Origin of the sequence: Clostridium gelidum, from assembly GCF_019977655.1 — a bacterium.
Taxonomy (GTDB): domain Bacteria; phylum Bacillota; class Clostridia; order Clostridiales; family Clostridiaceae; genus Clostridium; species Clostridium gelidum.
This window is the reverse complement of sequence record NZ_AP024849.1, coordinates 4,218,576-4,276,246: the sequence shown is the minus strand read 5'-3', so window position 1 is coordinate 4,276,246 and position 57,671 is coordinate 4,218,576. Positions and strand designations below refer to the sequence as shown.

49 protein-coding genes and 1 riboswitch (2 of these 50 cut by a window edge) are annotated in these 57,671 nt (G+C 27.9%); of the genes, 39 read left to right on the top strand and 10 right to left on the bottom strand.

Annotated features, from left to right (window positions below; all coding sequences use genetic code 11):
• Together psyc5s11_RS19600 and psyc5s11_RS19595 are read right to left on the bottom strand one after the other, a co-directional pair.
• A protein-coding gene (locus tag psyc5s11_RS19600) for a LytR/AlgR family response regulator transcription factor (protein ID WP_224034168.1) crosses the window boundary here: on the bottom strand, nt 1–472 show its 5' portion. It extends 260 nt beyond the left edge of the window; the window shows 472 of its 732 coding nt (coding positions 1–472); its start codon is at nt 470–472; the stop codon falls past the left edge of the window.
• Nucleotides 473–545: 73 nt separating this feature from the next.
• On the bottom strand, nt 546–1,142 hold the full coding sequence (locus psyc5s11_RS19595) for an accessory gene regulator ArgB-like protein (RefSeq protein ID WP_224034167.1): 597 nt from the start codon (nt 1,140–1,142) through the stop codon (nt 546–548).
• A gap of 117 nt (nt 1,143–1,259) precedes the next feature.
• On the opposite strand from psyc5s11_RS19595, the gene psyc5s11_RS19590 reads away from it, so the two are divergent.
• The 13 genes from psyc5s11_RS19590 to psyc5s11_RS19535 all read left to right on the top strand — a co-directional run bounded on the left by psyc5s11_RS19590 (nt 1,260) and on the right by psyc5s11_RS19535 (nt 17,264).
• The gene (locus psyc5s11_RS19590; protein ID WP_224034166.1) at nt 1,260–1,796 is read left to right on the top strand and encodes a CPBP family intramembrane glutamic endopeptidase; all 537 of its coding nucleotides are present in this window, start codon (nt 1,260–1,262) and stop codon (nt 1,794–1,796) included.
• A gap of 318 nt (nt 1,797–2,114) precedes the next feature.
• Entirely contained in the window at nt 2,115–3,596 is a 1,482-nt protein-coding gene (locus psyc5s11_RS19585) for a cellulase family glycosylhydrolase (RefSeq protein ID WP_224034165.1), read from the top strand.
• Nucleotides 3,597–3,769: 173 nt separating this feature from the next.
• Entirely contained in the window at nt 3,770–4,630 is an 861-nt protein-coding gene (locus tag psyc5s11_RS19580) for a S66 family peptidase (RefSeq protein ID WP_224034164.1), read from the top strand.
• Between the two features lie 76 nt (nt 4,631–4,706).
• Entirely contained in the window at nt 4,707–5,033 is a 327-nt protein-coding gene (locus psyc5s11_RS19575; RefSeq protein WP_224034163.1) for a hypothetical protein, read from the top strand.
• 378 nt (nt 5,034–5,411) lie between these two features.
• Nucleotides 5,412–7,151 carry a FapA family protein gene (locus tag psyc5s11_RS19570; protein WP_224034162.1) on the top strand — a complete coding sequence of 580 codons (1,740 nt, stop codon included), beginning with the start codon at nt 5,412–5,414 and terminating at the stop codon, nt 7,149–7,151.
• A 377-nt stretch (nt 7,152–7,528) separates the two neighbouring features.
• Nucleotides 7,529–8,800 (top strand): DUF4179 domain-containing protein, encoded by a 1,272-nt coding sequence (locus tag psyc5s11_RS19565; RefSeq protein ID WP_224034161.1) that lies wholly within the window; start codon nt 7,529–7,531, stop codon nt 8,798–8,800.
• 93 nt (nt 8,801–8,893) lie between these two features.
• Nucleotides 8,894–10,177, top strand: a complete 1,284-nt coding sequence (locus psyc5s11_RS19560; RefSeq protein ID WP_224034160.1) for a DUF4179 domain-containing protein — start codon at nt 8,894–8,896, stop codon at nt 10,175–10,177.
• A gap of 51 nt (nt 10,178–10,228) precedes the next feature.
• Nucleotides 10,229–10,330: riboswitch (purine riboswitch) on the top strand.
• Between the two features lie 327 nt (nt 10,331–10,657).
• Nucleotides 10,658–11,230, top strand: coding sequence for a xanthine phosphoribosyltransferase (locus psyc5s11_RS19555; RefSeq protein WP_224034159.1), 573 nt, complete (start codon nt 10,658–10,660; stop codon nt 11,228–11,230).
• 153 nt (nt 11,231–11,383) lie between these two features.
• Nucleotides 11,384–11,509, top strand: a complete 126-nt coding sequence (locus psyc5s11_RS27920; RefSeq protein WP_258712362.1) for a hypothetical protein — start codon at nt 11,384–11,386, stop codon at nt 11,507–11,509.
• Nucleotides 11,510–11,594: 85 nt separating this feature from the next.
• Complete coding sequence (gene pepT / locus psyc5s11_RS19550; RefSeq protein WP_224034158.1) at nt 11,595–12,812, top strand: peptidase T; 1,218 nt, start codon at nt 11,595–11,597, stop codon at nt 12,810–12,812.
• A 63-nt stretch (nt 12,813–12,875) separates the two neighbouring features.
• The gene (locus psyc5s11_RS19545; RefSeq protein ID WP_224034157.1) at nt 12,876–14,633 is read left to right on the top strand and encodes a helicase-related protein; all 1,758 of its coding nucleotides are present in this window, start codon (nt 12,876–12,878) and stop codon (nt 14,631–14,633) included.
• A gap of 367 nt (nt 14,634–15,000) precedes the next feature.
• A complete protein-coding gene (locus psyc5s11_RS19540; RefSeq protein ID WP_311196379.1) occupies nt 15,001–15,720 on the top strand; it encodes an ABC transporter ATP-binding protein in 720 nt (239 codons plus the stop codon).
• A gap of 452 nt (nt 15,721–16,172) precedes the next feature.
• The gene (locus psyc5s11_RS19535) at nt 16,173–17,264 is read left to right on the top strand and encodes a ribose-phosphate pyrophosphokinase (protein ID WP_224034156.1); all 1,092 of its coding nucleotides are present in this window, start codon (nt 16,173–16,175) and stop codon (nt 17,262–17,264) included.
• Nucleotides 17,265–17,368: 104 nt separating this feature from the next.
• On the opposite strand, the gene psyc5s11_RS19530 is transcribed toward psyc5s11_RS19535, so the two are convergent.
• Entirely contained in the window at nt 17,369–17,638 is a 270-nt protein-coding gene (locus psyc5s11_RS19530) for a hypothetical protein (protein ID WP_224034155.1), read from the bottom strand.
• A 468-nt stretch (nt 17,639–18,106) separates the two neighbouring features.
• Here psyc5s11_RS19530 and psyc5s11_RS19525 point away from each other — a divergent pair, with 468 nt between their 5' ends.
• The 7 genes from psyc5s11_RS19525 (at nt 18,107) to psyc5s11_RS19495 (ending at nt 25,246) form a co-directional block, all read left to right on the top strand.
• Nucleotides 18,107–19,009 carry a 3'-5' exoribonuclease YhaM family protein gene (locus tag psyc5s11_RS19525; RefSeq protein ID WP_224034154.1) on the top strand — a complete coding sequence of 301 codons (903 nt, stop codon included), beginning with the start codon at nt 18,107–18,109 and terminating at the stop codon, nt 19,007–19,009.
• Nucleotides 19,010–19,032: 23 nt separating this feature from the next.
• Nucleotides 19,033–19,320 carry a DUF503 domain-containing protein gene (locus psyc5s11_RS19520; protein WP_224038229.1) on the top strand — a complete coding sequence of 96 codons (288 nt, stop codon included), beginning with the start codon at nt 19,033–19,035 and terminating at the stop codon, nt 19,318–19,320.
• 87 nt (nt 19,321–19,407) lie between these two features.
• Nucleotides 19,408–20,028 (top strand): TetR/AcrR family transcriptional regulator, encoded by a 621-nt coding sequence (locus psyc5s11_RS19515; protein WP_224034153.1) that lies wholly within the window; start codon nt 19,408–19,410, stop codon nt 20,026–20,028.
• Nucleotides 20,029–20,090: 62 nt separating this feature from the next.
• The gene (locus psyc5s11_RS19510; RefSeq protein WP_224034152.1) at nt 20,091–20,477 is read left to right on the top strand and encodes an FMN-binding protein; all 387 of its coding nucleotides are present in this window, start codon (nt 20,091–20,093) and stop codon (nt 20,475–20,477) included.
• Between the two features lie 91 nt (nt 20,478–20,568).
• A complete protein-coding gene (locus tag psyc5s11_RS19505) occupies nt 20,569–21,141 on the top strand; it encodes a TetR/AcrR family transcriptional regulator (protein ID WP_224034151.1) in 573 nt (190 codons plus the stop codon).
• A 99-nt stretch (nt 21,142–21,240) separates the two neighbouring features.
• A complete protein-coding gene (locus psyc5s11_RS19500) occupies nt 21,241–22,701 on the top strand; it encodes an MDR family MFS transporter (protein WP_224034150.1) in 1,461 nt (486 codons plus the stop codon).
• A gap of 253 nt (nt 22,702–22,954) precedes the next feature.
• Nucleotides 22,955–25,246: an endo-1,4-beta-xylanase gene (locus psyc5s11_RS19495; RefSeq protein ID WP_224034149.1), complete on the top strand. Its 2,292-nt coding sequence runs from the start codon at nt 22,955–22,957 to the stop codon at nt 25,244–25,246.
• A 135-nt stretch (nt 25,247–25,381) separates the two neighbouring features.
• Here the strand turns inward: psyc5s11_RS19495 and psyc5s11_RS19490 are convergent, their stop codons facing one another.
• Both psyc5s11_RS19490 and psyc5s11_RS19485 read right to left on the bottom strand, forming a co-directional pair.
• Nucleotides 25,382–26,170: a histidinol-phosphatase HisJ family protein gene (locus tag psyc5s11_RS19490; protein ID WP_224034148.1), complete on the bottom strand. Its 789-nt coding sequence runs from the start codon at nt 26,168–26,170 to the stop codon at nt 25,382–25,384.
• 174 nt (nt 26,171–26,344) lie between these two features.
• Nucleotides 26,345–27,373 (bottom strand): 3-deoxy-7-phosphoheptulonate synthase, encoded by a 1,029-nt coding sequence (locus psyc5s11_RS19485; protein ID WP_224034147.1) that lies wholly within the window; start codon nt 27,371–27,373, stop codon nt 26,345–26,347.
• A gap of 562 nt (nt 27,374–27,935) precedes the next feature.
• Here psyc5s11_RS19485 and psyc5s11_RS19480 point away from each other — a divergent pair.
• From psyc5s11_RS19480 to psyc5s11_RS19450, 7 genes are all read left to right on the top strand, one after another.
• Nucleotides 27,936–28,493: a sigma-70 family RNA polymerase sigma factor gene (locus psyc5s11_RS19480; protein WP_224034146.1), complete on the top strand. Its 558-nt coding sequence runs from the start codon at nt 27,936–27,938 to the stop codon at nt 28,491–28,493.
• Between the two features lies 1 nt (nt 28,494).
• Nucleotides 28,495–29,538 carry a DUF4179 domain-containing protein gene (locus psyc5s11_RS19475; protein WP_224034145.1) on the top strand — a complete coding sequence of 348 codons (1,044 nt, stop codon included), beginning with the start codon at nt 28,495–28,497 and terminating at the stop codon, nt 29,536–29,538.
• A 403-nt stretch (nt 29,539–29,941) separates the two neighbouring features.
• Nucleotides 29,942–30,811 (top strand): cytochrome b5 domain-containing protein, encoded by an 870-nt coding sequence (locus psyc5s11_RS19470; RefSeq protein ID WP_224034144.1) that lies wholly within the window; start codon nt 29,942–29,944, stop codon nt 30,809–30,811.
• 281 nt (nt 30,812–31,092) lie between these two features.
• Nucleotides 31,093–31,623 carry a 2'-5' RNA ligase family protein gene (locus psyc5s11_RS19465; protein WP_224034143.1) on the top strand — a complete coding sequence of 177 codons (531 nt, stop codon included), beginning with the start codon at nt 31,093–31,095 and terminating at the stop codon, nt 31,621–31,623.
• A gap of 308 nt (nt 31,624–31,931) precedes the next feature.
• Entirely contained in the window at nt 31,932–33,344 is a 1,413-nt protein-coding gene (locus psyc5s11_RS19460) for an alpha/beta hydrolase family protein (RefSeq protein WP_224034142.1), read from the top strand.
• A gap of 273 nt (nt 33,345–33,617) precedes the next feature.
• Nucleotides 33,618–34,613 (top strand): ornithine carbamoyltransferase, encoded by a 996-nt coding sequence (gene argF / locus psyc5s11_RS19455; RefSeq protein WP_224034141.1) that lies wholly within the window; start codon nt 33,618–33,620, stop codon nt 34,611–34,613.
• Nucleotides 34,614–35,068: 455 nt separating this feature from the next.
• On the top strand, nt 35,069–38,251 hold the full coding sequence (locus psyc5s11_RS19450; RefSeq protein WP_224034140.1) for a DEAD/DEAH box helicase: 3,183 nt from the start codon (nt 35,069–35,071) through the stop codon (nt 38,249–38,251).
• A gap of 81 nt (nt 38,252–38,332) precedes the next feature.
• Here the strand turns inward: psyc5s11_RS19450 and psyc5s11_RS19445 are convergent, their stop codons facing one another.
• Both psyc5s11_RS19445 and psyc5s11_RS19440 read right to left on the bottom strand, forming a co-directional pair.
• A complete protein-coding gene (locus psyc5s11_RS19445) occupies nt 38,333–38,818 on the bottom strand; it encodes a ferritin-like domain-containing protein (protein ID WP_224034139.1) in 486 nt (161 codons plus the stop codon).
• A gap of 98 nt (nt 38,819–38,916) precedes the next feature.
• On the bottom strand, nt 38,917–39,252 hold the full coding sequence (locus tag psyc5s11_RS19440) for a rubredoxin-like domain-containing protein (protein WP_224034138.1): 336 nt from the start codon (nt 39,250–39,252) through the stop codon (nt 38,917–38,919).
• A gap of 279 nt (nt 39,253–39,531) precedes the next feature.
• On the opposite strand from psyc5s11_RS19440, the gene psyc5s11_RS19435 reads away from it, so the two are divergent.
• Nucleotides 39,532–42,462 (top strand): EAL domain-containing protein, encoded by a 2,931-nt coding sequence (locus psyc5s11_RS19435; protein ID WP_224034137.1) that lies wholly within the window; start codon nt 39,532–39,534, stop codon nt 42,460–42,462.
• A gap of 97 nt (nt 42,463–42,559) precedes the next feature.
• Here psyc5s11_RS19435 and psyc5s11_RS19430 read toward each other — a convergent pair whose 3' ends face one another.
• Nucleotides 42,560–42,847, bottom strand: coding sequence for a GNAT family N-acetyltransferase (locus psyc5s11_RS19430; protein WP_224034136.1), 288 nt, complete (start codon nt 42,845–42,847; stop codon nt 42,560–42,562).
• 408 nt (nt 42,848–43,255) lie between these two features.
• On the opposite strand from psyc5s11_RS19430, the gene uvsE reads away from it, so the two are divergent.
• From uvsE to psyc5s11_RS19395, 7 genes are all read left to right on the top strand, one after another.
• Complete coding sequence (gene uvsE, locus psyc5s11_RS19425; protein WP_224034135.1) at nt 43,256–44,512, top strand: UV DNA damage repair endonuclease UvsE; 1,257 nt, start codon at nt 43,256–43,258, stop codon at nt 44,510–44,512.
• A 121-nt stretch (nt 44,513–44,633) separates the two neighbouring features.
• Entirely contained in the window at nt 44,634–46,202 is a 1,569-nt protein-coding gene (locus psyc5s11_RS19420; RefSeq protein WP_224034134.1) for a hypothetical protein, read from the top strand.
• Nucleotides 46,203–46,697: 495 nt separating this feature from the next.
• Complete coding sequence (locus tag psyc5s11_RS19415) at nt 46,698–47,090, top strand: hypothetical protein (protein ID WP_224034133.1); 393 nt, start codon at nt 46,698–46,700, stop codon at nt 47,088–47,090.
• A 129-nt stretch (nt 47,091–47,219) separates the two neighbouring features.
• Nucleotides 47,220–48,245, top strand: coding sequence for a CobW family GTP-binding protein (locus psyc5s11_RS19410; RefSeq protein WP_224034132.1), 1,026 nt, complete (start codon nt 47,220–47,222; stop codon nt 48,243–48,245).
• Nucleotides 48,246–48,339: 94 nt separating this feature from the next.
• Nucleotides 48,340–49,284 carry a TIGR03943 family putative permease subunit gene (locus tag psyc5s11_RS19405; protein ID WP_224038228.1) on the top strand — a complete coding sequence of 315 codons (945 nt, stop codon included), beginning with the start codon at nt 48,340–48,342 and terminating at the stop codon, nt 49,282–49,284.
• A gap of 300 nt (nt 49,285–49,584) precedes the next feature.
• Complete coding sequence (locus psyc5s11_RS19400; protein ID WP_224034131.1) at nt 49,585–50,619, top strand: hemolysin family protein; 1,035 nt, start codon at nt 49,585–49,587, stop codon at nt 50,617–50,619.
• Between the two features lie 112 nt (nt 50,620–50,731).
• Nucleotides 50,732–51,124: a hypothetical protein gene (locus psyc5s11_RS19395; RefSeq protein WP_224034130.1), complete on the top strand. Its 393-nt coding sequence runs from the start codon at nt 50,732–50,734 to the stop codon at nt 51,122–51,124.
• Between the two features lie 208 nt (nt 51,125–51,332).
• Here psyc5s11_RS19395 and psyc5s11_RS19390 read toward each other — a convergent pair whose 3' ends face one another.
• Both psyc5s11_RS19390 and psyc5s11_RS19385 read right to left on the bottom strand, forming a co-directional pair.
• Complete coding sequence (locus tag psyc5s11_RS19390; RefSeq protein WP_224034129.1) at nt 51,333–51,683, bottom strand: P-II family nitrogen regulator; 351 nt, start codon at nt 51,681–51,683, stop codon at nt 51,333–51,335.
• A gap of 97 nt (nt 51,684–51,780) precedes the next feature.
• Nucleotides 51,781–51,987: an alpha/beta-type small acid-soluble spore protein gene (locus psyc5s11_RS19385; RefSeq protein WP_224034128.1), complete on the bottom strand. Its 207-nt coding sequence runs from the start codon at nt 51,985–51,987 to the stop codon at nt 51,781–51,783.
• Between the two features lie 462 nt (nt 51,988–52,449).
• Here psyc5s11_RS19385 and psyc5s11_RS19380 point away from each other — a divergent pair, with 462 nt between their 5' ends.
• The 4 genes from psyc5s11_RS19380 to gltA form a co-directional block, all read left to right on the top strand.
• Complete coding sequence (locus tag psyc5s11_RS19380) at nt 52,450–54,357, top strand: sigma-54-dependent Fis family transcriptional regulator (RefSeq protein ID WP_224034127.1); 1,908 nt, start codon at nt 52,450–52,452, stop codon at nt 54,355–54,357.
• 341 nt (nt 54,358–54,698) lie between these two features.
• Nucleotides 54,699–55,865: an iron-containing alcohol dehydrogenase gene (locus tag psyc5s11_RS19375; RefSeq protein WP_224034126.1), complete on the top strand. Its 1,167-nt coding sequence runs from the start codon at nt 54,699–54,701 to the stop codon at nt 55,863–55,865.
• A gap of 379 nt (nt 55,866–56,244) precedes the next feature.
• On the top strand, nt 56,245–57,135 hold the full coding sequence (locus psyc5s11_RS19370; RefSeq protein ID WP_224034125.1) for a sulfide/dihydroorotate dehydrogenase-like FAD/NAD-binding protein: 891 nt from the start codon (nt 56,245–56,247) through the stop codon (nt 57,133–57,135).
• Nucleotides 57,135–57,671: the start of an NADPH-dependent glutamate synthase gene (gene gltA, locus psyc5s11_RS19365; RefSeq protein WP_224034124.1), read on the top strand. 858 nt of this gene lie beyond the right edge of the window; only the first 537 of its 1,395 coding nucleotides appear in the window; its start codon is at nt 57,135–57,137; its stop codon lies off the right edge, out of view. The genes psyc5s11_RS19370 and gltA overlap by 1 nt, the downstream gene beginning before the upstream one ends.

Sequence of the window (57,671 nt, the reverse complement as noted above, 5' to 3'; positions counted from 1 at the left end):
AAATATCTTTAAAATCTAAAAAAAGTATATTGTTACCAACATCTATTGAAATTGTATTATCAACTTTTGTGTTAGCAGCAGTTAAATTATTATGTACCGCAATAAGACAATCTGAAACTTTAGTTTTTAATACATTAATATCTCCTTTAATTATATAATCAAGAGCTTGTACTTTATATTGAAAAGTAAGTAAGGTTAATTCAGCATGACCTGTTAAAAATATAATATATCCATTAGGATCATAAGTTCTTATTAATTTTGCTAATTCAAAACCATTAAGGTCACTATTTAAATCAATATCTAAAAAATATATAAAACTACTTGTACGATTATCAATATGTCGAATAACTTCATAAGGATTACCTGTAGAAAGAGCAATTTTACAATCGAATTTTTCAATTTCAGAATTGAGAATAGATATAAGTTGTTTTCTTTCATGGATATTATCTTCGCAAATTATAATGTTATTCATAGATTCTCCCCCTTAAGTTACAAATTAAAATATGAAATATAACTGTATAGTAAAATAGCACACGTGAACATAATTAGATATTTTTATAATTACTAGTTTTTTTACCAAATAGTTTATAAGCTATAGGCGTAATAATTAAAGAAGCTTCTAAAATAGAATAAGTTATTAAATTAGTATATATATTATTTTTAATTAATAAAATTATAATATAAAAAATAATAATGATTGTAAGAGAGGTTATTTTTAAGCGTTTCCTTAATTTCTTACTTACAAGTGGTCTTTCTTCAGTATCTCCAGGTGCATATATAAATACAAGTATAAAACTTATTATAAATATAATAGACTGTACTAGTATATTTATAGAGAAATTTAAACTTAAGTAAACGTTACCTAAAAATAGTATGTAGTTAATAATCACACATTGTAAGGTTGAATTTGCATGAACTCCAGAAGCAAAACGTCTAAGAGTTGCAAAAGAGATAAATGCAATAAATGTATATTTTAATACTCCTAATAAATATGCAGTTGTAAGCAAAAGAATTGTTTTAGACGTATCCATCATGATAACCTGTAGTCCATAGTAAAGTTTTTCTAAATCCTCTTCAAGTATGGGCGTATTATTTTTTATGAAATTTAAACATTTTTCACTTAGCTTATTTGTAATAATCATAATTTATAAAACAAATCCTTTCTAAAATAATCTAATTTTGTATAATACTAGTATAAATCAAATATTTATTTTATACTAGTATTATACAAAAATTGCTTTCTGGAGGTATATTTTATAATGGACAGTATAAGTTCATATATTTGCATGTTATTAATAAATTTATTTGTGCTTGTAATTCCAGTAATTCTTTATTTAAAGCTAAAGGATAAAGTAAATCCATTAGTTTATTTAAAAATCATAGGTAATTCTAAACAAGGCATATTAATAGCAATTATAGTAAGTTCTCTCTTTATAATACTACTTATTACAAAAAATGCAATTACTAGGTTCAATTCAATTCATCTAAATTTAGGTATACTATGGATAAGTGGTTTGTTAGTAGGATTTCTTGAGGAAATTCCATTTAGAGGCTTTTTACTACAGAAGTTGTCTAATCATATGAAATTTTGGAAAGCTAATTTATTAACTACAGTAATATTTGTATCATTTCATATACCAACATGGATAAATTCTAATACAGATATTATAAGAGCAGCTATTAGTATTTCAATGGTAAGCCTTGCACTCGGATATTTATTTAAAGAATACAAATCTCTGTGGATACCTATAATATGTCATTCAGTATTCAACTTGTGCATATGGATTGGATTATAGATACATAAAAGAAAAAAATAGATGATTGATAAGATGTGCCTTATGCATCATATTGGTCATCTATTTTTTCCATACATTGTATGAATAATAGGGATATGAATATGAATTGACATATTTCTTAAAAGAGTAAAATTAGGGCTAGAAATAAGAAATACAAATCATAAAGTATCTTAAGTGCTAAAATTAGGTGATAGCGATTATGGACTTGTATATAATCAAATAAATATGTAAAATTGTAAATAAATAGAATAATTCAATCTATTTGTGAAGTTATTCTGTGAAATTTATATATTTATAAGAATAAAGGAGGTCGGGGTAATGAAAATTAAAGCGAACTGTGTGGCAATGGTTATGATTATGCTAATTGCTTTAATAACGCCAACTATTGTATTTGCTGCAGAGAGTGACAGCAAGGATGATTATCTTCATACTGATGGAAGTAAAATTTTTGATTCATCTGGAAATGAAGTTAGATTAGCTGGTATTGCTTGGTTTGGGAATGAAACTCCCAATTGTTCTTATCATGGATTATGGGCAAATACATTAGATGATATTTTGGATAAAGTAGCTGATAATGGATTTAATACATTAAGAGTACCGTTATCAGTACAACTGGTTAATGAGTGGAGGCAAGGGAAATATCCAATGCCAGATTCAATTAACGATAGTATTAATCCAGATTTAAAAAATAAAAATAGTTTAGAGATATTAGATAAATCTATAGTTACTTGTAAGAAAAAGGGTATAAAAGTAATGCTTGATATGCATAGAGTTATAAATGAAAGCCAATCTAATACATGGTATACTGATAAATATAGTGCTGTGGATTATGAAGAATGTTGGAAATGGCTTGCAAATTATTATAAGAATGATGATACTGTAATTGCCATGGATATATTTAATGAACCACATGGAAAGGCTTATAGACAAGAACAATGTGCTAAATGGGATGGCTCAACAGATATAGATAATTGGAAATATGAGGCAGAAAAAGTAGGTAAAGAAATTTTAGATATTAATCCTAATCTTTTAATTATGGTAGAGGGTGTAGAGACATATCCTAAGGAAGGCTTTGATTATAGTACTAAGAACATTAACGATTATTATGGAACTTGGTGGGGGGGGAATCTTAGAGGCGTTAAAGATTATCCCGTGAATATAGAAAGTCATCCAAATCAAGTAGTATATTCACCACATGATTATGGTCCAGGAGTGTCAATGCAACCGTGGTTTGAAAATGGGTTTACTAAAGATAGTTTATTAAAAGAAGCTTGGGAGCCGAATTGGTTTTACATTCAAGAAAAAAATTTAGCACCTTTATTAATAGGAGAATGGGGCGGAAAGATGGATGGTTCAGATAATCAAAAGTGGATGCAAGCGCTAGCTGATTTAATTAAAGAAAAGAATATTAATCATACATTTTGGTGTTTGAATCCTAATTCCGGTGATACTGGTGGAATTCTTGGGTATGATTTTAAAACTGTGGATAATGTCAAAATGGCACTTGTTAAACCTACTTTATGGCAAGAAAAAGAAAGTGGGAAATGTATTGGCTTAGATCATAAAGTAAATTTAGGTAAGAATGGTACACATGTTGGAGGAAATTCAGAAGTAGATCCTGCAATAAACAAAGGTGAAATAAACGGTGATGGTAAAGTAGATATTTCAGACTATATAGTATTACAAAAATATATAATGGAGCCATCAAATAAAATAAATATAAAAAATGCAGATATAAATCAAGATGGAAGAATTAATACTTCTGATCTTTTTAACTTGAAAAAATCACTTTTAGGATGAAATAAACCTTTCATATATATAGTAGCTTAAAAAGTATCTTCTTTTGTGATAAAATTATAAGAAGATACTTTTACTATTTTAAGCGAAGTTATTAAAGAAAATAACATATGAATTTGTTATTTTTTGAATGTAATTAAAAAATTTAATTTATATTCGAAGGGAGTAAACATAATATGGATTTATTAAATTATGGAGATAAAGTAGGAATTGTTGCCTGCTCTAATGGTTTAGATAAAAGTAACATAATAAAGATGACGCAATTAGAAAATACATTAAATTTGATTGGTCTCAAAACTGTGCTTAGTGATAAAATATATAGGAAAATTTCCGATTTTAATGGAACTGGAAAAGAAAGAGCTGAAATTTTAATGAAGTTTTTTAAGGATTCAAGTATAAAAGCTATATTTGATGTATCAGGTGGAGATTTAGCCAATGGAGTTTTGGATTATTTAGATTACGAAATTATAAGGCATAATCCTAAGCCTTTCTTTGGATATAGTGATTTATCTGTAATTTTAAATTCTATATATTCAAAAATAAAGATAAAAACTTATCTTTATCAAATAAGAAATTTAATAGAAGATTATAAGAATAAACAAATTAAAGAATTCAAAAGTACATTTATGGGAAATGGAAATGAACTTCTAAATTTTAATTATGAGTGGATACAAGGAAATTCTATGGAAGGAATTGTTGTAGGAGGAAATATTCGTTGCTTATTAAAACTTTCAGGTACAGAATACATGCCGGATTTTCAAGATAAAATCATATTTTTAGAAAGTCTAAATGGAGATGTACATAAGATGACAACATATTTAACTCAATATAAACAAATGGGTGTATTTAAAAAAGTCAAAGGAGTAATACTTGGAAGTTACACAGAGATGGAACGAGAAAAATATAATCCAAGCATAATAGAAATAATAAAAGAAGTTGTAAATAATACTAATATGCCAATTATAAAAACAAATGAAATTGGCCATGGAAAAGATTCAAAATGTATTGTCATTGGTGGAGGAATAGAAATAACATAACTATATAAGTGGACAAAATGTAGTTTCAAATGTTCAAATCAGTTTTCAAAATTTATCTGGCAATTCAAAAGATATATTGTATTATATTGATAATAGTGTACGAAAAGGTTATGATTTGTTGATTGATACTGGAAAGAATTATGAAAATGATGCAGCTTTTATTAGTGATACATCTCAAAATATTGCATCAATGAGTGAAGAATTAAATGCATCTACAGAAGAAATCTCAGCAGTTGTACAAACTATAGCAGAAAATATGAAAGATACTAAAGGTAATTCAGAAGATATTTTAGTTGGTATACAGGAAACAAATAAAGCAATTGAGCAAGTTGCTGTAGTAGCGCAACAACAAACAGCAACAGCAGAAAGGTTAACTCAATTAGCTTTGAGTTTTAAAATATAACCCGATAAATAAGGCACGCACATATAAAAAGAGTGAGAAGCACAATTAGGAATTTATTAAGTGCAATCAAGAACATTTCCTAGATAAATAAAGCACGCACATATAAAAAAAGTGGAAAGCACAACCAAGAACTTATTAAGTGTAACCAAAATCATTTTCGTTTTAGAAGAAAGCACATAAAGGATTAGGCTGTCTAAAAGTAGAAAAAAGTTCTATTTTAGACAGCTATCTTTTTGCAAAAAATAGGGATAAATGAATTGAAAATAATTACATAAGTGAATGTAATTATTTTCTTGTTCATTTTAAATATAAATGATATATTTAAAATGAGTAACGTTTTTAACATATTTGGGATTAATATTTATTTTGGGGGAAGTTATGGAAAATGATGAGGGAGCTAAAGTACTTAATGGAGAAATAATAGTTGTGGATAGTTCAAAAGAAGAACGTATAACAATAAAAGCTCGTAAAAATGTAAAATTATTTATTAATGATAAGGAATGTGATATTTACAAGGTATATGAAGTAACTTCAAGTGATAAAATAACATATACTTGTGAGAAAACTGAATCTATTAGGGAAGCAAATGTAATTATTTCTGAAGATAAAATGAAAGTGTACATAAATGTAGTTTATACTCCTGAGACTGAGTATAAATTAAAAGATAGAGAAGCATTTTTAAACTTAGCCATATCTACTGAAATAGTGTCTCAAAAGGAGCCGGAACATTTCACTATTTTTGAATTAAAGAAAATACTAAAAGAAAAGGGTGTAGTCTACGGAATCAATGAAGAGCAATTACAATTAGCAGCAGAAGGATGCGTGCAAGAATTTTTAATTGCAAAAGGTAAAAAACCAGTTAAAGATATACCAAGTGAAGTAAAGTTATTTTTTACACCAACTCAAATGGTATTTCCGGAAATTGATTCTAATGATAACTTTGATTATAAAAATCTATTTAGAATTTCAAATGTTAATGCAGGAGATAGGATTGCAAAAATTATTCCGGAAGTTATTGGCGAGGATGGAATTAATGTATTTGGAAAAGCAATAAAGAGAGAATATATTAGAAAAATGCCAATAAACATTTTAAGTGGATGTAAAGTTGAAGATAGTAATATTATAGCTCTCATCGATGGAAAAGCACATATAGCTAATAATAATGTAAGTGTTAACCCTATTTATACTGTAGAATCTGTAAATATGAATACTTGTAATATTAAATTTTATGGAGATATAGAGGTTTATGATAGTGTTGATGATAATATGTCTGTCAATGCAGGAGGTTCGCTCGATGTAAGCCAAAATGTCAATACTTCAAGTGTAGTTACTGGTGGAGAAATAACTATACTCGGTAATGCAATTAATTCAAAAATTTTATCAGGACAAATTGATATAAGAAAGAAAGAGTATTCAGATGTGTTGACTGAATTTAGAGATGTTGTATTAAAAATGATTGATTCTATAAATGAATTAAGTATTAATAGCTTAAAATTTGAAACTAGTGACCTTATAAGAACTTTAACTGAAAAAAATTTTGGCGATTTTCAAAAAGTAGCCTTAAACATAGTTTCACTAAATATAAAAAATAAAACAAAGCATAATAAGCTAGTGGATTTTATTAAGGATAAGGTGCTTGGATATAATATTTTAAATATGAAATCTTTAAATGATTTAGTTACCCTTCTTAATATATTAGAAAATGAGATAGATTATTATGACAAACATATAATAGTACCATTGGATATACGAGTAGGATATTGTCAGGATTGCAGTATAAAGTCTACTGGGAATATAGTAATAGGTGGCAGAGGCGAGTATATATCGGAACTTACAGCAATGAAAGATATACTTTTTACAAGGTCTGATTCTGTAGCAAGAGGCGGAATTTTATCAGCTGGAGAAAATATTAGTGCAGGAATTGTGGGTAGTAAGGCGCATATACCTACAACACTTATAGTACCTACATCTGGAAAGATAAGTGCTGCTGTAGCGTTTAAAAATACAATATTTTGCTTTGGAAAAACAAGAATGATTCTAGAAGAAACCTATGAAAATATTAATGCACATTATAATGAAGAAACTAGAAGAATTGAAATTAGTAAGTCATCATTGTAAGCATTCAAAAATAAGGTGACATGGGTTATAGTTTTAATACATGAGAAAAGGATAATTTGTTTTTATGAATTAATGAAAACAAATTATCCTTATTTTTATCGATATTATCACTAAATGGCTAATTAATACTAAAGTTATATACATAAATAAGGCTTCTAAAAATAAATTATATATATTGTAATTAGTTTTCTACAAGTGCAGTAATAATTATTAAAAAAATCACGTAGTGATTTCATCCTAAATTGTCAATTGTTAATTCCAATATACATTCTAAATTTAAGCGAAAATTAATATTCAAATAGATTGATATAATTACAATATAAGGTTAAAATCAATTATAAAGTAATATTACACAAAAATACCAAGGGGGTATATTAATGGTAAATAAAAAATTAAGTAGAAGTCTAGGACCTATTTTAGGAATTATGGGATTTATGTTAGGGGTAGGTGTATTAGAATTACCAGTTCTAGCAGATGATAATGTACAAGCTAATTATGCATATTCAAATAGTACAACTTCTGCAGCTGTTACGTATAAAGATTATGGAATTAACATAAATAAAAGTGCAACTCAAAATGGATTTAAAGTAACTGTGGAAAAAGCAACAGCAACTAAGCATAAATTGAAAGTAACACTTAAAATTGAAAGTGAAAAATCTTTTGAAAAAATGAAACGTAATAATTCAATTTTTGAGGTAACCTATGGAAAGGGAGATTCTCATAGTCATACTAATTCTCGTTCTGAGTATATAAATGATAAAACCATGATTGTAACTTTAGAAAAAGATAATTATGAAGGGGAATATCCTGAAAATGGAGAAATGAGGGTAGATGTAGTATTATCTAATTACAAAGTTAACATAGGAATTGATATACCTGTAGATTTTACAGAATCTTTTAATAATATAATTGAAAAAGATATCTCAGGCAAAATACCAGAATTTGATTATACGTTAAATAAATTAGAATCTGACATTATGGGAACAAGAATTACTTATAGCAAGCCTAAACGAGATGAGAATACAGAGGATAAAAGTGATACTTTATTTAATTCAGCAATGGTATTAAAAGTTGGAGATAAAATGTATAAAACAGGTTCTAATGGGAGTTATTCAGGAGAAGATGGAGTATCAATAGGTAATTATGAATCAAAATTAGCAACATATGATAAGGTTAAAGATGAAAACAATATAAGTATAATACCTGTAATATGCAATATTTCAGTGGATGAATTAGACAAAATATATAAACAAGATATAAATAAAGAAAAAAACATTAGTAAAGAAACTACTAATAATGTAAGTTATGAAAAAAACTTTAATTTTACCGATGGATCAAAAGGAGAAATATATAAGATAGAAAGAAATGATAACAGTATAAAAGTATATTGCAAAGGTGAATCTGAAAAAGAAAGTTTATTAATGGTAAGCAATATCGATATGAACTATCAATATATAAAAGGAAACAAGGATAATGTCTTTTATGACAATGACAATGTGAGTTTTTATAAAGACCAAAAAGAATCACTTGGATATATTGTAGAATTTGATAATGTTGAAAAAGATAAAATAGTAGAATTAAGCTTTAACACAATAATAAAAAATGCTGATAAATATAAACTAGAAAATGAAATAAAATTATCTAATTAATATTATTGATGTTAATAATATTAATTAGAATTAAAAATTTTATAAAATGTTTAATATATGAGAATACAAAATTGGGGAAAGTGAGGAGATTTTATGATAAATAAAAAGATAAATAAATTATTAAGTTCTATATTAGGAATTATGTTAAGCTTTGGAATTATGGAAATGCGAGCTTTGGCTGATGATAGTGTAGAAGCTACTTCATCTTATAATACAAATGTAAATTTGACTGAAAATAAAAGTTACATTGTAAATAAAGATAGTAGTATTGAAAAGAATGGACTAAAAATAACAATAGATAAGATTGTGGCAACAAAACATAAATTAAAAGCAACAGTTATAGTAGAAAATGAAAAGTCTTTTGATGAAAGTGAATTAAATAATGCAATAGCACAACTCACCTATGGAGATAATAAATGTGATAGTGAAGGGGTATCATATGAGCATCCAGATGAAAAGACATTACGAATAACCTTAGAAAGAAATACTGGTGATGAAGAATTACCAGAAAAGGGAGAGTTAAGAATTGATATAGTACTTCCAAATTATAAAGTTAATGTGGGGTTAAATGCATATGTAGATTTCTCACAATCATTTAAAAATACAATTGAAAAAGATATATCTGCAAAAATACCTGAGTTTGGTATTACTTTAAACAAATTAGAATCCAATATAATGGGAACGCGAATTATTTATAGTCAACCTGCAAGAGATTATAGTAAAAGAGTAGAAAATGATTTTTCGAATTTACCATATTCTGCAATAATATTAAAAGTTGGAGATAAAATGTTTAAGACAATATCTGCTGGAGGTTATTCTTCAGCAGATAAGGATAGATTAGAATTTGGAAGTTATGAGGCTGAGTGTGCAACTTATGAAAAAGTAAAAGATCAAAAGAATATAAGCATAATACCAATGGTTTGTAATATGAATTGGAATGATACAAGAAAAATATATGATGATAATAAAAAGAACGGATATAATGAGAAAAGAGAAGCTAATAAGGAAACAATTAACAATGTAAGTTATATTAAATCATTTGATTTTTCTGATGGAAGCAAGGGAGAAATATATAATATTGAAAGAAAAGATAATACTATAAAAGTATATTGCAAAGGTACTTCTGATAAAGAAAGTTTGTTAATGGCAAGTAATATGTTTATGTATTATAATCTTGGAGATGATAAGTTAGGTTATAACAATATATATGATAGTAGATCAAATATGAGTTTCTATAAAGATTCAAAAGATGCTATTGGGTACATTGTGGAATTTAATAATGTAGATAAAGATAAAACAGTTGAATTAGATTTTGAAGGTATGATAAAGCAAATAGACAAATTTAAAGTAGGAGATGAAATACAAATATCTAAATAAATATAAAAACTAAAATATTTGTATGAAAAGCACGAATATGATATAATAAACAAACAGTTCATACAAAAGACTCGTATATTTCCGATGATATGGTTGGAAAGTTTCTACCTGCTATCCATAAATTAGCAGACTACGAGGTAGTGTTTTAGTTTTAAGTATTATTAAATATATTTATCTAGAAATACAACACCTCATTTAAAATTGAGGTGTTTTTTATTTTGGAAAAGTTTACTTAAGGCATATGAAAGAAAATAACAAGTCCATGATGCGATGTATATTTTGCTTCAGACGAAGAAGTATATTTGCCTCATAGTGGGCTATTAGGTGAATATGGTGATGAAGTATGAAGCAAAATAGACTAGCATGCTGACTTATTATTTTTTTGATTATGCCTAAATTCATCAGGTAGTTCAATTGGAACTATTATAGCATTTATTTAAACTTAGTATTAAAAGAAAAAAAGAGTGGAGTGGAGTAGTAATGGAAAGCTTACATAAGCGTATATTAGAAGAAGGTCAAGCGTTATCAGAAACTGTATTAAAGGTTGACTCGTTTTTAAATCATCAAGTTGATTCAGAATTAATGTATGAAATGGGTACATATTTTAAAAATTATTTTGAAAATCATAAGGTTACAAAGATATTTACAATTGAAAGTTCAGGAATTGCACCAACTGTAATGACAGCAATGCAAATGAATTTACCTATGGTTACATTAAAAAAGCAAAATTCAAAAATTTTAAATGGTGATGTTTATCAAACAACAGTGCATTCATTTACAAAAGATATGAATTATGAATTAACACTATCTAAAAAATTCATAAATAAAAACGATAATATATTAATTATAGATGACTTTTTAGCAAATGGAGAAGCATCACTTGGAGCAGCAAGGTTAGTAGAAGAAGCTGGAGCAACAGTTGCTGGAATTGGTATTGTAATAGAAAAATCTTTTCAAAAAGGTCCACAAATGCTAAAAGATAAGGGCTATGATGTCTATTCACTAGCAAGAATAGCTAAACTGTCGAAGGGAACTATAGAATTTGTGAAATAAATAAATTTATTTATATTCTAATAAAAAAATATACAAAATAAAAAAGTATGCTAATAAATCACGTTAGCATACTTTTTAGTTATACAAAAATTACATACTATGCTATATAATATAATTAAATAGAATTAATAAATTTGCTCATATGGAGGTAAAATGTTTTTAAGAGAGTTTGAAATTGAAAATGAAGACAATATAATTGCTTTAGCTCTTTTTGGTAGTTATAATACAGAAGCACATCTAAAAAGTATAGAAGATAAGAATAAGAGCAAACTTATATAAAATTAAACATAAGAATAAAAATAATTTTTATTAAATGAGAATCTATTTTAAGGAAGATTATACGTAATTAGAAGGAGAGAAATATATGAAAGCTTATGAACGTTTATTAAAATATGTTGAGGTATATACTGTGTCAGATGAAAATTCGGATACACATCCAACAACTTTAAGGCAATTTGATTTAGCCAATATACTTGTAGAGGAAATGAAGGAACTTGCTATTTGCGATGTTAAGTTAGATGATAATTGTTATGTATATGGTTATATTCCAGCGACAAAAGGGTATGAGGATAAGCTAAGTATAGGCCTTATAGCTCATATGGATACTGCACCAGCAGCTAATGGAGATAATGTAAAACCACAAATAATTGAAAATTATGATGGTGGAGATGTTGTTTTAAAAGGAAACAATAGTATTTTATCACCTGAGAGATTTAAGTCGTTAAAAAATTTAAAGGGTAGAACTCTTATTACGACTGATGGAACTTCATTACTTGGAGCTGATGATAAAGCAGGAATTGCAGAAATACTTACAGCATGTGAAGTTATAATGAAAGAAAATATCCCTCATGGGAAAATATGTGTAGGATTTACTCCAGATGAAGAAGTAGGACTTGGAGCACACTTTTTCGATGTGAAAAACTTTGGGGCAGATTTTGCATATACAATTGATGGAGGAGAGGAAGGCGAAATATCTTTTGAAAACTTCAATGCAGCAGCAGCCAAAATAGAAATTAGTGGTGTATCAGTTCACCCAGGCTCTGCAAAAAATACAATGATAAATGCCTTAAATGTAGCTATTGAATTTAACTCAATGTTACCAGCAGCAGAAAGACCAGAATATACTGAAGGGTATGAAGGTTTCTATTATTTAGAAAAGCTTAGTGGAAATACAGATAATGCAACTATGGAATATATTTTACGTGATCATAATGCTGAAAAATTTGAAGTCAAAAAATCAATGATACAACTTGCAGAAAAGCTTATAAATGAAAAATATGGTGCAGGCACAGTAAAAGCTACAATAAGAGATCAATATAAAAATATGATTGAAAATATAAAACCTTGTTTTCATCTTATAGATAATGCAACAGAAGCTATGAAAACTTTAAATGTTACACCTGTTATAGAACCAATTCGTGGTGGTACAGATGGAGCAACTTTAAGCTATATGGGATTACCTTGTCCTAACCTTGGAACTGGTGGGTTTGCATACCATGGAGAATTTGAACATATTACAGTAGAAGGCATGGATATTTGCACAAATATTATTATTGAAATATTGAAGAGGTATGCCAATTAATAAAGGCACGAAGTGCAACCAAGATCTTATCACAATAGAAGCTATATATATGGAGTGGAATAAATGAAGAATAATGCAGCACAAAGGGATTTTAAAAAATATAAAAGTCAAATAAATCAAATAGAAGAAATAGTAGAACATTCAAAACCAGGAGCACTTATAGAACATGAAAGTTCAATAAGAAAGAAACTCAAAAAGCTTAAAGACTTGGAAGATCAAAGTTTAAAAGACTTTAAAGTAGTCTGCGAAAGGTATGAAGATATACTAGAAAGTGTCTCAAAGAGAATGCTTGATTCTTATAATCAAAAAAATAATACTGAATTTGATTTTTATGATGTTTTACGTGGAAATTACAATAATTATTTAAACCAAGGAATAATGACTATACTTACAAAACAACATATTCCTAAATTAATTGCAAAGGAATTTGAAGAGAATTTTCCAAGTAATCCTAAGGATGAATACACTCGGGCTAGACATATGAAGAGGAAGTTCTATATACATTTAGGTGATACCAATACTGGAAAAACTTATAATGCAATTGAAAGGCTTAAAACTGCAAAGAAGGGTGTGTATTTATCACCACTTAGAATTCTTGCTTTAGAAAATTTTGAAAAGCTTAATAGAGAGGGAGTAATCTGTAATCTTTCAACTGGGGAAGAAGAAATAATAAATGTAGGTGCTACTCATACTTCATGTACAATAGAAAAGGTTAACTTAAAAGAGCATTATGATATAGCTGTTATTGATGAAATTCAAATGATTAGAGATCCATTTCGTGGTATGGCATGGAGTAGAGCAGTACTAGGTCTAGATTGTGATGAAATACATATATGTGGAGCTGCTAATTCAAAATTTATATTAGAAACAATGATAAATGACTGCAAAGATGAATATAAAATAAAAGAATACAAAAGAAATATTCCATTAGAAGTTGAATATAAAAACTTTAATTACAACGATACTAAAGAAGGAGATGCTATTGTAATATTTTCTAAAAAAAGAGTACTAGAAATAGCACAAGAGTATTCTAGTAAAGGAATTAGAGCTAGTATAATATATGGAGATTTGCCACCAGAAGTTAGAAAAATGCAATACGAACAATTTGTAAATAAAGAAACAAAGGTACTTGTAACTACTGATGCTATAGGAATGGGAGTAAATTTACCTATAAGAAGAATTGTTTTTGTCAGTATAAGAAAATTTGATGGAGAAGAAGTAAGAGAATTAACGTCACAAGAAATAAAACAGGTTGGAGGACGTGCAGGAAGAATTGGAATTTATGATACTGGATATATTGCAAGTGTAGGTGGAAATGCAGATATAATTAAATCTAAACTCGAAGCTGAAGATGAAACTATAAGAGAAGCTGTTATTGGCCCATCAGAGGCAATACTTAATATTAGAAGTTTACCTTTAAATGAGAAACTTGCCCTTTGGAGCACTCGCGAAGAAAAGTTAGATTATTATAAAAAAATGGATATTAGTGAATATATATTAATTTTAGATAAAATAAAAAAATATAAACTTAATGAAGAAATACAATGGGATTTATTAAAGGTTCCTTTTGATGTGACAAGAGATGAATTAATGAATACATTTTTAGATTATGTAGATGAGCTATTTGTTAACAAGCAAAAAGAATTATTTCTTCCACAGTGCTATAATGGCAATTTAGATGATTTAGAAATATATTATCAAAAGATAAATATGTATTATTCATTTTGTAAAATATTCAGTTTGAAAATGGATGTAAAATGGGTTTATGATGAAAGAGTTAAGATAAGTGAAGAAATAAATGAAATACTTTTGAGAATTTAAGAATATAGATATAAAGAGCTTATGAAGTTATACTTATACGTTAAAATAAATTTACAATTTAGAAGTACTAATGTTAAATGCTCAATTTTCAATTATTGATAATTGGGCATTGACAATTAGAAGTTTAAGCACGTTATATTTTTTATAGATGAAAAAGTTTACATTGATTTATAGCCTTGGAAGTGATACCATCAAGGTAAGAAAAGGGAAATATAGAAATTTAAATTAACAACCTAAATATAGTTTCAAAATTAGTAATAAAAATATTATTAGTACAAATAATATTTTATTAGGAACTTAATGTATAGCATTATATGAATAAAATTGGATTAGATTTTTATAATGATGAAATGGGGAGGCGATTTAATTGAATAATAATATAATTGAAATGAAAAACATAACGAAAAGCTTTTTTATAGGAAAACCCAATCAGTTAGATATCCTTAAAAATATCAATATTAATATCAAAAAGGGAGAATTTATATCTATTGTTGGTGCATCTGGATCTGGTAAAAGCACTTTAATGAATATTATAGGTGCTCTTGATAGACAAACTTCCGGTGAGTACATTCTTGATGATGTAGATATTAGCAAAATTTCTGATAATAATTTATCAGAAATAAGAAATAAGAAGATAGGATTTGTATTCCAAACTTCGAATTTAATACCTAGAACAAATTCTCTGAAGAATGTGGAGCTACCAATGCTTTATTATGGTGTAGATAGAAAAACAAGAAAAAATAAAGCATTAGCGCTTTTGCAATTAGTGGGAATGGAAGATAGAATAACTCATCTACCAAATGAATTATCAGGTGGACAAAAGCAAAGAGTTGCAATTGCTCGTGCCCTTGCAAATGATCCGGATATCATACTTGCAGATGAACCAACAGGAGCTCTTGATTCTGAAACAGGAAGATTAATTATGGATATATTTCACAAGATTCATGAAACACAAGGAAGAACAATAATATTAATAACTCATGAAATGAAACTTGCAAATGAAACACAAAGAATAATAACATTAAAAGATGGTGAAATAGTAGGAGAAAAAAACAATGGTTTTAAGAACATATTTAGTTTGGTTTAATAAATTATTAAAGGTGTTATATTTATACGCTTCAATACGTTTAAATATAGCATTTTTTCTATTTTATAAAGTGAAATTGAAAAAAGAGAGACTTTAAAATGATTAAAAAATTTTCTTTAATTTGCAATAATATATTTATATATATATGATTTTGGGGTATAATCTAATTGTTTGAATTTTTTTGTGAAACTTTTTAGGTGGAGTTTAATTCGATAGCTATCATCCGTAATACTTCCATTTATCTAAATGAGAAACAACGGATGCACTTAACACTCCAGTTGAATTTAGTTTAGCTTATACCCACAAGGGGCACCTAGTACCCACAAGGGGCACAATGTACCCTCAAGGGTATCTTATCTAGAGTCGGCATGTTCTAAGCATCATTATCTAAAGATTTTGGCGTAATAGAACCTCTAGACATCAGATAAAATAAATAAAAAAGGGGAAAACAAATGAGTGAATTAAATCATGAACTTGGAATCATAGCATTAGAAAGTAGTATGGAATTGGGTAATGCTATAGACAAGTATATCCAAAACAACAGAAATTGTAATGAATCATTCTTAATACCACTTGATGAAATAAGATTTTCAAATGGAGAAGGAAAGGTTAAGATTTCTGAATCTGTTAGAGGAAAAGATATTTATATTTTATGTGATGTTGGAAATTATAGCTGTACATACAAAATGTTTGGAATTGAAAATCACAAAGGTCCGGATGAACATTTCCAAGATATAAAGAGAACTGTTGGGGCAATAAGAGGGAAGGCAGCAAGAATAACTGTAATAATGCCTCTTTTATATGAATCAAGACAACATAGACGTAAAGGTAGAGAATCTTTAGATTGTGCATTAGCACTTCAAGAACTTGAAAGATTAGGCGTTGATGAAATTATTACTTTTGATGTTCACGACCCTAATATTCAAAATGCTATTCCACTGTTATCTTTTGAAAATATTTATCCAACTTATGATATTGTAAAAGCAATTATATGTAATGAAAAATCCTTAGAATTAGATAAAGAAAAATTACTTGTAATAAGTCCAGATACTGGAGCCATGGATAGAGCTATTTATTATTCAAGTACTTTAGGTGTTGATGTTGGTTTATTCTACAAGAGAAGAGATCACTCTACAATTATAAATGGAAAAAATCCTATTGTTCAACATGAATATATGGGTAGAGATGTTATAGGAAAAGATGTTTTAATTGTTGATGATATGATAGCATCTGGAGAATCTGTTCTTGATATTGCAAAAGAATTAAAGAAAATAGGTGCTAAGAATGTATATGTTGCTGCAACATTTGCTTTCTTTACAGAAGGATTTGAAAAATTTAATAAAGCTTATGAAGATGGTTTAATAACAAGAATATATTCTACTAATTTATCATATATACCACAAGAATTATATAATTCTGAATGGTTTGAGGGCGTTGATCTGTCAGAACTTTCAGCTAGAATCATAAATAGATTAAATCATGGTAGATCTATTGCGAAATATATGGATGCAACTAGAATAATACAGAATTTATTAAATAAATAATAAAACTTATTAAAGCAGGAGTTATAGAAACAGTATAACTCCTGCTTTTTTGATTTGAATTTACATATTGAATAAATTTATTAATAACCACTTAATTTTTCATATTATAAAAAAGTTCTTGTGGAAGCTTTTAATTGTAAATCAGTAGTATCTCTAAAATAGTAATTATCATTGTAAGGTTTATGAGTATCAGAAATTTCATCATAACTATATTTTGTAGGTGCAAATATTGAGTTTAAAAAAGATTTACATACTTTAACAAGCGAATTTGAGAAACTTAATAAGATATTTGAAGATTTATTATGAGTAATACTTTTAATAAAATGATAATGTGTTAAGTTAGATTTTGAGATTTTAGCAATTCGATAGTTCATAATAATCCCTCCATTTTATAAACGTTTACAAGAAGCGTTTATTTAAATTAGTTTTATACTAATAATATAATTCATTTAAAATAAATTTGCATCTTTCTAAATATAGATATTTGTTAATAATATCTAAGTAATATTTACTATATTGATTAAAATATAGTTGGAATTACATTTATAATAAGGAAAGCTTATAAATACTTAATAATTAATAAAAATAATAGAAGTTCATATAAAATTATCATTACCATCTGATATTTCATCTAAAGCTAAGGCAGTAATAGAAGAATCTGAAAAATATTTAAGAACTCATTATCAAATATAAATATTTATTTTACACATACTATATATGTTATAATTGAAAGTTGAAGAACAAATTTCTATGAGGTGTTATCTATAATTGTAAAATGTAAAATATATATTACAATTTAGATCTGAGGCCTAAATAAGAAAATAATTAATTTGGAGGAAGAAATGAATACAAAAGAGAATTTTTTAAGCGATATGAAAAGTGGGGAGACTATAAAAATATCATTAATGGTAATGAAAATAATATTTAAGGATTCTGACAAAGTTGTATGTATATTAGCAGATAAAAGTGGTGAAATAAAGGCTAATATACTAAATAAAAATGGCGATATTAAAGAAGGAAGAGTAATAGATATTGAAGTAATCAAGGATGGTAAGCTAGATGTAAAAAAATATGAATTTATTTCAGATTATGATGTTTCAGATTATCTGCCAACATTAAATAGACCAATTGAAGAGATCATGGAGGAAATTGAATTATATACAGATAAATATATAATTTCAAGGGAAGGCAAAGCTTTAAATGATTATTTCTTTAAAGACGAAGAATTCTTAGATAAGTTTAAAAGGGGCATAGGAGGTGTATCCATGCATCATAACTATATAGGAGGGCTCGCAGAACATACCCTAAATGTTATGTATTTAACTATAATGCTTTGTGAAAGATATGACTGCAGAAGAACAGAAACTGCGCTGCTTGCTGCAAAGCTTCATGACATTGGGAAGATTTATGAATTATATTATGATGGTCCTTTTAAATATACTCTTAGGGGAGAAATGGAAGGTCACATTGTAATTGGAACAGAGATGATTAATGAGGCCATTAGGGAAAAATCTTCACTTTACTCAGAAGATTTTGCTATGAGAATAAAAGGTTGTGTTATTCAGCATCATGGAAAGCTTGAATATGGTTCTCCAAGAGACATGAAAATGGAAGAAGCATTCATAGTAAATTATGCTGATTCTATAGATGCTACTATGAATAAGATTTCTCAAATAAAAGATAAAACAGAATCAGGTAATTGGTCAGAATATGATAGAAGAATTGAAACTAAATTATATTTATGATTAAAAGAAAATGCGAGGAAGATATGAATATTTTAATTATAGAAGTTACCCTAAGAGCATCATGGGTACACTCATTAAAAGAAAAAAGAATGATTGTAAAAAGCATAATTCAAAAATTGAAAAATAAATTTAACATATCAGTAGCAGAAATAGAGAATCAAGATATTCATAATACAATAGTTATAGGAATTGCAGGAATATGTGCAAATTCAGCTCAATTAGATTCTACAATGGAGCATATTACAACTTTTATAGAATGTAATACAGATGCAGAAATAATAGATATTCAAAAAGAAGATATGAAATATTGAAAATTGTTGACAAAATTATAAAAACAAATTACACTGTGAGTATATTTAGTATACTTGCAGTGTAATTTTGCGTAAGGAGATAATTAAATGGAAAATTTAAATCCTAAAGATAAAAGAAGAAATATCAATAAGACGGATATTATAAATGCAGCAGAAAGACTATTTTTTAGCAAAGGTTATAATAATTCTACCATGGATGAAGTTGCTAAAGAATCAGGTTTTACTAAAAGAACACTTTATAGCTATTTTACTAGTAAAGAAGAAATATATGAAAAGATTAAGGAAAGAGGATATTTAATTTTAAATGATTTATTTTTAGAAGAATTAGAAAAAGAAAAAAATTCATCAGAAATTTCAAAAATAAAATCAATGGGGTATTCATTTTTAAAATTTGAAAGAGAGTATAGGGGTTATTTTAGATCTATTTTCGAGAGTGAAGGTTATATGGTAGAATGCGAATTATTAGAACAAACAACTTTGGACATGCTTCAAACATGTATAAAAGAAGGGGTAAAGAAAGGCGAGATTACAGATAAAATAGATTGTGTGAGTATTTCTTTAATACTATGGTCAGTTCTTATGGGGTTTGTTAACACGTTTTCAAGAAAAGAAGAATATATAAAAGGTTATTTCAAAAAAGATATTAGAGAAGTAACAGAAAATGGATTTGATTTTATTTTAAATTCAATAAAGAAAGAAAAAGTTTAATTTATTATTATTTTAAGGGCATGGAATTAGTAGGATTATATAAGGAAGGGGAGATATTTAAAATGAAGAAATATATTATAATAAGTGCAATATGTATAGCTGTGGTTTGTAGCATACTTGCGATTAATTATATGAAGAAGATAAGCAGCTATAAAGAAAAAGTAAATAATATAGTGATAAAAGAGGTTAATTTAGATAATAAGGAAGATGGCAAATATATTGGAGAATTTAATGCAGATGTAATTTCGGCAAAGGTGGAGGTAGAAATTAAAAATAAAAAAATAAGTAATATAAATATATTAGAACATAAAAATGAGAGAGGAACACCAGCAGAGGTGATTCCTAAAAAAGTAGTAGAGGCACAAAGCTTAAAGGTTGATGCTATTTCAGGAGCCACTAATAGTAGTAAAGTAATCTTAAAAGCTATAGAAAATGCTATTACTAAATGAAAAAGATATAATTATTTGACATCTATGAAAATCAAAAGTATAATAATTAAAGTAGACCGGTCACTATAACTTATTAAGAAGGTATAACAATATGAGTAGTAATAAGGTGAATACAAAAGAAAAATTTATAGAAACTGCATCAAGGCTTTTTGAAATTAAGGGATATAATGCAACAGGACTAAATGAAATATTAGCAGAAAGTGGAGCGCCAAAGGGTTCGTTATATTATCATTTTCCTAAAGGAAAAGAGCAGCTTGCTTTAGAATCTATAAATTTAGCAGGGGAAAAAATAAAGAATAAAATAAAAGATGCCTTAGAAAGTATTGAAAATCCAGTTGAAGCTATCATGATAAATATAGAAAATATAGCAACAATAATTGATAATGAACAAAAAACTAGGGATATATCTATAAGTTTAATAGCTTTAGAGACGTATTTAACAAGCGAAATTTTAAGAAAAGCTTGCGAAGAAATCTTTACTTCATTAGAAAATATATATGCTGAAAAATTAATTAAATCTGGAGTAAGCAGAGAAAAAGCTTATGAATTAGGTGGTGCAATTGCTGCTATGATTGAGGGTGGAATTATTTTATCACTTACAAAGAGAAATGGTAACTCACTTAGACTAATTGCTAAACAAATACCTAATTTAATAAATACATAGTGAAAGAAGATATAAAATTAATACCTATTTTCATAATGGGTACTTTTTTTGAAAACAAATTATAGAGACTGGTCTAGAAAGACGGAGGGAAGAAATTTAATGGAAGCAACAAAAATAGGAAAATCTACAACAAAAATTAATTCAAAAGCAATTATAGGAGTATTAGTGTTTAGTGCATTTTTAGCTGTATTTAATGAAACTATACTAAATGTAGCGTTATCTTCATTAATGACAGAAATGAATGTTACAGCGGGAACTATACAATGGATAATAACTGCATACATGATAGTTGTGTCGGTTATGGTGCCAGTTACAGCATTTTTAATTCAGACATTTGAAACAAAGAAGCTATATTTAGGGGCAATGACGTTACTTTTAATTGGAACAATATGTGCAGCTTGTTCAGGATCTTTTGTAATGTTACTTATTTCAAGAATGTTACAAGCTTCAGGAACTGGGATGATGATTCCAATTATGATGAATACAGTATTATTAATTACACCACAAGAAAAACATGGATCAGCTATGGGAATTTGTGGTTGTGCAATTTCACTTGGACCAGCACTTGGACCAACATTTGCAGGAATTATTCTACAATTTTTTAGTTGGCATGCATTATTTATTATATTAATACCACTTATAGTTTTAGCTATGTTACTTGGAAATATTAATTTAGTTAATGTATCAACACTTACAAAGCCAAAGATTGATATTATATCAATTATATTATCAACTATAGGAATTGGTGGAGTTATATATGGTATAAGCAGTTTAAGTGGAGGTGGAAACAAGAAGATTATTGGTATAATATTTATTATTGGAATATTAGCATTGATTGTATTTTGCAAACGTCAATTATCTTTAAAAGAACCAATGCTTGAGATACGTACATTTAAATATCCTTTATTTTCAATAGGAGTAATACTTGTTATGATTTCTATGATGACAATGTTCACTATGAATGTAATGTTACCTATGTTTCTACAAGGCGCACTTAAAACTACAACTTTTGTAGCAGCAATGGTATTACTTCCAGCAGCACTTGCTAATGGATTAGTAACTCCTATAAGTGGAAAAATATATGACAAAGTTGGAGTAAAAGTATTAATCCCAGTAGGATTTACTATAATACTTGTCGCATTATTTATTTTATCACGTTCAAATAGTGATACATCTCTTATTAAGATTATAGTGTCATACATAGCAGTATGTATTGGAGTTGGTATTACAATGTCACCTTGCCAAACAAGTTCTCTTAACCAATTGCCAAAAGAAGCTTATCCTCATGGGGTAGCAATTGTAAATACCCTTCAACAAATATCAGCAGCAATTGGTTCCTCATTATTTATTGGTATAATGTCAGCAGCACAGCTAAAAGCCTTAAATAATTCAGCTACTGAGCAAGTTGCAGTAGCTACAGGATTTCAATCAGGTACATTGGTTGCAGTTATATTTGTGATAATAGGACTTTGTTTATCATTTACTTTAGGACTAGGAAGTAAAAAATTATCTTTACCATCTGATTTAACATTAACCAATAAAGAGGTAAGTAATAATTAGAAAATAGTAACACATAAAAAATAATAACAATAATGGTAAAATATCTTTCATATGCCTTAAATTGATTAATAATTAATAGTACATGAGTAGCTGAATTCCTAAAAAGCTACTTTATGTGCTATTTTTATATGAGTATAATTACAAATTACTATAGAAATTTGTATAAAATCAATAATTTGTTATGTTTTTTAAAATTAAGAAAAGTTATACAATTGATATGTAAACGTTATTAATAATAAGGGGGAGATTACAATTGTTTATCAGGAAAAAAAATTTTAGACTAATGGGTTTAGCAATTACTTTTTTTATGATTTCTGGAATTTATACAAGCAGTCCGTGCATAGCGACAGAATTAAATTCGTCAACTAGCAATGTAAAAGTAGGAGAAACACAAGTTAAAGACTTTCAAAGAGATATTCCAAGTTTAGCCGCAACATATAAGGATTATTTCACAATTGGAACAGCAGTGCTTCCGAATCAACTTGATAGTTCTAATATTCAATCAGAGTTTATAAAATATCAGTATAATGAAATAGTTGCTGGTAATTGTATGAAGATGGATGCAACAGAGCCAACTGAAAACAATTTCAAATTTGATGATGCAGACAAGCTTTTAGCATATACTCAAGCAAACAATATGAAATTAAGAGGTCATAATTTGATTTGGCATAGTCAAGTTCCAGCTTGGTTCTTCCAAGATAAAAATGATGCAAGTAAACCTGCTTCACGTGATTTATTATTAAGCAGAATGAAAAACCATATCCAAAATGTAGCAGGTAGATATGCTGGAAAAATCGATTCTTGGGACGTTGTAAATGAGGTTATTTCAGATTCAAATGGTTTAAGAGATGATAGCGGAAATTCAAAATATAAATCTATAATCGGAGATGTTGATGGAGATGGCTTTGACAGTGATTACATTGAATTAGCCTTCAAATATGCTCGTGAAGCTGATCCAAAAGCAAAATTAATTATAAATGATTATGGAATGGAAGGAAGCACTAGAAAAAGAGATGATATGTACAATCTTATTAAGAGATTACTTGAAAAAGGTGTTCCTATAGATGGTGTAGGCCTTCAAATGCATGTTTCTATGTATAGTCCTTCAGCTCAACAAGTTAAAGACTGTATTGAAAAATTTGCAACTTTAAAAAGCATTAAGCCAAACTTTGATATTCAAGTAACAGAAGCAGATATGTCAATATATAATGGCAATGAACCTACAAAAGAAGTAACTAATGATATTTATTTGCAACAAGCAACTCAATATAAAAAGTTATTTGAAGTATTTAAAGAAGAAGCAGTTAAAAAGAATATAAGTACAGTTATGATGTGGGGTGAGGCAGACTGTGATACATGGTTAGATGATTTTCCAGTAAAAGATAGAAAAGATGCACCGTTATTATTTGATAGAAATTTACAAGCTAAACCAGCCTATTGGGCAATTGTTGATCCTTCAAAGGTTAAGGGCGTATTTAGACAATCAGTAAATACACCAAAGACAACAATTGCAATTGGAGCAGCTGTAGATGCTAAATGGTCTACACTTTCATCTTTTGATGCTGATAATTATGTAGTAGGAAAAAATGGAGCCATAGCTTCAATAAAAACTGCATACGATAATGATAATTTATATGTTCTTGCAGATGTAAAAGACAGTACAGTTGGAGATAAAGACGGCATAGATATATTTGTAGACAAAACTGGTTCTAAAGTAGAAAAATATTCAGCAACTAGAACAACTAATACAGACACAATTAAAACTATTGATAAAGCTGACGGATATCAAGTACAATTTAAAATACCGTTTAGTGGATTTACACCTGTAGTAGGAGCTAAACTTGCATTTGATATTAAAATTAACGATAGTGTAGGTAATGGAGAAATAGCTTCTTCAGCAGTTTGGAATGATTTCAGTAATAAGCAAGATGCAGATTCAAGTAAATATGGATATTTAGTGCTAGATGCAGATAATAAAATTTTAGAAACTAAATATGGAATTCCAACTATTGATGGAAATATAGATAGTGTATGGGATCTTGCAAGCAGTGTAGAAACCAATGTACTTGTAGAAGGAAAAGCAGGAGCTAAAGCAACTGTTAAAACTTTATGGGCTGATAGTTATCTTTATGTTCTTTGTCAAGTTAAAGATAGTGTATTAGATAAAACTAGTAAAGATGATTACCAACAAGATTCAGTAGAAGCCTTCTTAGATGAAAACAATTCAAGAGGTGAAACTTATGATGCTGATGATGTTCAATACAGAGTTAATTATGAAAATAAACAAAGTTTTAACGGTAAGTGTGATAAAGCTAAATTCAAATCTGCTACCAAAACTACTGCAGATGGATATGTAGTTGAAATGGCAATACCATTAAAGACTCCTGGTGTAGCTAATAAAGTTATGGGATTTGATGCTCAAGTAAATGATGGTACTGCAGGTAAGAGAACAGGCGTACTTAGTTGGTGTGATAAAACAGGAAAAGGTTACGCAACTATGGCTAAGATTGGTAATATAAAACTTCTTGCATTAGCAGGAAAGTAAGATTTAAAAATAATAAAAACCACCAATTCATGTTTGAAATTGGTGGTTTTGTTGAAATAAAAGAATATAAAAAGTTTTTACTTATTTTTATGTATTAAATTCTCTTAGTGTAATTATATATTAATATAAGTATTTCTATAAAGTTATTCCATTCATTTGTCTATGATCATAAGTAAATACATAGTTAAAGCCAATATCATTTAACATATCATATACATAACTTACTTTTTCACCAACTCTATTACGACTATGCGCATCGGAACCTACTGTTAAAATTTCACCACCTAGATCTTTGTACATATGTAATATTTCAAGTTTTGGAAAAAGTAAATTATTAGATAAACCAGACGTATTTATTTCAATTCCTTTTCCTCTAGAAATTATTGTTTTTAAAATATCATATATATAGTTTTTATAATCCTCAAGATTATATACGTTGCCAACTTCAAAAGCATATCTTTGGACGATATCAAGATGGCCAAGGACATCGAAATCACCTATTTGCACAAATGCTAAAACTTCCTTAAAATAAGCCTCGTAAGTATATTTAACACCATTTTCAGAAATATTTGTTCTAAAGCCGCGTCCATTTAGGTTATGTATTGAGCCTATTATAAAATCTAAATTATGTTCTTTAAAATATTTATCAAAATCTTCTTTATGAAGATGATATTCTCCAATTTCTAGCCCTTTTTTTATATTGATTTTTCCACAATATTCATCTGAAAGTCGTTGTATTTCATTTTCATATTCCTTGAAATCAAAGAAATTGTAACTGATATCTTTAGGATCAAAGCTAATATGTTCTGTTATGCATATTTCATTCAATTCTATAGAAATCGCTTTACGTATAATTTGTTCAATTGTTTGGTTACCATCAAAAGAATATTTTGAATGTAGGTGGTAATCACTTAAATATCTCATTTTTATTTATCATCTCCATTGGTTAATATTGAAACTTATATAGTAATTAACTTTTCATAATAAACAATGGACGAGTGTTAATCGTCCATTGTAGTGAATAAAAATATATTTATGAAAAGCCAATTGGCTTTTCTTTCTTAATTGTTAACTGTTCATTGCTAACTCTTAACTGAATTAAACTTGTTCAGCCATGTAATAAAGTAACTTTTCAGTAGCTTCCCAGCCGAGACATGGATCAGTGATTGATTTACCATAAATACGGTCATCAATTTTTTGAGTTCCTTCTTCTATGTAACTTTCGATCATAACACCTTTAACTAACTTTTTAATATCACTATTATATTCTCTACTACGAAGTACTTCTTTTACGATACGAGGTTGCTCTGCAAATTTCTTCATAGAATTAGCATGATTTGCATCAACAATTACTGCTGGATATGGGAAATCAGCTTCGCCATAAGCTTCAGCAACTCTTACTAAATCTTCATAATGATAATTTGGGATATTGTTACCATGTTTATTAACTGATCCACGCATAATAGCATGTGCATATGGATTACCAGTTGTATTAACTTCTTGATGTCTATATAAGAAGTTATGTTTTGCATGTGCTGCTTGAATTGAATTAAACATTACTGATATATCACCACTTGTTGGATTCTTCATACCAACAGGAACATCAATTCCACTAGCTGTAAGCCTATGTTGTTGATTTTCAACACTTCTTGCCCCAACTGCTACATAAGATAATAAATCATCGCAATACATATAGTTTGAAGGATAAAGCATTTCATCAGCAGGAGTTAGATGAGATTCTTCTATTGAACGAATAAACATCTTTCTAATAGCTATTAATCCCTCAAGGATATTAGGTGATTTTTCTGGATCTGGTTGGTGAAACATTCCCTTATATCCTTCACCTGTAGTTCTAGGCTTATTTGTGTAAATTCTAGGAATAATAAAAAGTTTATCCTTAACTTGTTCATTTACTTTTGCTAGTCTACTAATATAATCACAAACTGAATTCTCATCATCTGCTGAGCAAGGTCCTATGATAACAATAAATTTATCGCTATTTCCAGCAAATATTTCTTTGATTTCTGCATCTCTTTCAGCCTTAATCTTTTTTAGATTAGCAGTTAGAGGAGTAAGATCTTTAATTTCCTCTGGAGATGGTATTTTTCTTACATTTATAAAACTCATTATAAAAGCCCCCTTGATATGTAATATGGATACTTAAATATGAAAACCTAACTTAAATATTATATACAACTTAGCAATTAGTGTAGCGTTATTGCTACAAGTAAGTCTTAAATTGTATATACAATTTAAGAATAAGAGTAATCAAAACTTAATTATATATATAAATATATAATTAATGTAAAAGCTAGTCAAGTTTTAATATATTTAAATTGTTAAACGATTAGTATAATTAGGAGGTTATATGTTTTCACATTATTTGATATATTCATGTGAGGTAAGCGGATTACAACGCCTTTTTGAACATCTTTTAAATTTTGATTGATTAGTAAAAGGTATGGATGAGCACACCCGCTTTAATGTTTTTTTGAAGTAGTATTTTGACTAATATATACATTATTTTGAAAAGCTGAAGATTAATAAAATGAGAGCTAGTTGGAATTTACAATACAAATTTATATATTTTTATTTGAGTTATTGATAGATATAATAAGTTAAGGAACGAAGTATTAAGTGTAAGAGCTAATTAATTACATGCAAGCTTGCTTTAGGAAGAAGGGTAACAATGAAAATTGAAGAAGGAAATTTAATTTCTGAATTAAGAAAAAAGAATGAAAAAGCTTTAGATTATGTTATTGATAACTATGGATGGGTCATTAAATCCATTGTATACAAACATCTTTATAATCTAAAAGGTGTACAAGATGAATGTATTAATGACATACTTCTTGGAATTTGGAATAACATCGATAGTTTTGATGAAAATAAAAGTGAATTTAGGAATTGGGTAGCTGGAATAACAAAATTTAAGAGCATTGATTATAAGAGAAAATATTTAAAAGGATTAGAATATGAAAATATAGATGACCTCGATATAAGTGTTCCAGATAATACCCATCAAGAAATTATCAAGGATGAATTAGATGATGATATTTTAGATATGCTAAATTGCTTAAAAGAAAAGGATAAGGATTTGTTTTATAAGTTATATGTTGAGGAAAAAGGAATCGATGATGTAAGCGCTGAAACAGGACTTAAGAGAGATGCAATTTACAATAGATTATCTAGAGGAAAGAAGAAGATACAAAAAATATTTAATTTTTCAGAAAGTAGAGGGTTGTAGCATGAAAAACAATATATATAGTATGTTAAATGGAGCAAATATAAATTTAGACGATTATGAAAAAGAAGATTTAAATGATATAGAAAAGAAAAAAATTAAGGCTAATTTTAGAAAATCAATTTCTAAAAATAAATCTCATAAAAGGAATATGATAGTAGCAGGAGTGGCTTTAGCATTCACAGTAACATTATTTGGCACAAATGTTGGAGCAAATGCATTAACAAATGTATTAAAAATAGCTGGAGTAGAGGATATTGGTAGTTTCTTAGGTATATATAAGAATTTAGATGAATATAAGACGGTTATTAATAAATCAATAACTGATAATGGAATAACAATTAAACTAAATGAAGTTATAGTAGATGGAAATGAAATAAATGTTTCATATAATATATCTTCTGACGAGAAATTAAAGAATGTGGAGTCACCTGTACATACTTCTGGTCTAATTTATATAAATAATAAAGTGGTATTTGCTGGAGGCTGTGGATCATCTAAGAGGATTGATGATTATAAGGTTCAAGAAGTTAGAACCTATGATTTAGGAAATAATAACTTAGATGGAGATTTAGATATGAAAATTAGATTTTCAACTGTAGATATAAATGGAAATATAAAAGATGGAAAGTGGGTATTTGAATTTAAGGCTAATGGTGATGAATTAAAAGCTGATACTAGAGAAATGGAACTTAATAATAAATTTACCCTCGAAAATGGAGAGGAATGGACTTTAGAAAAATATACAGATAACTCATTAGGTCAAAAAATTTATGCTTCAGTATCAAATTATAAAGAGAAACCACGTTATGGGTTAGTGGTTTCTGGTAATGATAATTTAAATCATTATGTTAGATTTAGGTCAGATAGGGCAGATCACATTGGAAAAGATCGTGTGGTATTAAAAATAAATAAATATGATGAAAAATATAATGAAAATGCAAAGACATTGACTTTAACACCTTATGCAGAAGAATTTCCAGATGGTGAATGGAAGATTGAACAAATAGGGAAACCATTTACCATAGATTTAACTCAATTAAAATGATGTATATTAATTCATGGAACAATAAAAATATTTTTAAATATGCCTAAAAGAGCACGAAACGAAAAGTTCTGTTAACTAAATCTTGTATCTAGTTAACAGAGCTTTCTTTATGAACTTAATCATAATAATATATTTATATTTTTGTAGTTTTATATTAAAATAGGTTTAAATATTTCTATAAACCTTTATTTATAGAAATATATTTAAAAAGGTATATATGTTTAAAGGAAAGTATTTATATAGAAAAATTTTTTCATATATAAATATTTATAGGAAACATTCGGGGTTAGCAATAAAATATAAATGTATTTTTAACTTGCTCAAGTCTAGATTACATTTTATTAAGCAAGTTTTTAATGTTTGAATCATATATTTTATAGGTAGAAATGTATGAGAGGTATTTATGTCTATTTATTTTGACTTTAAAACTATTAACGAACTTACAGGAAATAATTATTATAGACAACAAAAAGAGTTTACCTTAGAAGATTTAGCACAATATACCGGAAGAAATGGATACCCTGCCTATGTTGCAATAGAAGGAATTGTCTATGATATAAGTAATTCAGAAGCTTGGGGGGGAGGAACACATTTTGGACTTACAGCAGGCCAAGACTTAACAAGTCAGTTTAATTCTTGTCGTGGAATAATTGACATTCTAACCAATGCACCTAAGGTTGGGATACTTATAGATGAGGAGGATATGAGTGATATAAATGATATGAATAATATGAGCAACATGAATTATGAATATACTATGCCTATGAATAGGCAAGCAAGTCAAGACAAATCTAAGTTTACTCCTGATGATTGGATTAGGTATATTACTCCTTTAGTTGTTTATGCTTTAAGAGAACCTAGTCAAGGAACTAATACACAACGTTTATATCAGAAAGCTATTTTATTAGGTGTACTTGTAGGATTGGGAAAAACACCTCAGGAAGCTATTACTCAGGTTCAACAATGGCAAAATACTGGTGCATCTCAGATATTAAAAAGTGGTACAGGCACAACTAGTGGAATGGGCACTGGAGGAAGTGCGGGAACAGGCTTTGGCATGGGCTCAGGAACAAGTGGAAGTACAAGCACAGGAGGCGGTACAGGCATAACTGGTGGAATGGGTACAGGATTTGGTATGGGTCCGGGAACGAGTGGAAGTACAAGTGCAGGAGGAGGCGCAGGCACTCTGGGAACAGGATTTGGTACACCACCAAAAGAAAGTACAGGCACCAGTGGAAGCACTAATACAAGTAACAGACTTCAGATTGACTAAATAAAATAATAAAGGGTATGAATTAATTATCATATCCTTTAATAAATAAAGAAGAAAGTTAGTAGAAGTTATATATTGATTATTTATTGTGAGGAAACTTAAATGAAAGGAAATGAGTATATTAGTGAATTTAGTACAAAATATAAAAGCATCATATTAATTTGTTATTATTTTTGAATGTGCCTTAGGAGATTTGGAAAAACTATTTTAAATACTAAGCTCAGAAAATTAATATTGAGGTTTACCGACTTCATAAATATGCCATAGATAAAGGAGAAATTATGAGATATGTAGTAGTAGGTGTGGTAAAAGGAAAAGCAGGAGACTTTAACAATAATTTAAGAAAAGATCTCATGGAAAAATTCAAGTCAAGATCATCTAAGTTGCCAGCTCATTTCACTATTAATGCACCCTTTGAGTATGATGGAGAAATTACGGAATTAAATAAGGTTCTTGGAAGTTTTAGTGAAAATGAAAAATGTACACCTTTTATGATTAATGGTTATGATCATTTTGGTGATAGGGTAGTTTACATGAAAGTAAATATGTCTGAAGAAGCTAAAGTTGTTCATGATAGGTTAATAGATAAGATGAGTACAGTACCTTATATTAAATTTGAAGAGAAAGATGGCAAAGATAAAATTTTCCATGTAACTTTAGCTTCAAAAGGGTTAAAGTCTTTGTATGATAAGGTGTGGGGATATGTTCATCAGTATCCTTGTGAATTTAAATGTTCATTTGATAATGTTACTATTTATAACTGGAAAGAAGGAACTTGGAATTTATATAAGGAATTTGAATTTAAAAAGTGATTAAAGTATATAAATGTGCTAATTGAACTTTTAATTGTTGTAATCGACATTTGGACATTAAAAGTGAATAACTTGAAAGTTTCATATTTATAATCCATATTATTGATGATAGTATTTAAATATAGTCTGATGGAAGCGTTTGTAGATATTTTACATATACAGGTAAAATAAAAACATATGTCAGAAAGCACAAAAGCAAATCGTCTATATAGTATAAAGATAAATAAAGTGGATTGCAAAACTGCAAAAAACCTATAAATGTATAATTTGCAAAACACTAAGTAACATTAATAGGGGGATTATATTTTATGAAAAGAAAATTTATTAAACCATTAAACATGATATTGGCATGTGTAACTGCTATTTCTATGGTTCTTATCACACCAAGCTATGTGTTTGCAGCAGAGCAAGCTATTTCAATTAACTCAAAGACTTTACAAGCAATACCAGCATCTTTAAAAGATGCTACTTATGTGGGTGTGACTGATGCAGATAATGATCTTATTTCCTACAGGCTACAGGTTACAATGAAAGGTGATAAAATCACTAAAGCAAGTTTTTATATGTGCTTTGATGGTTGTGAGTATACATCAGGTACTACAGACTACTTATTAAATAACCAATGGATGGGTATGAAAAATCCTACAAGAAGAGCAAGATATGAATCAATGGATAATACATTTAATAGCAATGCTATAGCTGCAACATCCTATAATGAAAAGTTAATTGGACTTTCTAATCCTAGTCAATTAACTAGACCATCAACTAATAAGGAAGTATATGCAGCACTACAGTCAGCTTGGAAAAATATTATGGAAAATCAACTAATTGTTGTTGAACACAGACAAGAATTACTAGGTGATAATAACAATGTTCCTCATAACTGGAATGTATATATACCTAAATATGTACAAGATCATCCAAATGTAAAGGTACCTATGGTTATGACATTACATGCTTCAGGTAACAATATAGAACAAGCTGAAGGTTTAGGCTTTCCATATGTGGGATCAAAATCAAATTTTATAACTGTTATTCCAGCTTCAACTACACCTGGAATTTGGAATGAACCATATTCTAAATTAAGTCATTATAATGATGAAGAGTTTTTACTTAAATTGATTAGTGATGTAGAAAATCATTATTCAATTGATATACAAAAAATATATATGTCAGGAATATCACTTGGTGCAACCATGACTGCAGATATGGCAATCTTACATCCGGAAATTTTTGCAGGAATAGATATAGTTGCAGGTGGACCTTCATTAAATGCGGACACTGCTTCAAACATTCAGAAAAGATTATCACAAAGTTTGACACGTCTTCCGATTATATATGGAGTTGGTACGGATGATGGCATTAATTTCTCAAAGAAAGACAATGATCCTAAACCTCTAATACGTGCTGAATTTGACACTTTATTAAATACATTTAAGAAAATGAATAATATACCTGTAACTACTTTTGACAGTAAATATACATTTGGTGCTATCCTTAATAATAGTCAAACATTCGATAAGTATGGTTATACAATTAATACTGGTACATGGTATAGTAATGACAATCTTCAAAATGCAGATTATATGATGATGTGTACTGTTGATGGAATGTGGCATAGTAATCCAAATCCATATTATGCTGAAATGTCATGGAATTATTTGAATAAATTCAGCAGACAAGCTAATGGAGCATTAATTCAAGATAAACATGTAAACTAATAACGGTTAGAAAAATATTAGATTCTGTTAATATTAGATAAACATCAATAGTATTATAATAGATATTGATGTTTATTTGTTTATTAGCGAAATTAAGTTTTCTACTAATTATTATTTGATAATTTGATTAAAGTAATAAATTCAGAAGTTGCATAGTGAGTTTAAGCTTGATTAGAAGAGAAAGGATTGTTAAAACTAAAAAAAAGATGTAGTATTTAAGTAAAATAATTGATAAAATTTAAATTATTATTATAGATGAAAAGGGGAATAACGATGGCATTAAATTTAAGAGGAAGAAGCTTTTTAAAATTATTAGATTTTACACCAGAGGAAATCAGATATTTATTAGATTTATCTAAGGAATTAAAAACATTAAAAAGAACTGGAATTCCTCATGATAGATTAAGAGGTAAGAATATAGTTTTATTATTTGAAAAGACATCAACAAGAACAAGATGTTCTTTTGAAGTAGCTGGAAGTGATTTAGGTCTTGGAGTTACATATTTAGATGCAGCAGGCTCTCAAATGGGTAAAAAGGAAAGTGTTGCTGATACTGCAAGAGTTCTTGGAAGAATGTATGATGGTATAGAATATAGAGGCTTTAGCCAAGACACAGTTGAAGAATTAGCTGAATATGCAGGAGTTCCTGTTTGGAATGGATTAACTGATGAGTTTCATCCGACTCAAATGATTGCAGATCTTTTAACTATAGAAGAAAAGCTTGGAAGACTTAAAGGCGTTAACTTTGTTTACATGGGTGATGCAAGAAATAATATGGGAAATTCATTAATGGTAGCTTGTGCGAAGATGGGACTTAATTTTATAGCATGTGCACCAAAAGAATTATTTCCAGCAGAGGAATTAGTAGAAGAATGCAAGAAAATTGCAAAAGTAAGTGGTGCAAGTATTACATTAACAGAAGATGTTAGTGAAGGAAGTAAAAATGCAGATGTAATTTACACAGATGTATGGGTATCAATGGGAGAACCAGATGAGGTTTGGGAAAGTAGATTAAGGCTATTACATCCATATCAAGTAAATAAATCAGTTATGGATAATGCAAATAGTGAAGCAATTTTCATGCATTGCCTGCCAGCGTATCATGATTTGAAAACTAAAATTGGAAAAGATGTTGGAGAAAAATTTGGATTAACTGAAATAGAAGTTACAGATGAAGTATTTGAAGGAAAACAATCAGTAGTATTTGATGAAGCTGAAAATAGAATGCATTCTATTAAAGCAATAATACTCGCAACAATTGGAGTATAATATTTCGAAAGTATAAATTGAATTTTTGAAGATAATTCTATATAATAAAAACATAATCAAAAAACATTTAGATGTTTTTGTAAGGGCAGCGTTGTGACGGTGCTCTATTTTTTGGCTTTTTTGAAATTAATAAATATGCAAGATGTATTTTAGTTTATACACTTATTTTTATACGAGTAAATGTAAAAATCAAGTTTGTGAATTTAGTAAATTACGGATATAATATTTTAGATATAGAAAGAATTATATTTTATAGATGGGAATAAATATGAAAAAACTTATATATATTGCAATTGACAATTTAGGATGAAATCATCACGTGATTTTTAAAACAATTAATACTGCAATTGTACAAAACTAATTATAATATATATAGATTAATAGTTATATAAAAATATAAGATGGTTAATAATACCTAAGAACGGATAAATAAGTTAAAGGAATTGATTTGTAATATGAATTTTAGTATAGAAAAATTATCACAAGATTTTGAAAATAGAATTGAGTTTTATAAAAAGCAAAAAGGAAATGAAATAATTAGAAGTGGGAAAGTAAATAGTTTAAAAGAGAATGTAGACAAGGAAAATGAGCTTATAGAAATTACTGCTACTGTTTTATCACAAAGAAATTACTGTTATTATAGTGCTCAGGTTTTAATAGATGGAAATACTAGTGAAATTGAAGATACAGAGTGTGAATGTAGAGATTTTTCGGATAATATAACTTCAAGTAATAAGTATATATGTAAGCATATATCCGCTGTTTTATCAAAATATATAGCTTTAAGAATAGCTAGGGATAATGAAAATAAAAAAAGAATTGAGAATATGGGTGAAGACATATTAAATGAACTTACAAGTTTAAAGAACATAAAAGAAAAGATCAATTTAGAGGTGCATTTAAATAATAAAAATATTCATGAGTGTTTTCAAGCAAATTTTAAAATTGGAAAGAAAAAAATGTATGTATTGAAGAATGTAACGGATTTTATAAATGCTAGATTTGAAGATAAAGAAATCGAGTATGGAAAAGAGTTCACATATTATCCAGAAGAACATGTATTTAATGAACATGATGAGAATATAATTGATTTTATAGAAGAATTTGTAGCTAACGATGAATTGAAAAATTCATATGGATATGCTAATCGTGGATTAATTAATGGAAAATATTTAAATATTCAGGATGCGGTGCTTAGACGTTTTTTACACATTGTAGGGGACAAAAAAATAACATTAAATTGCGAAAAAGTGAAAATTATTGAAGAAGATATTCCTTTAGAACTTGATATAGTTGAAAAAAATGATAAATATATTGTAAATATACTTGGAGAGTCTTTGAAACCAATTAGTAGTAAATATGATGTTTTTCTTTTTGAAGAAAATATTTATTTACCTTCTAAAGCACAAATAAAAAGTCTTAAGATATTTTATAAGTATTTTGATGAATTCAAAAGGTTAGAATTTAAAAAAGAAAAAGCTTTAGATATGTTTAATACAGTAATGCCTAAATTAGAAAACATGAGTTCTAATATTAAAGTAGATAAGAAGATTGATAATTTAGTAAAAAATGATTTGAAAGCTGAATTCTTTTTAGATATAAGAAAAAAACAAGTAGTATTAGATGTAAATCTTAAGTATGGAGAAGAAATATTAAAATATTTTTCAAATGTAACACATAAAAATAAAATCATAATACGTGATATCAATAAAGAAGAACAAATTTTAGAGACCTTAACTAACCTTAACTTTTCTTATGAGAACAATATATTTATATTTAACGCACCAGAATATGATTTATATTTATTCCTAGGGGATAAGTATAAAGAATTAGAACTACTCGGAGATGTATATTATTCTGATAGATTTAAAGACAGAAAAGTTTATATTACTCCTAAAATCCAAGCAAATATAAATGATAGTGAAGATAACTTTTTAGATTTTACATTTAAAATTGATGATATATCTCCTAAAGAATACAAAAACATTTTAGATGCTTTTAAAAGCAAAAGAAAATATTATAAGCTTAAAAATGATAGTTTTATAAACCTTGAAGGTGAGGAAATTAATAACTTATTAGGATTAATAGATAATGTCTCCAGTAATGATAAAGATGGTAGCATAAAATTTCATAAAAATAAATCTATTGTTTTAAATGATTATTTAGAGAATAACAATCTATCATTTGTAAAAGGTAAAAATATTGTTAAAGATATTGCAAATAAGGTTTTGGATTTGGAGAAACTACAGTATACTTTGCCAAAAAACTTAAAAACACAATTAAGAGATTATCAAATAATAGGATTCAAATGGTTTAAAAATTTAAGTTATTTAGGTTTTGGTGGAATACTAGCTGATGAGATGGGACTTGGAAAGACAGTTCAAACTATTGCATTTTTACTTTCTGAAAAAGATAAAAAGTCTATAATAATTGCACCAACATCATTAATATACAATTGGAAAAATGAATTTTTTAAATTTGCACCATCTATGAAGATTTGTGTTATTCATGGAAATAAAAATGAAAGAGCAAAACTTATAGAAAATATAAATGATTATGATGTTATTTTAACTACTTATGGTACTTTAAGAAATGATGAAGAAAGCTATGAAAAATTGAATTTTGATTATTGCATACTTGATGAAGGGCAAAATATAAAAAATCCATTAGCTCAAAGTACAAAGAGTGTTAAAAATATTAATGCTAAAAGTAAATTTGTATTAACAGGAACGCCAATTGAAAATAATTTAATTGAATTGTGGAGCATTTTTGACTTTATCATGCCAAATTACTTATATAATACAACAACCTTTAAGAAAAAGTTTATTAATAATGATGATACTAAAATTGAACTTCAAAAATATATAAGACCTTTTATGCTACGACGATTAAAAAAAGATGTAATTCGTGAATTACCTGATAAAATAGAGAAAAATTATTATGTTGAACTTACTAAAGAACAAAAGAAAGTATATGCTGCATATGTAAAAGATATTAAAGAGAAAATGGAAGATGAAAATTTTCAAGAGGATAAAATAACTATATTTTCTTATTTAACAAAACTTAGACAGCTTTGTCTAGATCCATCAATAATAGTAGAGAATTATAAAGGTGGGAGTGGAAAAATAGAAGAAGCTTTAAATCTAATTGAAGAAAATATAAAAAATGAACATAAGATTCTTTTATTTTCACAGTTTACATCTGTGCTTAAAAATGTTTCTAAAGAATTAACAAAAAATAACATTGAATATATGTATTTAGATGGAAGTACAAAGGCAAGTAAAAGATTAGAGCTTGTAGATGAATTTAATAATAGCAATAAGTGTAAGGTATTTCTGATTTCATTAAAAGCTGGGGGGACAGGACTTAACTTGACGTCTGCACAGGTTGTTATTCATTTTGACCCCTGGTGGAACCCAGCCGTTGAAGAACAAGCTACTGATAGAGCTCATAGAATAGGACAAAAAAATGTAGTTCAAGTATTTAAGTTAATTTCAGAAGGAACTATAGAAGAAAGAATAATAAATATGCAAGAAAATAAAAAAGAGCTTATAAATGATGTTCTTAACAGTGATTATAAAGGAGAAAATATGCTTTCATCTCTTTCAAAAGAAGAACTAATTAAGTTATTTTCATAATAAGAAATACACCTATAATATTTTAAGTATCATAGGTGTATTTATAAAACTTCATAGATATTTTTTTTCATGTGCCTTAATTTAATCTTCTGATGTTATACCAAATTCAGCAGCTTCAACCCAATCATTACTTTTGTTTAATTGTGAAACTAATTCTTCGAGTGTTGTATAGTGATCTTTTTCTTGTTGTATAAGAAATTCAAATAATTTTTTTGATTTGTCATCCTCTGCTTGGGATAACAATTTTTCGTAAAGATCTATACTTTCTTTTTCTTTTTCAAGTGCAACCCTATATAAATCTAATTGATCAGGCTTTTGTTTGATTTCATTTTTAAAATCTTCAATTCCCTTAAATAAGTTTTTAGCTTCAGATAGTGTTTCATTACTTTTTAAGTCATAAGATAAATTGTTAGATTTATCTTGCAAGATTTTAGCATGAGAATTTTCATCTTTTGCTAGTATTAAAAAAATATTTTTTAAATATTTATCATTAATAATTTCAGCTTGATCGTTATAATATTTTTCTCCTTCAAGCTCCATATTTATTGCAAATTCTAAAATGTTCATAAAGGTCGCCTCCAAAGGTTATTTTAATAATAGATATTCATAAAATTAAGAATATCTTAATCAATAAATCAAGATATTCTTAATTAAGATATTAGATTCTACCACTTACCGTTAGTCATGTGGCCTGCTAGTTCTGCTTTTGATCTTTGCTTTATAGTCCAAGATTCATTTTTTGCTTTTTCAAAAACTCCTACACAATTAGGATCTAATTTAATATCAAGACCTTCCTTGCAAAGAACAGCAATTTTATCAGTTAAAGCAATGATTTCCATATGAATATCATTAGTTCTATCTGATTGATAAATTTTATCAGCATCTTCAGTACTTAATTCAACAAATTTATCCTTACCTTGAAGACATTTTGGACATTTTTCAGGAGCTTCCTCACCTTCACTTATAAATCCACAAATAGTACATTTAAATAACTTTTTCATAATAATACCTCCTGTTAAATTAAATTAGTATATACAACAAATGTATATACTACTACTATTCTATATTTATTAATGAATACCTTCTTTTGATAAAATTAATATCGAATAAAGTTGAAAGGTTATAGTACTAATGATAAAATATATAATTAATATGATTAATTTTTCATAAATTGTAATGTAAACGTTAATGTTAGTTAGATTATATTTGAAATTTAAAAAAATTAATTAAAATACATTTTTATTAAACATATGAAACTCAATGTTTTAGGAGTGATAGATATGAAACTTACTTTTAGAGTGAAATTATTTTTATATTTTCTGGCAATTATATTAGTTACATCTATTCCAATAGCATTAATGACTTATAACTATATGTATAATTCACTAAAAAATGATTTGTTTTCAAATAATCAATCTCAAATGGTGCAAATAGATAAGAATTTTTCTAACATGATTAAACGAATAAAGGAAGATACTAATTTATTAGCAACTTCTGCAGATATAAAAAAAGCTGACCAATCTATAGTAGCTTTATTTAACATAAAAAATATTGAAACAAATAAAAAATATTCATCACAAATTCCAGGGATAGAAAGTGCTATTTACAGTCACTTGAAGGACTATGGGACAACTCATTTACAAACAACATATGTATATATTGGAACTAAATGGGGAGGCTATGTGCAGTGGCCAGACGGATTAGGAACAAGTACATTTGATCCTAGAGAAAGACCATGGTATGCTCCAGCTTTAGCTAATTCGAATCAAGTATCAATTTCCGCACCATACACTTCTGCAATTGATAATAGTAATAATGTAATAATAACGGCTTCTACTGCTATAAAAAATGAATCCCAAGATATCGTAGGTGTAGTGGGTATTGATGTAAGTTTAGACAAAATATCAGAGATGATAAATAATATTAAAATTGGCGATAATGGTTATATTTTTCTTTTCTTAAAAGATGGTACAATATTAGCTCATCCAAATAATGCTTTGAATTTTAAAAATATTTCAAAGCTAAATGAGTTAGGTGATACATATGGACAAACAGGAGACTCCTTTGAAAATTACAATAAGTTTATAGCAGAAGATAATGGTAACTTTGAAACTGTCATAAATGGAGAGCCTGTGCTAGTTAATGTTTATACGTCTCCCTATACAGGATGGAAAATGGCTTCAGTTATAGAAAAAAAGGAACTTATAAGTAAAGCGAATCAAATTGGTTATTTAATAATAAGTATAACGCTTTGCATAATAATAATAGTAATAGGTATTACTATTATTATTACAAAAAGATTAACCAAACCGATTATTGAACTGATGCCTTTAATGAATGCTGCTGGAAATGGAAACCTTGATGTTCAGTCTAATATTAATACTAATGACGAATTTGGAGAACTGGGAAAGTCATTTAACTTAATGATTGGCAATTTAAGAGCAAGCTATGACGAATTAACAGCGGTATACGAAGAATTATTAGCAACAGAAGAAGAAATTAAAGCACAATATGATGAACTACAATGTAGTGAGGAAGCTTTGAAAAATAGCGATGAGAGGTATAAAATTGCATTAGATGGTTCTAATGATTCAATTTGGGAGTGGGATTTAGTTACCGGAAAATTTTTTGTTTCTGAAAAATTATATGATATTACAGGCTATAAATTAGAAGAAAATATTGATTTTATTAAATTGATTATGGAATTATGTCATCCAGATGACATAGAGATGGTAAAAAAAGATTTTGAAAATCATATCAATAATATAACCTCAATTTATAAATCTGAATTTAGGGTTAAAATTAGTGACGGTTCTTATGTATGGATATTATCTAGAGGTAAAGCTTTAAGAAATTCAGAAAATAAAGTGATAAAAATTGCAGGTTCGATTACAGATATTTCAGGGAGGAAAATTGCACAAGACAAAATAAAATTTATGGCTTATTATGATTCTCTTACTAAACTTCCAAATAGAACGTCTTTCATGGATAAACTAAATGAGCAATTAGAATTGATCAATAGCAAAAATGTAGAAGGAGCTGTATTTTTTATAGATTTAGATAATTTTAAAAATATAAACGATGCAATGGGTCATGATTATGGTGATAAACTTCTTATATACGTGGCAAAACAATTTGAGAGTTTAATAGATGAAAAAGACATTATATGTAGATTAGGTGGAGATGAATTTATATTACTTCATCCTTATGCAAATGAATCTGAAGTAGAATTTTATGCAAAAAAAATAATATCTTTATTTAACAAAACTTTTATAATTGATAATAAACAAATGTATATTACAGCAAGTATGGGAGTAGCTTTGTATCCAAGGGATGGAACTGATACAAGTACTATTTTGAAAAATGCAGATTCAGCAATGTATAAAGCAAAAGAATTGGGGAAGAATAGATTTGTTCTCTTTGATCCAGAAATGTACTTGAATCTAAAGAGAAAAACTTGCATAGAAAGAATCATTAGAACAGCAATTGAAAATAATGAGCTAAGTATTAATTATCAGCCACAATATGATGCACAGAATAACGAAATATTCGGATTTGAAGCTTTGCTTAGACTAAATAGTAAAGAATTAGGATTTATATCTCCGTTAGAATTCATTCCTATAGCTGAACAGTGTGGATATATAACTAAGTTAAGTTTATGGGTAATTAATGAGTCTTGCAAACAAAGTGTAAAATGGCTTAATGCAGGTTATAAGTTTAAAAGTATAAGTATTAATATTTCTTCAGTTGACTTGCAACAAGCAGATTTTTTAGAAAATGTTAAAGATATTTTAAAAAATACATGTATTAATCCAAAGATTGTTGAACTTGAAATTACTGAAACAGTTCTTATGCAGTCACTTGATTCTAGTATAAAGATATTAAAAAAATTAATGGATATGGGTATTAGAATTGCACTTGATGATTTTGGTACGGGGTATTCTTCCTTGAGCTATCTTAGAAAAATTCCTATAAGCACTTTAAAAATTGATAAGTCCTTTATAGATAATATTACTTCGAATAAAAAGGAAGAATCAATTATTAATAATATTATTCAAATGGCACATAGCTTGGATTTAAAAGTTGTAGCTGAAGGTGTGGAAATAAAAGATCAGCTTTCAATTCTTAAAGAAAGAAACTGTAACTATATTCAGGGATATTACTTTAGCAAACCACTTCCGCCTTGTGAAATTGAAAAATTATTTAAATAAGAATAGCAAAAGTAAAAATATAAAAGTAAAGAACCATCAAAATCTTAAACATTGATTTTGATGGCTCTTTATATATAAAATTATCGACTGTCTATATTTAAATTTGATCATTAAATAATACATCATTATATTCTTCGTTTTTAATGAATTCTTTTTTTGCAAATGAACATTGTGGTATTATTTTTTTGTTTTCTTGTCTTGCAAAATCAACAACTTTTCTTATTAATTGTTTACCAACACTTTGACCACGTAACTCATTTGAGACAAATGTATGATCTATTATAATAGTATCTTCGTTATCATATACGTAAGTTACCTCTGCTATGGTATTTTCTAAAGTATCACCTAAATAAAATTTATTGATACCTTCTTTAATTTGAATCATAATAATCACTCCTTGCATAAAGTAAGAATGATTTAAGAAAATCACGTAGTGATTTCATCCTAAATTTCTCACAGACTACCCATAAAGGGCATCAATTGTACATTTTCAATTGTTAATTGCAATATATACAAAATCATTATCTAATATGTGTAATTCTATATTTATTAATACATTCCTTCTTTATAATAGATGTATCAATTCATAATAGTATTGTATAGTTGCTATTTTTTTGAATATGCGGAAAGGCATGATATAATAAAGCTATATTTTAAAGTAATGGTATAAAGAATATTCAAAAATAAATTAGAAATGTGAAATTTGAAAGACTAGTTACAAAATCAAGTGATTAGTCCCTTAATATATATGAAATACTATAGTTAATAATAAAGATATGAAGGGAGATTGAAAATGAGTATAGGATATGCATGTTTAACTATTGGAGTTTTTAGTACTAATCTAAAAAGTTGTGTACTTAGGAATGTAAATGAAGAAAAACTGCTAGATTTAATTTCTAACAACTTAAATTCTCTTGAAAATATAATTGATTATAATATTAAAAACAATATTAAGCTTTTTAGGATTAGCTCTGATTTAATACCATTTGGATCAAACTCTGTAAATAATATTTCTTGGTGGGATATATTTTTTGAAAAGTTTCAAAAAATAGGTACAAAAATTCAAGAGAATGGAATGAGGGTATCAATGCATCCAGGACAATATACAGTATTGAATTCACCAAGTTTAGATGTTGTAAATAGAGCAATTGATGATTTGAAGTATCATACTAGAGTATTAAATAGCCTTGGGGTAAGCAAGGCAAACAAAATTATATTACATATAGGTGGAGTATATAATGATAAAAAACAGGCAATTAATAGATTTATAGATAACTACAATAATTTAGAGGAATCAATAAAAGAAAGACTTGTTATTGAAAATGATGATAAATCTTATAATATTAATGATGTCTTAGAAATAGGAACTAAATTAAAGATTCCAGTTATTTTTGATAATTTACATAATTATATTAATTCTTCAGAAGAAGAAAAGAGCCAAATAGATTGGATTAATGAATGCGAAAAAACCTGGAGTATAAAGGATGGATATCAAAAAATCCATTATTCACAGCAGAATATTATAAAGAAACCTGGATCTCATTCAAAGAGTATAAACATTAATGAATTTATAAGTTTTTATGAATGCTTAGGGCGAAATGATATTGATATAATGCTTGAGGTTAAGGATAAAAATCTTTCGGCGGTAAAATGTATTAATGGGACATCTATAGATAAAGACATTAAAGTACTTGAAATTGAATGGAGTAGGTATAAATACAAAGTTTTAGAAAGCTCACCTGCTAATTATGCAAAAATACGAAATTTGCTTAAGGATAAAAATAACTATCCAGTTATCGAATTCTATAATTTAATAGAAAATGCAATGGAGACGGAAATTACAACCGGTAATGTAATAAATGCTGCATTGCATATTTGGGGTTATTTTAAAAAAAATGCTTCGGAAAAGGAAAAAATAAGCTTCCTGAAAATTGTTGATGAATATGAAAATGGAGTTGCATCCATTAGTAAAATTAAGAATAGTTTATGGAGAATGACCATTAAATATAACGAGGAATATCTTTTACATTCTTATTATTTTGTACTCTAATCGTTTAAAATAGATATAATATACTTTTTTGTGTTAAAATATAAGTAAAATGGACAAATATGAAAAGACATAAGACAAAATGCGGTAATTTAAATACAAGTATAATATGAAGGAGATTGACATGCCTAATATTTTTGATGGACTTAGAAAAATTTCTGATGAAGAGATAATTGAACAAATTGCATTATTAGAAACTATGAATTTGACTAATGTATCGAAGCCAATCGCACAAAAGGCTAAGAAAAAAACTATAGGTATAATTAATTTTTTTGGAAGTAAAATTGGGAAGAATAATATGATTGAAGAACCAGAAGTAAAAGAAATATGGACTTTAATTGATGAAAAGAAAGATGAATTGAAAATTTGTACAAGAATGGAGTTAGATGAAAGATTATTAAATGTCCTTATGGAGAAAACAAAAAATGATATAGAAAATCCAACAGAAGATGAAATATCAGTAGAAGTAATAGAAGAGGCAGCTAAATTATACAAACTTTACAAAGATTTAACCCCAGGGCAAAAAGCTGACAATATCTATTTAAAATACTGTGAAAAACTTGATGGGAAAGCTAAAGAAGCCTTAAAAGAGCAACAAATCATTGAATTAAAAGAGACTACTGAAAGTATAGAAGAGACTTTGAAAAATATGGATGAAGAACAAAGGCGAGATTTTGAACAGTCAGTAGATGTTGAAAAATTAACACTATTAAATGCTTGGAGAAAGATGGACAGACAACTTTTTACAAGAATTGTATGGTTATCAGTAAAAGCTTATGGTGGTAGATTTACGCCAAAGGAAGAAATGCTACCAAGCTTTATGGAAAATGAAAAAGAAGTTGAAACAATAAAGAAAGAAGAAGACTTAAAAAAATCACAAGAAGAATTATTAGAATTAAAAAATGAAATTAAAGTAGGCAAAGAAAAAATAAATTCTATGGAAAATAGCTTAAAAGAAAAAAATCGTTTATTAAATAATGCAATTAAAAATAAAAGTCAAGCTGAAGAAACTATAATAAGTCTAGGAAAAATGGACAGTAAATTAGAAGAAGTAAAAAAATTACAAGAAGATAAATTAAATGAAATTAAAGGTAAAATGGAAAATGCGTTATTAGGAGAATTAGATTCATTACTTGAAGATTTTAAAAAAGTGAAATTTGATACAGTTGATATTAATAATAAAATTTCAGATATCAACATAGAGGCTACATATAAAAATGAAATAATAAAAAATACAACTTTGCAAATAGTAAGTAATGAAAAAACTATAAACGAAATTGGTAGTGAATTTCAACAATTTAAAATCGAAGCAAATGACTTAATAAAATCTTATAATGACAAGAAAGAAGAAGTACATAAAAGAGAAGAAGAAAAAAGAAATGAAATTTTTGAAAGATGGAGCCGATTTTTTAATAAATTCACCTTTGAATTTAAGGACTTAGGCAATGTTGCTAAATTTACTAGAGCAGAACTACTTCAAATTGAACAATGCTTATATGAATTGCACGATGCAAAAGATCCAATGGCTCTAAGTATGGGATTAATAAAGGATAAAAGTAATAAAGAAGAAAAAGAAGAATATCCGTATATAGATGTAAGTTTTCCTAATAAATTTGAAATTGAAATACAGTATAAAGTATTAGGCAAAGACGAAAAAAGTGTGCATATAGTAGAAATCACTACTGAATTTTAACAATATAGATAACCACAGTGAAAATCTTACTTATGCGTATAATCCGACGAAATCAACGATACTCTGTTGTGACCGTTACTGAGAATTAAGCTGTGGATTTCTAACATTAGAAGTTGCACCATTTCTGCATGCTCCTGAGGCAAGCTCAGGACAAGCAAAAATGGAACAACTTCTAATGAAGAAATACCTACAGCCAAATTCTCTTATGTAACACTACACAAAAGAGTATCATTGATTTCTAATTGTGTATATATTTGTGAAATTACCAATTTAATTAAAACTATAAATATAACTTGGGCGTTGGATTGACAGTTCGGAATTTTAAGAATAATATAAAATGAAAAAAGTATTAATAAATCACACAAAGGAATCAAGAGAACACTTGATCTGATTATGTTTATCCAGTAGTAGAAGTGGAAGAATTGAAAGATGAAAATAGAAGATTAAGGACATTTAGTTTAGGCATAATAGTGAATTATTAGGAAGTGATTATGTATGAAGGTACAAAGACCTATATTAGTGACATTTATTGGAGATTTGAATTTGATTGGTGCATTTTTAATTATAGTATCATTTTTTCTAACACCTAAATTTATTGAACAATTTGGAATTCTTGTTATTCCAATATCTGATTTTTTAGATGGTACAATTAGAATATTAAGTTTTATAAGTCTATTAACAATGTCTTATGGCTATTTTAGGCTTAAAAGATGGGGGTATTGGGCAATGATAACCTATAATTTATTTTTTTTAGTAGTATCTATGATTTTTATATTAACACAAATTAAGAATTCATATAATACGCAAGGATTTATTCAATCACTTTTAGGACTTATAATTACATTTCCATCTAAACGATACTTTATTAAAGATAATGAGCCGTCATAATATTCTATTATGACAAAGTATCAATAAAATTATTAATATGTTATACAAAATAAATATTATTAAAAGAAAAGAGGTGAGTTTTAGTGAGAGTTTGATACTTATTATATACACTCTCACTAAAGATAAAAAATGACTAAAATAGATATTATATCAGGATTCCTTGGAGCAGGGAAAACTACTTTGATTAAAAAATTAATAGAAGAGGCTTATAACGGCGAAAAGTTAATGTTAATTGAAAATGAATTTGGAGAAATAGGAATTGATGGAGGCTTTTTAAATAATTCAGGAGTTGAAATTACTGAAATGAACTCAGGTTGTATTTGCTGTTCTTTAGTTGGTGATTTTGGAACTGCCCTTAAAGACGCATTAGCTAAATATTCACCAGATCGTATAATAATAGAACCATCAGGAGTTGGAAAATTATCTGATGTAATTAAAGCTGTAGAAAATATTGAGCATGAAGTTGATATTAAACTTAACAGTTCTGTTGCCGTAGTTGATGCAATAAAATGCAAGATGTATATGGATAACTTTGGAGAGTTTTTCAATAACCAAATTGAAAGTGCAAATACTATTATTTTAAGTCGTTCACAAAAACTTTCAGAGGAAAAATTAGAATTAGTTGTATCTCAAATAAGACAACATAATAGTAGTGCACATATTATCACTACAAATTGGGAAGAAATTAGCGGTAAACAAATTGTTACTGCAATGGAAAGAGAAAATTTACTTGAAAAAGAACTTTTAGCAGAAGAAAAAGAACATCATCATGATGAAGAGTGCTCTTGTGGACACGACCATGATCATGAACACCAACACCAACATCATGATAAAGAATGCGATTGTGGACACAACCACAATCATGGACATCACCATGCAGACGAAGTATTTACAAGCTGGGGCGTAGAAACACCTAAAAAGTATAGTAAAGAAGAAATAAATGAAATATTAAAATTTTTATCAGAAACTTCAGATTACGGTATTATTTTACGTGCAAAGGGTATAATACCTTGCACTGAAGGTGGATGGATTAATTTTGATTTAGTTCCAGGTGAATATGAAGTACGTATTGGTGTAGCTGATTATACTGGAAGATTATGTGTTATAGGTACAAATTTAGATAAAGATAAAATAGAACAATTATTTCACATATAGATATCTGCGAGAAAACCATACTTATATTTGGGAAATTAATTAGCAATGTTCAATAATCGAAAATTGAACATTGAAAGAAAGAAGGAATGAAGGAATGGAACAGGAACATGTACCAATTTTTCTTATCACTGGTTTTTTAGAGGGCGGTAAAACAACTTTTATTAACGAAATATTTAAAGATCCAGAATTTGCTGAAGGTGAAAAGATTACTTTAATTGTTTGTGAAAATGGCATAGAAGAATGTGAAAATAATATTTTAAAAGAAAACAATGTGACAGTAGTACATATTAATAGTAAAGAAGAACTGACAGATTCATTTTTGAAGGACTGTAACAAAGAACATAAACCAACAAAAGTTATAATAGAATATAATGGAATGTGGGAATATGATATTGTAGCTAATGTAGAATTCCCAGAAGGATGGGAAATTGCTCAAGTTATAACACCTATTGATGCTTCTACTTTTGAGGGCTATATGAGTAATATGAAGTCTTTATTAATAGAACAATTTAATGATTCTGATTTAATTATATTTAATCGTTGTAATGAAAAGACAGATAAATTGAAATTTAGAAATAGTGTAAAAGCTGTTAATACAAAAGCAAATATGTTATTTGAATTAGAAAATGGTGAGATTGATGATAACCCATTAGAATTACCATTTGATATAAATGGAGATGTAATTGAGTTTGAAGATTATGATTTTGGGGTATGGTATATAGATGCAACTGAATCACCAGAAAAATATGAAGGTAAAAGTATAAAATTAAAAGGAATTGTAGCTACTAATCCTAAATATCCTAAAAATATTTTTGCTTTTGGCAGAAATGCGATGACGTGTTGTGAAGATGATATTGCTTTTTTAGGGATTCTATGTCAAACTGAGAAACCTATTAATTTTAAAGGTAAAGAATGGATTGAAATAGAAGCAGTAATTCATAAAAAATTCGTGGCTCAAGAGGAACGAGAAATTCCATTCTTACATGTTAAAAACTATAAAGTTGTAGATGAAATTGAAGATGAATTAATTTATTTTTAGGAAGTACAAAAATAAGAGTTTATGCAAGATAAACTCTTATTTTTGTGGTAAAATATACACAGATAAAAAAGGTGTGAAGCACAATTAAGAACTTTTCACAGATAAAAAGATGCGCACCTATGAAAAAGGCACGAAGTGCAACCGAGAACTTATTAAGCACAATTAGGAACTTATTTAACACAACCAAGATCATTTCACCTATAAAAAAAGTGCGTACCTATGAAAAGAGTTCGAAGCACAATTAAGAACTTATTAAGCCCAGGCACTTTTGTTCAAATAAATATGTGAAGGGAAAAGAATATGAAATCAGAAATAATAAATTTAGCAGCAATAATAATTTTAATTCTAATTAATGCTTACTTTGTAGCCATAGAGTTTGCAATAGTACAAATAAGGTCATCAAAAATAGATACTTTAATAGAAAAAGACAAAAGAGCAATTAAGTGTAAAATAGTTAAAGACAACTTAAACTCTTATTTATCTTCAACTCAATTAGGAATTACTGTTGTTGGTTTATTATTAGGTTGGTTAGGTGAGCCAACTATATCAAAAATAATAGAACCGATGCTAGATATGGTAGCTTTAAATGATAGTGTTAAGCATAGTATTTCTTTAATATTTGCATTTGCTTTAATTACTTTACTTGAAGTTGTATTTGGAGAGCTTGTTCCAAAGGCTATTGCACTAGCTGAAACAGAAAAATGTAATTTAGCTTTAGATAGTTCATTAGTCTTGTTTCACAAATTAACGTATCCTATAACAGTAACATTTGATAAATTAACGGAGCTTTGTTTAAAACCATTTGGAATAGAACCAGTAAATGAAGCACAAGAAATTTATACAAAAGGTGAATTAGAAATGATAGTTAACCAAAGTATAGAAGATAAGGCAGATCAACTGCTACTTGCCAATGCTTTTCAGTTTGCGAGTAGTAAAGCAAGAGATATAATGATACATAGAAAAAAAATGGTTTGCATAGACGTAAATGCAACCCAAGAGCAAGTAATAAACATAATAACAAGTAATGGATACACTAGATACCCTGTAATAGATGAAGACAAGGATAATATTGTTGGTTTTGTTCATGTTAGAGATATTTACAGAGATATAGTTTCTGATAATAAATTAGATTTAAAGTCGTGTATAAGAGAAGTTAATAGTTTCACTGAAACAATGCATATAAAAAATATATTTAAAAGACTTAAAGATAAAAGAGAACAATTTGCAATTGTAGTTGATGAATATGGTGGGACTAGCGGATTACTTACATTAGAAGATATAATAGAAGAAATTGTTGGAGATATTCATGATGAGTTTGATCATGAGAATATTTAACTATTTTGTGCTGAACCCTCTCATCCTATTAGGCGTGAGATGAATAACATATGAATATGAAAAGGGCTGATATTAATAGTGCTAAAGAAAAACTTAAAGGAGAAATGAAAAAATGAAAAAATCAGTTATTCCAGGTGAAGAGAAAAATGAAATGGAAAAGCCTAGCAACTCATATATAAAGAAGCAGGTGAAAGAATTAGAAAAGTCTTTAGGAATAAATACAAATGCTAAAAACATACCAGCATATTTCATATTTGGAGGATGGCTATGTGTAATATCAAGCATTAAGTTAATTATAATAGTGGGATTAATACTTGCAAGTATAGCTTTTGTATTGAGCTTTAGCAAAATCTATAAGAATGCATATAGATGGAATAAATCTATAACGTTTTATTTTAACAATGATATTGAAAAAGCTAAAATTTCATTAGATAAATTGTCTTCTAATGAAAAAGAAGGAAAAGCATATAATAAAATGTTAAAACTTTTAAATGAGGCTAAGTAAATAAAAACTAGATTGAATTATTAATTCAGACATGTGAAAGAAAATAACAAGTCAAATATACTAGGACAATTATTGAGATTAATTTCTCTAAAAAAGGACTTAGTCTCTCTAATTAACAGAGTACTAAATCCTTTAATTTTAATTAATAATTCGTTAGATAAGATTATTATAATTGCTGTGCTGTTTACTGATTTAAATTCATGATATATTAAAGAGCATCTTTTCCTTCGACTCCATTACTTATGCGTATAACATTAGATACATCATAAATAAAAATTTTTCCGTCACCCATTTGACCAGTATGCAACACTTCTTTTACAGTTTCTATTACTGAGTCTAAAGGTACATTAGCAATTACAATTTCTATTTTTACCTTTGGTAATAACTTAATGTCTACAGGTGTTCCACGGTAATATTCTGTGTGACCCTTTTGTACTCCGCAACCTGAAACATTAGAAACGGTCATACCTGTAATTCCAATCTTATTCAATTCATCTATTAAAGGTTCAAGTTTTCCTTGAGATGTTATAATATCTACTTTAGTTATTTTATCATTCATAAATTTTCCGATCTCCCTTTTTTATGGATATTATATCATGTATTAATAGTTTGTGAAATATGCATCCATTTAAAAGGTTGTAGAGGTTATAATAAAATTACTTATCAATTAATTTTTTTTCAAATTCTTCTACCATCTTTTTAGTCATTAATCCACCAATTGCGCCACCAATATGTCCATTTAATTTTGATGTTTTATTTCCCTCATAGTTATCATTAAATTCTATACCAATATCATTTGCAAATTCATTTTTTAATTTATTAAGTTCTTTTCTTGCTTCTGGAACTAAAGGTCTTTTACTCATTATATCACCTCCATATCTACATTAGTTTTATACCTTTGTGTAAAAATATACTTAGCTTTAAGAGATATATTAAAATATATACTTAATAAAATATTGAATGTAACAGAAAAAGTTCTAAATAGAAAACTTTTAAATGATCAGTTTGAAATTATTAAAGATCAGAATAAGTAGGCGGAAGCCATTAACAAAAATAGAATCTAGATTTTTGAAATTAAAATGATAAACGTTGAGTTTTATGATATTTATTCAATATCATAACTATTTATATAATAACTTCAAGACATTTTTTAGCTAAGAGGTTTTTATCACTGCTAAAAAATGTATTAAAATAAGAGTTTATAGGGTAACTCTTATTTTTTTGTGGTAAAATGTAATTAAAATGGCTAAGTTTTGCATGCCAAAAATACTATTGAGTCAGCTAGAAAAGGTGAAGATTATTATAAAAAAGGATGGAGATGTCCTATGGAAAACAAAAGAATATTAGTTGAAAATTCCCATAAGAGAAGTGAAGGTTATGGAGTTGAAAAAAAATCAAGTTATTCAAAGAAGATTCTGTTAGGAGAAGAATTAGAAAAGATAATAATTAATAATAAAGAGTTAATAGAAGTATCTAAGTTATACATTGATATGATTTTTTCAGCTGTTATGGATAATGAATTTATTATAGTATTAACAGATAATAAAGGATGTATTTTATATATAAAGGGAGGAGAAGAAAATAGTCAAAAACTAGATTGTGTTAATCTTAATGTTGGAGCTTATATGGATGAAGAAAATATAGGTACTAATGCAATGGGAACTGCTATTAATGAAGATAAATGTGTTCAAATAACTGCCAGTGAACATTATATAGAAGGTCTTCAAGGGTTAACATGTTCAGCTGCACCTATTCACAATACAAGTGGAGATATTATAGGAACTTTAAATTTAACTGGTAGAAGTAATATGAAACATCCACATACCTTGGGACTCGTAGTTTTTGGAGTAAAGGCAATTGAAAATGAATTGGATAACAAAAAAATAAATGATATATTAACTCAAACTTATAATTATATGGAAAGTGTTATAGATAATTCTGATAAGGGTATCATGATTATAAATAAAGAAGGAAAAATAATTAATATTAATAAATTTGGTGCAGAAATATTTAATAAAGATAAGGATGATTTATTAAAGGAAGAAGTAAGTTATATTTTACCTGATTTGGGGAACATATTTAAGGATTTAGATACAGATAATAGTAATATTATTAAAGAAGTGAAACTTAGACACACAAGTACATATAAAACTAAATTAGTTTTTAAGGGAATTAGACATAAGGAAAAGATAATTGGAATGGTTGTAACTATGAACAATGAAAAAGAAGAAAAAGATGTAAAGGACCCAACAGGAGCTTTTTTAACTTTTAATGATATTATAGGAGAAAGTGTAGCCATTACTAATGTAATAACAAATTGTAAAATTATTGCTAATAGTCCATCGACTGTTTTAATTCAAGGGGAAAGTGGAACAGGTAAGGAAGTTATAGCACAAGCTATGCATAATTATAGCTTAAGAAGAGGTAGTAAATTTGTAGCAATAAATTGTGGGGCGATACCTGCTAATTTAATAGAAAGTGAATTATTTGGATATGAAGATGGGACATTTACTGGTGGGAAAAAAGGTGGAAAGTTGGGGAAATTTGAAATTGCCAGTGGTGGAACTTTATTTTTAGATGAGATAGGTGAAATGCCACTGGAGATGCAAGTTAATTTACTTAGAGTACTTCAAGATGGTAGAGTAACCAGGCTTGGGGGAGATACAGAGATTCCTGTAGATGTTAGGGTAATTGCAGCCACAAACAAAAAGTTAAAAGAACAAGTTAAAAAAGGGAATTTTAGAGAAGATTTATATTATAGATTATGTGTTATTCCAATAATGCTACCACCTTTAAGAGAGAGAAATGGTGATGTAGAAAAACTTATAGAATATTTTTTGAGAATAAAATCTTTTAAGTTAAATAAGGTAATGCCAGAGATTAAAGAAGATTTATATAACGGCTTATTATCATATGATTGGCCAGGAAATATTAGACAGTTAGAAAATTATATAGAAAATATAGTTAATTTAGATGGAAATATATCATTTGATTTATGGGAAGATTGTGATGAGAAAATAGATAAAGTCATCCATAAGGATGCTATGCAGGCAAATTATTATGAAAATTATGAAGTTAAAAAAGATACTTTTAATTTGCAAGAATTAGAATGTGAAGCAATTAATGAAGCTATAAAGTCATGTAATTATAATATGACCAAAGTAGCAAAGGCTCTAGGAATAAGTAGAAACACATTATATTTAAAAATAAAGAAGTATAAAATAGAAGTGTAATAAAATTGTACGAGTTGCATTGAACAAAATGTACGATTTTAGGACATGATGTGTAGTGAAAAATTACATAAGGTATGCCCGAAAAATAACAAGTTAGTATAATTAGGCTATTTTTTTAGATTACATAATCGAGTTTTCGTAATAGGGAGTTATGGTCTAAACATAGCTACTTGCTATTTGGAAAAATAAATAACAAATCTGTGATTTGTTATTTTTTTATGCGTAAAAATACAAAGATTGATAAAATAATGTCAAATTGGCATGGATTTTGCTATAGATATTTATAGAGGTTTAATAAAAAATAAATAAAGCATTAAAAATTATAGTAGGAGGAATTATTAATGGCGCGTTTTACTTTGCCAAGAGACTTATATCATGGAAAGGGAGCACTCGAAGCTCTTAAAGATTTAAAAGGTAAGAAAGCATTTGTAGTAGTTGGTGGCGGATCAATGAAAAGATTCGGTTTTCTTGAACAAGTTGAAAGCTATTTAAAAGAAGCGGGAATGGAAGTAGAATTATTTGAAGGCGTAGAGCCAGACCCATCAGTAGAAACAGTAATGAAGGGTGCAGAAAAAATGAGAAATTTTCAGCCTGATTGGATAGTTGCAATTGGTGGAGGATCACCAATAGATGCAGCAAAGGCTATGTGGATATTCTATGAATATCCAGAATTTACGTTTGAACAAGCAGTTATTCCATTTGGATTACCAGAACTTAGGCAAAAGGCTAAATTCGTAGCTATTCCATCAACTAGTGGTACGGCTACAGAAGTTACAGCTTTTTCTGTAATAACAGATTATAAAGCAAAAATTAAATATCCTTTAGCTGACTTTAACATAACTCCAGATATAGCTATATTGGATCCAATGTTAGCTCAAACTATGCCAGCTCAATTAGTAGCTCATACTGGAATGGATGCATTAACTCATGCTATAGAAGCATACACTGCATCATTTAGATCAAACTTTTCAGATCCATTAGCTATTAAAGCAATAGAAATGGTTAAAGAACATTTACTTAAATCATTTGAAGGAAATGAAGAAGCTAGAGACTTAATGCATGAAGCTCAATGTTTAGCAGGAATGGCATTCTCAAATGCATTACTTGGAATAGTTCACTCAATGGCTCATAAAGTAGGTGCTGTATTCCACATACCTCATGGATGTGCTAATGCAATCTTCTTACCATACGTAATTCAATATAATAGAACAAAGTGTGAAGATAGATATGCTGATATTGCAAGAGCATTAAAATTAGAGGGAAGCACAGATGCAGAATTAACTGATGCATTAATTAAAGTAATTGATAAAATGAATGATGAATTAAGTATTCCTCATTCAATGAAGGAATATGGAATTGAAGAAGCTGATTTCAAAGCTAACCTTACATTTGTTGCTCATAATGCAGTGTTAGATGCATGTACAGGCTCAAACCCTAGAGAAATAGATGATGCAACAATGGAAAAATTATTTGAATGTACATACTATGGAACTAAGGTTAATTTATAGATAAAAGCCAATTTATAATCACATATTAATATAAGAACTCATAATCTCTTATTAATATATAAACTTAAAATATATAATATCAAAAAGTATATTAAATTGAAATTCTCATAATCTCGATATAATATATAAATTTAAAGCTCATAATATTAAATAATATATATGATTGAAATTCTCATAATCTCAATTAAATATATAGACATTGGCTCTCGATTCAGAGAGCTTTTGTTATTGTTAATACAGTTAGGAATAACATGGGGCAAAAACCAATAAAAGTAATAGAAACATTGTTTTTGGTAATACAATTATTAATTTTGGTAATATTCAAAAGATATCAAGTTAGTAGACTTGATATAATTCAAAAATATTGGAGGTACAAAAAGTGTACAAAATAATTAGTAAAAGAGAACTTACAGATAATATATTCTTAATGGATATAGAAGCTCCAAGAATAGCAAAGTCTGCAAAACCTGGTCAATTTATTATTATAAAGAATGATGAAAAGGGTGAAAGAATTCCACTAACAATAGCAGACTATGATAAAGAAAAGGGAACCGTTGCAATAGTTTTCCAAACTGTTGGAAAGGGTACAAAGCAATTAGCTTCATTTGAAGTTGGCCAAGAAGTAGCCGATTTTGTTGGACCTCTTGGACAACCAAGTGAGCTAATACATGAAGATATAGAAGAATTAAAGAAAAAGAAACTACTATTTATTGCAGGTGGAGTTGGTGCAGCACCAGTTTATCCACAAGTAAAATGGCTACATGAACAAGGAATAGATGTAGATGTTATACTCGGAAGTAGAAATAAAGATTTATTAATATATGAAGAAGATTTAAAAGCAGTTTCTGGGAATCTTTATGTTACAACAGATGATGGTAGCTATGGATTTAAAGGAACAGGTTCTGATATGTTAAAAGACTTGGTTAATAATCAAGGTAAAAAGTATGATCATGCTATTATTATTGGACCAATGATAATGATGAAATTTACTTCTATGTTAACTAAGGAATTAAATATTCCAACTACAGTAAGTTTAAATTCAATTATGGTTGATGGTACTGGAATGTGTGGAGCATGTAGAGTAACTATTGGTGGAGAAATTAAATTTGCTTGTGTTGATGGACCAGAATTTGATGGACATTTAGTAAATTACGATGAAGCAATGAGAAGACAAGGGTTATATAAGACTGAAGAAGGAAAATGTCAATTAAAAGCAGAAGAAGGAAATACCCATAGTAATGGTAGCTGCGGTTGTGGAGGTAATAAATAATGGATATGAATGAAAGATTAGTTAGAATACCAGTAAGAGAACAAGACCCAAAGGTGAGAGCTACAAACTTTGAAGAAGTTTGTTTGGGATATAATGAAGAAGAAGCTACAAAAGAAGCTGCAAGATGTTTGAATTGTAAAAACCCTAAATGTGTAGATGGATGTCCAGTATCAATTAACATTCCTGGATTTATTGCACATGTTAAAGATGAAAAATTTGAAGATGCAGCAAAAGAAATTGCAAAATATAGTGCACTTCCAGCTGTCTGTGGAAGAGTTTGTCCACAAGAAAAGCAATGTGAAGGAAGATGTGTTTTAGGTATAAAGGGCGACTCAGTATCTATAGGTAAGCTTGAAAGATTTACAGCAGACTGGGCAGCAGAACATAAGGTTGATTTAAGTGCAACAGAACCTAAAAATGGAATTAAAGTTGCAGTAGTAGGAAGTGGTCCAGCGGGACTTACTTGTGCTGGAGATTTAGCTAAAAAGGGATATGAAGTTACTATATTTGAAGCTCTTCATAAAGAAGGTGGAGTT

Bases quoted from the DNA above. Each gene is read 5' to 3' on its own strand.
- psyc5s11_RS19555 (WP_224034159.1), top strand. From the start codon at position 10,658: ATGGAAAGCTTACATAAGCGTATATTAGAAGAAGGTCAAGCGTTATCA.
- psyc5s11_RS19445 (WP_224034139.1), bottom strand. From the start codon at position 38,818: ATGAACATTTTAGAATTTGCAATAAATATGGAGCTTGAAGGAGAAAAA.
- psyc5s11_RS19500 (WP_224034150.1), top strand. From the start codon at position 21,241: ATGGAAGCAACAAAAATAGGAAAATCTACAACAAAAATTAATTCAAAA.
- psyc5s11_RS19590 (WP_224034166.1), top strand. From the start codon at position 1,260: ATGGACAGTATAAGTTCATATATTTGCATGTTATTAATAAATTTATTT.
- psyc5s11_RS27920 (WP_258712362.1), top strand. From the start codon at position 11,384: ATGTTTTTAAGAGAGTTTGAAATTGAAAATGAAGACAATATAATTGCT.
- psyc5s11_RS19530 (WP_224034155.1), bottom strand. From the start codon at position 17,638: ATGAACTATCGAATTGCTAAAATCTCAAAATCTAACTTAACACATTAT.
- psyc5s11_RS19390 (WP_224034129.1), bottom strand. From the start codon at position 51,683: ATGAATGATAAAATAACTAAAGTAGATATTATAACATCTCAAGGAAAA.
- psyc5s11_RS19400 (WP_224034131.1), top strand. From the start codon at position 49,585: ATGAAATCAGAAATAATAAATTTAGCAGCAATAATAATTTTAATTCTA.
- psyc5s11_RS19485 (WP_224034147.1), bottom strand. From the start codon at position 27,373: ATGAGTTTTATAAATGTAAGAAAAATACCATCTCCAGAGGAAATTAAA.
- argF (WP_224034141.1), top strand. From the start codon at position 33,618: ATGGCATTAAATTTAAGAGGAAGAAGCTTTTTAAAATTATTAGATTTT.
- psyc5s11_RS19520 (WP_224038229.1), top strand. From the start codon at position 19,033: ATGAATATTTTAATTATAGAAGTTACCCTAAGAGCATCATGGGTACAC.
- psyc5s11_RS19585 (WP_224034165.1), top strand. From the start codon at position 2,115: ATGAAAATTAAAGCGAACTGTGTGGCAATGGTTATGATTATGCTAATT.
- psyc5s11_RS19415 (WP_224034133.1), top strand. From the start codon at position 46,698: ATGAAGGTACAAAGACCTATATTAGTGACATTTATTGGAGATTTGAAT.
- psyc5s11_RS19515 (WP_224034153.1), top strand. From the start codon at position 19,408: ATGGAAAATTTAAATCCTAAAGATAAAAGAAGAAATATCAATAAGACG.
- psyc5s11_RS19470 (WP_224034144.1), top strand. From the start codon at position 29,942: ATGTCTATTTATTTTGACTTTAAAACTATTAACGAACTTACAGGAAAT.
- psyc5s11_RS19535 (WP_224034156.1), top strand. From the start codon at position 16,173: ATGAGTGAATTAAATCATGAACTTGGAATCATAGCATTAGAAAGTAGT.
- psyc5s11_RS19490 (WP_224034148.1), bottom strand. From the start codon at position 26,170: ATGAGATATTTAAGTGATTACCACCTACATTCAAAATATTCTTTTGAT.
- psyc5s11_RS19435 (WP_224034137.1), top strand. From the start codon at position 39,532: ATGAAACTTACTTTTAGAGTGAAATTATTTTTATATTTTCTGGCAATT.
- uvsE (WP_224034135.1), top strand. From the start codon at position 43,256: ATGAGTATAGGATATGCATGTTTAACTATTGGAGTTTTTAGTACTAAT.
- psyc5s11_RS19395 (WP_224034130.1), top strand. From the start codon at position 50,732: ATGAAAAAATCAGTTATTCCAGGTGAAGAGAAAAATGAAATGGAAAAG.
- psyc5s11_RS19595 (WP_224034167.1), bottom strand. From the start codon at position 1,142: ATGATTATTACAAATAAGCTAAGTGAAAAATGTTTAAATTTCATAAAA.
- psyc5s11_RS19580 (WP_224034164.1), top strand. From the start codon at position 3,770: ATGGATTTATTAAATTATGGAGATAAAGTAGGAATTGTTGCCTGCTCT.
- psyc5s11_RS19525 (WP_224034154.1), top strand. From the start codon at position 18,107: ATGAATACAAAAGAGAATTTTTTAAGCGATATGAAAAGTGGGGAGACT.
- psyc5s11_RS19480 (WP_224034146.1), top strand. From the start codon at position 27,936: ATGAAAATTGAAGAAGGAAATTTAATTTCTGAATTAAGAAAAAAGAAT.
- psyc5s11_RS19460 (WP_224034142.1), top strand. From the start codon at position 31,932: ATGAAAAGAAAATTTATTAAACCATTAAACATGATATTGGCATGTGTA.
- psyc5s11_RS19505 (WP_224034151.1), top strand. From the start codon at position 20,569: ATGAGTAGTAATAAGGTGAATACAAAAGAAAAATTTATAGAAACTGCA.
- psyc5s11_RS19545 (WP_224034157.1), top strand. From the start codon at position 12,876: ATGAAGAATAATGCAGCACAAAGGGATTTTAAAAAATATAAAAGTCAA.
- psyc5s11_RS19430 (WP_224034136.1), bottom strand. From the start codon at position 42,847: ATGATTCAAATTAAAGAAGGTATCAATAAATTTTATTTAGGTGATACT.
- psyc5s11_RS19565 (WP_224034161.1), top strand. From the start codon at position 7,529: ATGGTAAATAAAAAATTAAGTAGAAGTCTAGGACCTATTTTAGGAATT.
- psyc5s11_RS19380 (WP_224034127.1), top strand. From the start codon at position 52,450: ATGGAAAACAAAAGAATATTAGTTGAAAATTCCCATAAGAGAAGTGAA.
- psyc5s11_RS19510 (WP_224034152.1), top strand. From the start codon at position 20,091: ATGAAGAAATATATTATAATAAGTGCAATATGTATAGCTGTGGTTTGT.
- psyc5s11_RS19385 (WP_224034128.1), bottom strand. From the start codon at position 51,987: ATGAGTAAAAGACCTTTAGTTCCAGAAGCAAGAAAAGAACTTAATAAA.
- psyc5s11_RS19375 (WP_224034126.1), top strand. From the start codon at position 54,699: ATGGCGCGTTTTACTTTGCCAAGAGACTTATATCATGGAAAGGGAGCA.
- psyc5s11_RS19560 (WP_224034160.1), top strand. From the start codon at position 8,894: ATGATAAATAAAAAGATAAATAAATTATTAAGTTCTATATTAGGAATT.
- pepT (WP_224034158.1), top strand. From the start codon at position 11,595: ATGAAAGCTTATGAACGTTTATTAAAATATGTTGAGGTATATACTGTG.
- psyc5s11_RS19475 (WP_224034145.1), top strand. From the start codon at position 28,495: ATGAAAAACAATATATATAGTATGTTAAATGGAGCAAATATAAATTTA.
- psyc5s11_RS19405 (WP_224038228.1), top strand. From the start codon at position 48,340: ATGGAACAGGAACATGTACCAATTTTTCTTATCACTGGTTTTTTAGAG.
- psyc5s11_RS19440 (WP_224034138.1), bottom strand. From the start codon at position 39,252: ATGAAAAAGTTATTTAAATGTACTATTTGTGGATTTATAAGTGAAGGT.
- psyc5s11_RS19450 (WP_224034140.1), top strand. From the start codon at position 35,069: ATGAATTTTAGTATAGAAAAATTATCACAAGATTTTGAAAATAGAATT.
- psyc5s11_RS19570 (WP_224034162.1), top strand. From the start codon at position 5,412: ATGGAAAATGATGAGGGAGCTAAAGTACTTAATGGAGAAATAATAGTT.
- psyc5s11_RS19420 (WP_224034134.1), top strand. From the start codon at position 44,634: ATGCCTAATATTTTTGATGGACTTAGAAAAATTTCTGATGAAGAGATA.
- psyc5s11_RS19465 (WP_224034143.1), top strand. From the start codon at position 31,093: ATGAGATATGTAGTAGTAGGTGTGGTAAAAGGAAAAGCAGGAGACTTT.
- psyc5s11_RS19410 (WP_224034132.1), top strand. From the start codon at position 47,220: ATGACTAAAATAGATATTATATCAGGATTCCTTGGAGCAGGGAAAACT.